The 57,140-nt window shown below is 60.6% G+C and carries 55 protein-coding genes (2 of these 55 running past the window's edge); 39 read left to right on the top strand and 16 right to left on the bottom strand.

Features of this window, described 5'->3' with window-relative positions:
* A protein-coding gene (locus AB7813_RS19150; protein ID WP_441228262.1) for a PLP-dependent aminotransferase family protein crosses the window boundary here: on the bottom strand, window positions 1–1,151 show its 5' portion. 244 nt of this gene lie to the left of the window's left edge; the window shows 1,151 of its 1,395 coding nt (coding positions 1–1,151); it begins with the start codon at window positions 1,149–1,151; the stop codon falls past the left edge of the window.
* Window positions 1,152–1,421: 270 nt separating this feature from the next.
* Between AB7813_RS19150 and AB7813_RS19145 the strand changes: the two genes are divergently transcribed.
* The 4 genes from AB7813_RS19145 (at window position 1,422) to AB7813_RS19130 (ending at window position 6,199) form a co-directional block, all read left to right on the top strand.
* Window positions 1,422–2,750, top strand: a complete 1,329-nt coding sequence (locus AB7813_RS19145; RefSeq protein WP_439065337.1) for a hydroxymethylglutaryl-CoA reductase, degradative — start codon at window positions 1,422–1,424, stop codon at window positions 2,748–2,750.
* A 147-nt stretch (window positions 2,751–2,897) separates the two neighbouring features.
* Window positions 2,898–4,136, top strand: coding sequence for a CaiB/BaiF CoA transferase family protein (locus AB7813_RS19140; protein ID WP_439065336.1), 1,239 nt, complete (start codon window positions 2,898–2,900; stop codon window positions 4,134–4,136).
* Window positions 4,136–4,894 carry an enoyl-CoA hydratase/isomerase family protein gene (locus tag AB7813_RS19135; protein WP_439065335.1) on the top strand — a complete coding sequence of 253 codons (759 nt, stop codon included), beginning with the start codon at window positions 4,136–4,138 and terminating at the stop codon, window positions 4,892–4,894. Before AB7813_RS19140 ends, AB7813_RS19135 begins: the two co-directional genes overlap by 1 nt.
* Window positions 4,895–4,969: 75 nt before the next feature.
* Window positions 4,970–6,199: an ABC transporter substrate-binding protein gene (locus AB7813_RS19130; protein WP_439065334.1), complete on the top strand. Its 1,230-nt coding sequence runs from the start codon at window positions 4,970–4,972 to the stop codon at window positions 6,197–6,199.
* A 64-nt stretch (window positions 6,200–6,263) separates the two neighbouring features.
* Here the strand turns inward: AB7813_RS19130 and gyrB are convergent, their stop codons facing one another.
* The 7 genes from gyrB to rpsT all read right to left on the bottom strand — a co-directional run bounded on the left by gyrB (window position 6,264) and on the right by rpsT (window position 18,107).
* Window positions 6,264–8,705 carry a DNA topoisomerase (ATP-hydrolyzing) subunit B gene (gene gyrB / locus AB7813_RS19125; protein ID WP_439065333.1) on the bottom strand — a complete coding sequence of 814 codons (2,442 nt, stop codon included), beginning with the start codon at window positions 8,703–8,705 and terminating at the stop codon, window positions 6,264–6,266.
* Window positions 8,706–8,932: 227 nt separating this feature from the next.
* A complete protein-coding gene (locus AB7813_RS19120; RefSeq protein WP_439065332.1) occupies window positions 8,933–10,027 on the bottom strand; it encodes an FUSC family protein in 1,095 nt (364 codons plus the stop codon).
* Between the two features lie 158 nt (window positions 10,028–10,185).
* A complete protein-coding gene (locus AB7813_RS19115) occupies window positions 10,186–12,303 on the bottom strand; it encodes a hypothetical protein (protein WP_441228261.1) in 2,118 nt (705 codons plus the stop codon).
* A 160-nt stretch (window positions 12,304–12,463) separates the two neighbouring features.
* Entirely contained in the window at window positions 12,464–13,612 is a 1,149-nt protein-coding gene (gene recF / locus AB7813_RS19110) for a DNA replication/repair protein RecF (RefSeq protein ID WP_184512397.1), read from the bottom strand.
* A gap of 206 nt (window positions 13,613–13,818) precedes the next feature.
* Window positions 13,819–14,937, bottom strand: a complete 1,119-nt coding sequence (gene dnaN, locus AB7813_RS19105; protein WP_089263411.1) for a DNA polymerase III subunit beta — start codon at window positions 14,935–14,937, stop codon at window positions 13,819–13,821.
* A 244-nt stretch (window positions 14,938–15,181) separates the two neighbouring features.
* Window positions 15,182–16,615 carry a chromosomal replication initiator protein DnaA gene (gene dnaA / locus AB7813_RS19100; RefSeq protein WP_089263412.1) on the bottom strand — a complete coding sequence of 478 codons (1,434 nt, stop codon included), beginning with the start codon at window positions 16,613–16,615 and terminating at the stop codon, window positions 15,182–15,184.
* Window positions 16,616–17,840: 1,225 nt separating this feature from the next.
* Window positions 17,841–18,107: a 30S ribosomal protein S20 gene (rpsT, locus tag AB7813_RS19095; RefSeq protein ID WP_068729934.1), complete on the bottom strand. Its 267-nt coding sequence runs from the start codon at window positions 18,105–18,107 to the stop codon at window positions 17,841–17,843.
* 355 nt (window positions 18,108–18,462) lie between these two features.
* On the opposite strand from rpsT, the gene AB7813_RS19090 reads away from it, so the two are divergent.
* From AB7813_RS19090 to AB7813_RS19075, 4 genes are all read left to right on the top strand, one after another.
* Window positions 18,463–18,777, top strand: coding sequence for a hypothetical protein (locus AB7813_RS19090; RefSeq protein WP_068729932.1), 315 nt, complete (start codon window positions 18,463–18,465; stop codon window positions 18,775–18,777).
* Between the two features lie 184 nt (window positions 18,778–18,961).
* Window positions 18,962–19,618 (top strand): peptide-methionine (S)-S-oxide reductase MsrA, encoded by a 657-nt coding sequence (gene msrA, locus AB7813_RS19085; RefSeq protein WP_439065330.1) that lies wholly within the window; start codon window positions 18,962–18,964, stop codon window positions 19,616–19,618.
* A gap of 145 nt (window positions 19,619–19,763) precedes the next feature.
* Complete coding sequence (locus AB7813_RS19080; RefSeq protein WP_439065329.1) at window positions 19,764–20,429, top strand: polysaccharide biosynthesis/export family protein; 666 nt, start codon at window positions 19,764–19,766, stop codon at window positions 20,427–20,429.
* Window positions 20,430–20,657: 228 nt separating this feature from the next.
* On the top strand, window positions 20,658–21,659 hold the full coding sequence (locus tag AB7813_RS19075; protein WP_093757686.1) for a Bug family tripartite tricarboxylate transporter substrate binding protein: 1,002 nt from the start codon (window positions 20,658–20,660) through the stop codon (window positions 21,657–21,659).
* A 162-nt stretch (window positions 21,660–21,821) separates the two neighbouring features.
* Here AB7813_RS19075 and AB7813_RS19070 read toward each other — a convergent pair whose 3' ends face one another.
* Window positions 21,822–22,493, bottom strand: a complete 672-nt coding sequence (locus AB7813_RS19070; RefSeq protein WP_120288071.1) for a dienelactone hydrolase family protein — start codon at window positions 22,491–22,493, stop codon at window positions 21,822–21,824.
* Window positions 22,494–22,568: 75 nt separating this feature from the next.
* Window positions 22,569–22,910, bottom strand: coding sequence for a hypothetical protein (locus tag AB7813_RS19065; RefSeq protein WP_093757685.1), 342 nt, complete (start codon window positions 22,908–22,910; stop codon window positions 22,569–22,571).
* 214 nt (window positions 22,911–23,124) lie between these two features.
* Between AB7813_RS19065 and AB7813_RS19060 the strand changes: the two genes are divergently transcribed.
* Complete coding sequence (locus AB7813_RS19060; RefSeq protein WP_089263417.1) at window positions 23,125–24,219, top strand: HD-GYP domain-containing protein; 1,095 nt, start codon at window positions 23,125–23,127, stop codon at window positions 24,217–24,219.
* A 12-nt stretch (window positions 24,220–24,231) separates the two neighbouring features.
* Here the strand turns inward: AB7813_RS19060 and AB7813_RS19055 are convergent, their stop codons facing one another.
* Window positions 24,232–25,827 carry an AMP-binding protein gene (locus AB7813_RS19055; RefSeq protein WP_439065328.1) on the bottom strand — a complete coding sequence of 532 codons (1,596 nt, stop codon included), beginning with the start codon at window positions 25,825–25,827 and terminating at the stop codon, window positions 24,232–24,234.
* 122 nt (window positions 25,828–25,949) lie between these two features.
* The gene (locus tag AB7813_RS19050; RefSeq protein ID WP_089263419.1) at window positions 25,950–26,363 is read right to left on the bottom strand and encodes a VOC family protein; all 414 of its coding nucleotides are present in this window, start codon (window positions 26,361–26,363) and stop codon (window positions 25,950–25,952) included.
* 154 nt (window positions 26,364–26,517) lie between these two features.
* Here AB7813_RS19050 and AB7813_RS19045 point away from each other — a divergent pair, with 154 nt between their 5' ends.
* On the top strand, window positions 26,518–27,507 hold the full coding sequence (locus AB7813_RS19045) for a Bug family tripartite tricarboxylate transporter substrate binding protein (RefSeq protein WP_089263420.1): 990 nt from the start codon (window positions 26,518–26,520) through the stop codon (window positions 27,505–27,507).
* Between the two features lie 158 nt (window positions 27,508–27,665).
* Entirely contained in the window at window positions 27,666–27,923 is a 258-nt protein-coding gene (locus AB7813_RS19040; RefSeq protein WP_309941896.1) for a DUF3551 domain-containing protein, read from the top strand.
* A 24-nt stretch (window positions 27,924–27,947) separates the two neighbouring features.
* Here AB7813_RS19040 and AB7813_RS19035 read toward each other — a convergent pair whose 3' ends face one another.
* Window positions 27,948–28,628, bottom strand: coding sequence for a spermidine synthase (locus AB7813_RS19035; RefSeq protein ID WP_439083845.1), 681 nt, complete (start codon window positions 28,626–28,628; stop codon window positions 27,948–27,950).
* Window positions 28,629–29,053: 425 nt separating this feature from the next.
* Between AB7813_RS19035 and AB7813_RS19030 the strand changes: the two genes are divergently transcribed.
* Window positions 29,054–29,383 (top strand): GCG_CRPN prefix-to-repeats domain-containing protein, encoded by a 330-nt coding sequence (locus tag AB7813_RS19030; RefSeq protein WP_231078751.1) that lies wholly within the window; start codon window positions 29,054–29,056, stop codon window positions 29,381–29,383.
* 160 nt (window positions 29,384–29,543) lie between these two features.
* Window positions 29,544–31,070 carry a histidine ammonia-lyase gene (gene hutH / locus AB7813_RS19025; protein WP_441228260.1) on the top strand — a complete coding sequence of 509 codons (1,527 nt, stop codon included), beginning with the start codon at window positions 29,544–29,546 and terminating at the stop codon, window positions 31,068–31,070.
* 15 nt (window positions 31,071–31,085) lie between these two features.
* Here the strand turns inward: hutH and fliI are convergent, their stop codons facing one another.
* From fliI to AB7813_RS19010, 3 genes are read right to left on the bottom strand one after another with little or no spacing between them, the layout of a single operon-like run.
* Entirely contained in the window at window positions 31,086–32,417 is a 1,332-nt protein-coding gene (gene fliI, locus AB7813_RS19020; protein ID WP_089263423.1) for a flagellar protein export ATPase FliI, read from the bottom strand.
* A 28-nt stretch (window positions 32,418–32,445) separates the two neighbouring features.
* The gene (gene flgF / locus AB7813_RS19015) at window positions 32,446–33,216 is read right to left on the bottom strand and encodes a flagellar basal-body rod protein FlgF (protein ID WP_093757679.1); all 771 of its coding nucleotides are present in this window, start codon (window positions 33,214–33,216) and stop codon (window positions 32,446–32,448) included.
* Window position 33,217: 1 nt separating this feature from the next.
* On the bottom strand, window positions 33,218–34,000 hold the full coding sequence (locus tag AB7813_RS19010) for a DUF1217 domain-containing protein (RefSeq protein WP_439065326.1): 783 nt from the start codon (window positions 33,998–34,000) through the stop codon (window positions 33,218–33,220).
* A gap of 154 nt (window positions 34,001–34,154) precedes the next feature.
* Here AB7813_RS19010 and motA point away from each other — a divergent pair, with 154 nt between their 5' ends.
* From motA to AB7813_RS18880, 26 genes are all read left to right on the top strand, one after another.
* The gene (gene motA, locus AB7813_RS19005; RefSeq protein ID WP_256461226.1) at window positions 34,155–35,060 is read left to right on the top strand and encodes a flagellar motor stator protein MotA; all 906 of its coding nucleotides are present in this window, start codon (window positions 34,155–34,157) and stop codon (window positions 35,058–35,060) included.
* The gene (locus AB7813_RS19000; RefSeq protein ID WP_309941909.1) at window positions 35,060–35,995 is read left to right on the top strand and encodes a FliM/FliN family flagellar motor switch protein; all 936 of its coding nucleotides are present in this window, start codon (window positions 35,060–35,062) and stop codon (window positions 35,993–35,995) included. Before motA ends, AB7813_RS19000 begins: the two co-directional genes overlap by 1 nt.
* Window positions 35,976–36,260, top strand: a complete 285-nt coding sequence (locus AB7813_RS18995; protein WP_093757678.1) for a hypothetical protein — start codon at window positions 35,976–35,978, stop codon at window positions 36,258–36,260. The genes AB7813_RS19000 and AB7813_RS18995 overlap by 20 nt, the downstream gene beginning before the upstream one ends.
* Window positions 36,261–36,293: 33 nt before the next feature.
* The gene (gene fliN / locus AB7813_RS18990) at window positions 36,294–36,692 is read left to right on the top strand and encodes a flagellar motor switch protein FliN (protein ID WP_175369216.1); all 399 of its coding nucleotides are present in this window, start codon (window positions 36,294–36,296) and stop codon (window positions 36,690–36,692) included.
* A 27-nt stretch (window positions 36,693–36,719) separates the two neighbouring features.
* Complete coding sequence (locus tag AB7813_RS18985; protein ID WP_093757676.1) at window positions 36,720–37,757, top strand: flagellar motor switch protein FliG; 1,038 nt, start codon at window positions 36,720–36,722, stop codon at window positions 37,755–37,757.
* Window positions 37,758–37,769: 12 nt separating this feature from the next.
* Window positions 37,770–38,846: a flagellar biosynthesis protein FlhB gene (gene flhB, locus AB7813_RS18980; RefSeq protein WP_093757675.1), complete on the top strand. Its 1,077-nt coding sequence runs from the start codon at window positions 37,770–37,772 to the stop codon at window positions 38,844–38,846.
* Between the two features lie 93 nt (window positions 38,847–38,939).
* Window positions 38,940–39,317: a flagellar basal body rod protein FlgB gene (gene flgB / locus AB7813_RS18975; RefSeq protein WP_092141368.1), complete on the top strand. Its 378-nt coding sequence runs from the start codon at window positions 38,940–38,942 to the stop codon at window positions 39,315–39,317.
* 11 nt (window positions 39,318–39,328) lie between these two features.
* Window positions 39,329–39,745: a flagellar basal body rod protein FlgC gene (gene flgC, locus AB7813_RS18970; RefSeq protein WP_089263697.1), complete on the top strand. Its 417-nt coding sequence runs from the start codon at window positions 39,329–39,331 to the stop codon at window positions 39,743–39,745.
* A 2-nt stretch (window positions 39,746–39,747) separates the two neighbouring features.
* A complete protein-coding gene (locus AB7813_RS18965; protein WP_068729891.1) occupies window positions 39,748–40,068 on the top strand; it encodes a flagellar hook-basal body complex protein FliE in 321 nt (106 codons plus the stop codon).
* 9 nt (window positions 40,069–40,077) lie between these two features.
* Window positions 40,078–40,866, top strand: coding sequence for a flagellar basal-body rod protein FlgG (gene flgG, locus AB7813_RS18960; RefSeq protein WP_441228259.1), 789 nt, complete (start codon window positions 40,078–40,080; stop codon window positions 40,864–40,866).
* A gap of 24 nt (window positions 40,867–40,890) precedes the next feature.
* Window positions 40,891–41,367: a flagellar basal body P-ring formation chaperone FlgA gene (flgA, locus tag AB7813_RS18955; RefSeq protein WP_115032323.1), complete on the top strand. Its 477-nt coding sequence runs from the start codon at window positions 40,891–40,893 to the stop codon at window positions 41,365–41,367.
* Complete coding sequence (gene flgI / locus AB7813_RS18950) at window positions 41,367–42,467, top strand: flagellar basal body P-ring protein FlgI (protein WP_439084256.1); 1,101 nt, start codon at window positions 41,367–41,369, stop codon at window positions 42,465–42,467. Before flgA ends, flgI begins: the two co-directional genes overlap by 1 nt.
* A gap of 66 nt (window positions 42,468–42,533) precedes the next feature.
* The gene (locus tag AB7813_RS18945; RefSeq protein ID WP_244558224.1) at window positions 42,534–43,190 is read left to right on the top strand and encodes a MotE family protein; all 657 of its coding nucleotides are present in this window, start codon (window positions 42,534–42,536) and stop codon (window positions 43,188–43,190) included.
* A 5-nt stretch (window positions 43,191–43,195) separates the two neighbouring features.
* On the top strand, window positions 43,196–43,891 hold the full coding sequence (gene flgH, locus AB7813_RS18940) for a flagellar basal body L-ring protein FlgH (protein ID WP_089263698.1): 696 nt from the start codon (window positions 43,196–43,198) through the stop codon (window positions 43,889–43,891).
* A 54-nt stretch (window positions 43,892–43,945) separates the two neighbouring features.
* Window positions 43,946–44,389, top strand: coding sequence for a flagellar basal body-associated FliL family protein (locus tag AB7813_RS18935; RefSeq protein ID WP_199712004.1), 444 nt, complete (start codon window positions 43,946–43,948; stop codon window positions 44,387–44,389).
* The gene (fliP, locus tag AB7813_RS18930) at window positions 44,386–45,120 is read left to right on the top strand and encodes a flagellar type III secretion system pore protein FliP (protein WP_068729883.1); all 735 of its coding nucleotides are present in this window, start codon (window positions 44,386–44,388) and stop codon (window positions 45,118–45,120) included. The genes AB7813_RS18935 and fliP overlap by 4 nt, the downstream gene beginning before the upstream one ends.
* 222 nt (window positions 45,121–45,342) lie before the next feature.
* Window positions 45,343–46,644, top strand: coding sequence for a flagellin N-terminal helical domain-containing protein (locus AB7813_RS18925; protein ID WP_439083848.1), 1,302 nt, complete (start codon window positions 45,343–45,345; stop codon window positions 46,642–46,644).
* Window positions 46,645–46,773: 129 nt separating this feature from the next.
* Window positions 46,774–48,417 (top strand): flagellar basal-body MS-ring/collar protein FliF, encoded by a 1,644-nt coding sequence (gene fliF / locus AB7813_RS18920; protein ID WP_093757669.1) that lies wholly within the window; start codon window positions 46,774–46,776, stop codon window positions 48,415–48,417.
* Complete coding sequence (locus AB7813_RS18915) at window positions 48,414–49,109, top strand: hypothetical protein (protein WP_439083849.1); 696 nt, start codon at window positions 48,414–48,416, stop codon at window positions 49,107–49,109. The genes fliF and AB7813_RS18915 overlap by 4 nt, the downstream gene beginning before the upstream one ends.
* A gap of 1 nt (window position 49,110) precedes the next feature.
* The gene (locus tag AB7813_RS18910) at window positions 49,111–50,445 is read left to right on the top strand and encodes a MotB family protein (RefSeq protein WP_439083850.1); all 1,335 of its coding nucleotides are present in this window, start codon (window positions 49,111–49,113) and stop codon (window positions 50,443–50,445) included.
* Window positions 50,442–51,629 (top strand): chemotaxis protein, encoded by a 1,188-nt coding sequence (locus AB7813_RS18905; RefSeq protein WP_439065322.1) that lies wholly within the window; start codon window positions 50,442–50,444, stop codon window positions 51,627–51,629. The genes AB7813_RS18910 and AB7813_RS18905 overlap by 4 nt, the downstream gene beginning before the upstream one ends.
* A 215-nt stretch (window positions 51,630–51,844) precedes the next feature.
* Window positions 51,845–52,855 carry a flagellar hook-length control protein FliK gene (fliK, locus tag AB7813_RS18900; RefSeq protein WP_441228258.1) on the top strand — a complete coding sequence of 337 codons (1,011 nt, stop codon included), beginning with the start codon at window positions 51,845–51,847 and terminating at the stop codon, window positions 52,853–52,855.
* A gap of 43 nt (window positions 52,856–52,898) precedes the next feature.
* A complete protein-coding gene (locus AB7813_RS18895; RefSeq protein WP_231078761.1) occupies window positions 52,899–53,384 on the top strand; it encodes a transglycosylase SLT domain-containing protein in 486 nt (161 codons plus the stop codon).
* Window positions 53,385–53,458: 74 nt separating this feature from the next.
* Window positions 53,459–54,709: a flagellar hook protein FlgE gene (locus tag AB7813_RS18890; RefSeq protein ID WP_068729872.1), complete on the top strand. Its 1,251-nt coding sequence runs from the start codon at window positions 53,459–53,461 to the stop codon at window positions 54,707–54,709.
* 32 nt (window positions 54,710–54,741) lie between these two features.
* The gene (gene flgK / locus AB7813_RS18885) at window positions 54,742–56,211 is read left to right on the top strand and encodes a flagellar hook-associated protein FlgK (RefSeq protein WP_231078762.1); all 1,470 of its coding nucleotides are present in this window, start codon (window positions 54,742–54,744) and stop codon (window positions 56,209–56,211) included.
* A gap of 5 nt (window positions 56,212–56,216) precedes the next feature.
* Window positions 56,217–57,140 carry the 5' portion of a flagellar hook-associated family protein gene (locus AB7813_RS18880; protein ID WP_089263446.1) on the top strand. The gene runs 120 nt beyond the window's last position, so only the first 924 of its 1,044 coding nucleotides appear in the window; the start codon lies at window positions 56,217–56,219; its stop codon lies off the right edge, out of view.

The raw sequence follows: 57,140 nt of genomic DNA, 5'->3' as shown, positions 1-57,140 counted from the left end.
AGATTGGCGCGCACCTGGCCCATGGCGGCTTCACTCCGCTGTCCCAGCCGCTTCAGGTGCCGTTCATAGTGGCCGTCCGCGAGCAGCCGGTGCAGCAGTCGCTCCACATGGCCTGAACTGTTAACGGTGGTAAGCATCTTCAATTCGGCCAGCGTCGCGATGCGGTCGCTGCGGGCCGCGATGAAGCCCGATCGCAGGCTCGCCGACAGCGTCTTCGAAAAGGTTCCGATCGAGATCACATTGTTCAACTGATCGAGCGTCGCCAGCCGGCTGTTCACCGCCATCGGCAGATCGGCAAACGGGTCGTCCTCGACGATCACGAGGTTCGATCGCATCGCCGTCTGAAGCACCGCATGCGCCACGGGCAGCGTGATCGATCCTCCAGTCGGATTGTGGCCAAGCGACTGCGTGAAAAACAGCTTCGGCCGCTCCGACTGGATCTTTGCGGCGAGGTCGTCGACATCCGGCCCATCCGCCAGGCGGCGAACGCCCACGATGCGAACCTGCGCCAGCGTGAGCTTGGCGAACAGAGGATAATAGCCGGGCTCGTCCACCAGCACCGCATCGCCAGGCGACAGCATCGCGCGGATGATCAGGTCGAGCGCGTGATTGGCTCCGAATGTGAGTAGAAGCCCGTCTTCCTTCGCCGCGATTTGTTGGGCTTGCAGCCGCAATGCAATCTGTTGTCGGAGCGGCAGGAATCCGAGCGCGGAGCCATAGGCATCAGCGGCGGCCGGCAGGATCCGTCCGGTCCCGCTCAGATGGCGCTTAATCTCCGATTGCTCCGTCCACGACGCCGGCGGCCGTCCGTCGCCGACGCGGATCTCGAAATTCTGCGAGAGCTGGGCACTTAGCAGCGATGCGATGTCGACGGCTTCGCTCACGTGTTTCGGTCGCCCGCCATCATCGCCGCGATAGATGACCACGAAACCGGAGCCTGCCTTTGCTGCGACGAGATTGCCAAGCACCAGCCGGTCATAGGCTTCGACAACGGTGTTCTTCGACACGCCAAATTCCCCGGCGGCCTTTCTGATCGAGGGCAGGCGGTTGCCTTCCGGCAATGCGCCGGAGAGGATTTGCACACGCAACCGGCCGGCCAAAGTCTCGGCCAGCGTTGTGCTGCGGTCGGACGGCTCACGAGAAGCAGTCAAGCAATGCCTCCAGGTGCAGTGCTGGACGGTCCATCAGAACCGTACCTTTCTCGAGCGACAAGATTGAATTCAATCGTCCAGTCTCATGTCTTCGCGCAGATGGACCTGGTCTGCGCTCCATTTGCACGGAAGAATACTGCATCCGCGAATAGAGAGGTCATATCGCAATGGGTACAGTCTAGGACAATATTTCAAAACTGTCTCTTTCGGACCTCATCCGCGGATGCCTAACGTGCCGCCAACAGAAGACCCTGTGTGGGAGGCGCCGCAATGGCCGGTTCGAAGTCGGGCGAACAGCCCGGAAAGATCAATTCGCGTTTGGAAAATCTGCGTAATCTCGCGCCTGCCGAAAGGCTGGGCCGTGTGATCGACGCGACCTCGCTCGGTGATACCGAGCGCGCGGCCTTCGGCCCCGGCGCGCTGCCGCTCGAACTCGCCAATGGCATGATCGAGAATGTCATCGGCACTTTCGAACTGCCGGTGGGTATCGCCACCAATTTCACCGTGAACGGCCGTGATTACCTGATTCCGATGGCGGTCGAGGAGCCGTCGGTGGTGGCCGCGGCGTCCTATATGGCGCGCATCGTTCGCAAATGCGGCGGTTTCCAGACCTCAAGCTCCGCGCCGATCATGCGTGCGCAGGTGCAGGTGCTGGGTGTCGCCGACGTGCACGGCGCCCGTGCGCGCGTGCTACGCGAGCGCGATGCCATCCTTGAGGCGGCCAATACCAAAGACAAGGTGCTGATCTCGCTCGGCGGCGGCTGCCGCGACGTCGAGGTGCATGTGTTCGAAAACACATCGGTAGGGCCGATGATGGCCGTGCATCTCATCGTCGACGTGCGCGATGCCATGGGCGCCAACACCGTCAACACGATGGCGGAGACGGTCGCGCCGCTGATCGAGAAGATCACAGGCGGAACCGTGCGTCTGCGCATTCTGTCGAACTATGCCGATCTGCGCATCGCCCGCGCAATGGTGTCAGTGACGCCGGAGGCGTTGAAGACCGAGGAATATGATGGCGAGCGGATCGCCCGCGGCATCGTCGAGGCCTGCGCGTTTGCAATCGTCGATCCCTACCGCGCTGCGACCCACAACAAGGGCATTATGAACGGTATCGATCCCGTCGTGGTCGCGACCGGCAATGACTGGCGCGCCATCGAGGCCGGCGCCCATGTCTGGGCCTCGCGCTCCGGCCGCTACACCTCGCTCACCAATTGGGAAATCGATGGCAAGGGCAATCTCGTCGGCACCATTGAGATGCCGATGGCGCTCGGCCTCGTCGGCGGTGCCACCAAGACCCATCCCGCCGCGCGAGCGGCCCTGAAGATACTTGGCGTGCAGAGTGCGCAGGAGCTGGCGGAAGTCGCCGTTGCCGTCGGTCTGGCGCAGAACATGGGCGCGCTTCGTGCGCTGGCCACCGAAGGCATCCAGAAAGGGCACATGGCACTGCATGCGCGCAACATTGCCATCGTCGCCGGTGCCACCGGCGACGAGATCGAAAAGGTCGCCGCCGCGCTCGCCGCCAATCACGACGTGCGTGTTGATCGCGCCAAGGAAGTTCTCGAGAAGCTGCGTTCGGAAAAAGTGGAGGCGTTCTAACGCCACTTTGTGCAACGCAACTTCGTGCAGGCGTCACGCCTGCACGGCCGGCGGGTATGAAAATGTATCTTCGATACTCATGCTCTTGTACGAAAACCATGCGTGCCGATGTTGTCGGCGGATATTCGTATGGACTGGGAGGATGATGTGAACACAGCAGAAAAGATAGGTGGGCTCAAGGAGCGCAACGGTCCTCTCAAGGGCGTGACGGTGCTTGACATCACGCGTGTTGTCGCAGGTCCATTCTGCTCGATGTTGTTCGCAGACCTGGGTGCCACCGTGATCAAGGTGGAGCATCCCGGAGAGCCGGATTATGCGCGGACCTTTCCACCCTTCGTCGGCAACGACGATGAGCAACTCAGCGCGTTCTTCACACAGTTCAACCGCAACAAGAGGGGTATCACGCTCAATCTCAAATCCGATGATGGCAAAGCCCTGCTGAAGAAGCTGGTGCAGAAGGCCGACATTCTCGTCGAGAACTTCCGCCCCGGCACGATGGACAAGCTTGGCCTCAGCTACGAGGTGCTGCGCGAGATCAATCCCAGGCTCGTCTACACCGCGATTAGCGGCTTCGGCCGCACCGGACCCAATTCATCCAAGCCGGCCTATGACAATACGGGGCAGGCGGCCGGCGGACTGTGGTCGATGAATGGCTATGCCGACATGCCGCCCGTTCGCGTCGGCACCATCATCGGCGACCTCGCCGCTTCCCTCTATGCGGCTATCGGAACGCTTGCAGCATTGCGAGAGGCGGAGAAGACCGGCGTCGGCCAGGTGGTCGATGTCTCCCAGCAGGATTCCGTGCTGACGCTGACCGAGAACGCGGTGGTCCGTTACACCGCGCAGAAAGAGGTCGCCTCGCCACTGGGTAACGATCATCCGTTCGTTCGGCCCTATGGCCAGTTTCCTTGCAAGGACGGCTACGTTTTCTTCGGCGGCTACACCGACAAGTTCTGGGCGATTACCTGCATGCTGTTCGGCGAGCCGGAACAGGCCAAAGATCCTGCCATCGATACGATGGAGAAGCGGTTCGACCACGCGGTGGCAGAGACCAAGGTCAAGCCGCTGCTGGAACGCTGGTTCGCGAACTACACCAAGGCCGAACTCGAGGAGATGGCGGGTGACAAGATCCCGCTCAGCGCCATCAAGACCATCGCCGAGGTGGTCGAAGATCCGCATATCGCCGCACGCAACATGATCGTCGACGTTCCGATCGCAGGAAAGCTGATCGGCATGTTCGGTCTGCCGATCAAGCTATCCGGTGCGGGGCAGATGTCGTTCGAAAAAGCGCCGCTGCCTGGCGAGGACAATGCAGAGGTTCTCTCCCGGTTGGCGGATGTCACGGCGACCGAACTGGCGCGTCTCAAGGCGTCGGGAGCGATCTGATGGCGATTGATTTCACCAAGGACAGTCACGTCGCAACGGTCCGGATCAACCGGCCGGACAAGATGAATGCGCTGACGCTCGCCATGTATGATGACCTCGGCCGGACATTCCACGCCATCAAGGATGACGATGAGATCCGGGCCGTGGTGCTGACCGGTGCGGGCGATCGCGCCTTCTGCGTCGGTGCTGACCTTCGGGAGTCTATTCCTGCACTCGCGGCGGACACAATCGACATCTCTGCCTGGGATCCGGCCCACATCAAGTTTCCCGGATTCTATAAGCCGGTCATCAGCGCCATTCGCGGCATGTGCATGGGCGGCGGGTTCGAGATCATGCTGGCGACGGATATCCGGATTGCGGCACGCGACGCTGTCTTTCAACTGCCCGAACCGAAGCACGGCTTCGTGCCGGCGGGAGGCACGCTCGTGCGCCTGGTCCGGCAGATCGGCTACGCGCATGCCATGGAGATCATGCTGACGGCTGAGCGCTTTTCCGCGGATGACATGCTTGCCAAAGGCGTCGTCAACCGGGTTGTCGATTCCGATCAAGTCGAACCGCTGGCCTATGAGATGGCAGCCAAGATCGCGGCACTGAGTCCGATCGCCATCCAGACCATCAAGGAAGCGGCGCTGACGCTTCAGGACCTGCCGCTCGCAGAAGCATTTCGCGTGGAGGCCGCGCTCGGTCAGCGCACGTTCACGAGTGCGGATGCCAAGCGTGGCCTGGCTGCGTTTGCGAACAGAGGAAACGAGAAGTGACGATGCGATAGGTCTTTGGAGAGATCGCGCGTCGCAGGCGTATTGAAAAATCAAAAACGTAAAAGGGTGGATGATATGAGACGATCTGAACTGGGTGCGTGCTTTACGACGGCGATTGTCAGCGTTTTTCTTTGCACCGCCTCTGCTTTGGCGCAGAACGCACAGGTCTCGGATGGCGTCGTCCGTGTCGGCGCGATCGAGGATATGTCGGGCGTCTATGCCGACATTACCGGCAAGGGTGCCGTGACTGCGGCGCAGATGGCGGTGGAGGATTTCGGCGGCAAGGTCCTCGGCATGCCGGTCGAAGTCGTATTCGCAGATCACCAGAACAAGCCGGACATTGCCGCCAACGCTGCACGGAAATGGTTCGATACCGACAAGGTCGATGCCATTCTCGACGTTGCGTCATCATCGCCTGCCTTGGCCGTGCTCGAGATCGCCAAGGAGAAGAAGAAGATCATCACGCTGAGCTCGCCGGGATCGACCCGGATCACGAACGAGGTGTGTGGACCCTATGTGGTTCATTGGGCCTATGACACATTCGCGATCGCGAACAGCACAGGTAAGGCGCTAGTCAGCCAGGGTTTCGATACCTGGTATTTCGTGACGGCGGACTATGCGTTCGGTCAAGGCCTCGAGAAGGACACCGGCGATGTCGTCAAGGCTTCGGGCGGCAAGGTCGCCGGTGCGACGAAACACCCGGTCGGGACCGCGGACTTCGCCTCCGTCCTGCTGCAGGCGCAGTCGTCCAAGGCCAAGGTTGTGGCTCTCGCCAATGCCGGCGGCGACACCATCAATTCGATCAAGCAGGCGGCAGAGTTCGGCTTGACGGCAGGCGGCCAGAAGCTCTCGGCGCTGGCGGGATTTATCAACGACGTTCACGGTCTCGGATTGAAAGAGGCTCAGGGGCTGACGATCACCGAGGCGTCGTATTGGGACATGAACGACGAGACGCGGAAGTGGTCGAAGCGCTTCTACGAGAAAGTGAACGCCATGCCGAACATGCTGCAGACCGGCACCTATTCATCGGTGCTGCATTATCTGAAAGCCGTTCAGGCCGCCGGCACCGATAGCACCGAAGAGGTGATGAAGAAGATGCGCGAACTGCCCATCAATGACGTGTTCTACAAGAATGGCAAGATCCGCGAAGACGGTCGTATGGTCCACGACATGTATCTGTTCGAGGTGAAGAAGCCGACCGAGTCCAAGGCGCCGTGGGATTACTACAAGCTGCTCGCCACGATCCCGGCAGATCAGGCCTTCCAGCCGTTGGCGCAGTCGCGCTGCCCGCTGGTGAAGAAGTAGGATAAACGCAAAAGGCCCGCCAGAATGGCGGGCTTTTCAGTTTTATCTCTGGAGAGCGGTCTGCTTACACGTCCACATTCGCGCTGAGCGAATTGTCCTGAATGAATTCGCGGCGCGGTTCGACCACATCACCCATCAGCTTGGTGAAAATGTCGTCGGCCTCGTCGACTTCCTTGACCCGGACCTGCAGCAGCGAGCGCTCATTGGTGTCGAGCGTGGTTTCCCAGAGCTGGCCGGGATTCATCTCGCCCAGACCTTTGTAGCGCTGCAGGGCCACGCCCTTGCGGCCGGCGTCGGTGACAGCCTCGAACAGACTGACAGGGCCGTGGATCGGGAATTCGATGTCCTTGCGGCGCAGGACACCGGATTTCGGATAGGCTTCCTGCAGGCTGCTGGCATATTCGTCGAGCTTGCGCGCATCGGCGGAGCCGAGCAGGGCGTCGTCGATGAAGGAGACGTCCTTCACACCGCGAATCGTGCGTTCGAAGAAGAAGCCCTGGCCTTCGCGGAATTCACCGATCCAGCCACGCTCGACTTCGTCGGCCAGCGCGTCCAGCCGCTTGGCGATGTAGTCGGCAGCGGCATTGGCGGTGGCGAGATCAGCGGTGACCCGCGGATTGAGCACGCCAGCGATTGCAGCCTGCTCGACGACTTTGCGATTATAGCGCGAATGCAGATTGTTGAGCGTGCCGCGGATGATGCGGGCATCTTCCACCAGCGCCAGCAGATCGCGGCCTGTGCGATCCTCGCCCGAAGCGAGCTTGAAGATGCAGTCGTCGAGACCGGTCTCGATCAGGTAGTCTTCCAGCGCCCGCTCGTCCTTGAGGTACTGCTCGGACTTGCCGCGCGTCACTTTGTAGAGCGGCGGCTGCGCGATGTAGAGATAGCCGCCTTCGATTAGCGTCGGCATCTGGCGGAAGAAGAACGTCAGCAGCAGCGTGCGGATATGCGCGCCGTCGACATCCGCGTCCGTCATCAGGATGATCTTGTGATAACGCAGTTTCGACAGGTCGAAGTCGTCGCGGCCGATGCCGGTGCCGAGCGCCGTGATCAGCGTGCCGATCTGTTCGGAGCCGAGCATCTTGTCGAAGCGCGCGCGCTCGACATTGAGGATCTTGCCGCGCAGCGGCAGCACGGCCTGGAATTCGCGGTTGCGGCCCTGTTTCGCAGAGCCGCCTGCCGAGTCACCCTCGACGATGAACAGTTCGGACTTGGCGGGATCGCGCTCCTGACAGTCAGCCAGCTTGCCGGGCAGGGAGGCGATATCCAGCGCGCCCTTGCGCCGGGTCAGCTCGCGGGCCTTGCGGGCGGCTTCGCGGGCGGCGCCGGCTTCGATCACTTTGCTGACGATGATCTTGGCTTCGGTCGGATGTTCCTCAAACCACGAGGCGAGGGCTTCGTTGAGAATATTCTCGACCACCGGGCGCACTTCCGAGGATACGAGTTTGTCCTTGGTCTGCGACGAGAATTTCGGATCGGGCACTTTCACTGACAGCACGGCAGTGAGGCCTTCGCGGCAATCGTCGCCGGTCAGCGCGATCTTTTCCTTCTTGGCGACAACTTCGGCATAGCCATTGACCTGGCGCGTCAGCGCGCCGCGAAAGCCGGCGAGATGGGTGCCGCCATCGCGCTGCGGGATGTTGTTGGTAAAGCAGAGGACGTTCTCGTGGTAGCTGTCGTTCCACCACATCGCGACTTCGACTGATATGCCGCCCTGTTCGGCGCGCATTACGATCGGCGTCGGCACCATCGCCTTCTTGTTGCGGTCGAGATATTTGACGAATTCCTCGACGCCGCCCTCATACATCATGTTCTCGGTCTTCTCGACCGGATGACGCAGATCCGACAATCTGATGTTGACACCGGAATTCAGGAAGGCGAGTTCGCGCAGACGATGTTCAAGCGTCGCGAAATCATATTCGAGTGTCGTGAAGGTTTCCGCCGAGGCATAGAACGTCACTTCGGTGCCGCGCCTGCCATTGGCATCGCCGACCACCGAGAGCGGCGCCACCGCGTCGCCATGGGCGAATTCGATGCGGTGCTCTTTGTCGTTGCGCCAGACGCGAAGGATCAACTTGCTCGACAGTGCATTCACGACAGAGACGCCGACGCCGTGCAGACCGCCGGACACCTTGTAGGAGTTCTGGTCGAATTTTCCGCCGGCGTGGAGCTGGGTCATGATGACCTCGGCTGCCGAGATGCCTTCGCCCTTGTGGATGTCGACGGGGATGCCGCGACCGTCGTCGCGCACCGTCACCGAACCATCGGCATTCAGAATGACTTCGACGGCGCTGGCATGACCGGCCAACGCCTCGTCGATCGCGTTATCGACGACTTCGTAGACCATGTGATGCAGGCCCGAACCGTCGTCGGTATCGCCGATATACATGCCCGGCCGCTTACGGACGGCGTCGAGTCCCTTCAGGACCCGGATCGATTCCGCACCGTATTCGATGGGAATGGCATGCTCAGTGTCGGCGATGGGTTGCCGGGCTGGTTCAGTCATGTAGGGGCCTTCGAAGGTGTGCCGAATCAGCGCGGAAAACGGCGCTTGAATCGCTCTATTTGTGCCATGAAAGGCGCATTGCGCCTAGCGCAAAGTAACGCGCAGCAAGTTATTGAATAAATAGGATTTTTTGGCACCATTTCAAGACGATTTGAGGTCGTTTTAGCAGTCCGATTTCGCGCCTGTTCCGGGCGTCGAAAATGCCCGGCTTGCGTGCATTCCGAAGGCTATTTGTCAGCCAGTCCCGCAACCGGTTTGTCGGCATTCGTCTTGAGGCTGCGCCGGGCGATCAGATGCGCGATGAGCACCACCGGCTCCAGTAACGCCATCCCGAACAGAATGCCGAACAGGCGGTCATAGCCGGGCTCCAGGGCGGCATTGGCGTAGTTGTCAGGCACCAGCACCACGAGGAAGGCCAAAGTGAATTGCAGGCCCGCATAACTCATGGAGGGCGGGCCATTTTCGATGTGACGGCCGATCATGACGCCGAGCGCGAGCCCGATGGTCATCACGACCGGCGAATGGCGGCTGACCAGCAGGATCGCGCTGGCGAGCAAGCCACCGGCGAGACAGCCTATCAGACGGTTCATCATGCGCGACGAGACCGGGCTGAGCATGCCTTCCGCTAGCGACGCGGCCGGTACCAGCATGACCGCGAAGATCGTGATGCTGGATTGGCTGAGCGAGGGGATGCCGAGCCAGAGCCAGGCCCACGGGATCAGCGCCAATGCAATGCCGCCGACCAAGGCGTGACGCGCCACCGTGGCGTGCCATTGCCGCGTCGGCTGGTCGACCGGCTTGGCGCGCAGATTGTTGTCCGGATTCGGTAGCGCGCGCCGCACTGTCCAGGTCGAGATCGCACTGACGATGACGCAGGCGGTGGTACCGGCCAGCACTTCGAGCACGCGCGTGGAGGCAAAGCGCAGGATCGGCTCCCGCGCATGTTCCATGCCTTCGATCAGCACCATCAGGAAAGTGAGCCCGGTGAACAGCCAGGCATAGGCGCGGTGGCCGACGATAGCGAAATAGAGGGTGATGCTGCCGCCGATCAGAAGACCGAGACTCAGCGACACCGGCTGGCGCAGCAGTAAAGGCGCAGCAGCAAGTGCGAGTCCTGCGCCAGCGAGCGTCCCAATCACGCGAAGGATGCCGCGCGTAAAACTTTCGGCGACGTGCGAGCGCATTACCATGTATCCGGAGAATGCGGCCCAGCCGACATTCTCCGCGCCGATGGCGTGCGACAAGACGATCGCCAGCAGCACCGAACAGATGCATTCGGCCTCATCGATCATGCGCGGTCCGGGAATCGGAAGCGACCGCATTTCGTTTCCGAATGCGCGCGCGATCCGCGACAGATGAATGGCCAAAAATACCAGCATGGCCAGATATTTATGCTGTCGAACGTGGTCTACAACAGACGATTTCTCATGGCCCAATGCAGTGGCGGACGCGCGCGCTGACGCGCTTGCACGCTTTGTCCTCAGTAGAGCTGGAGCGGGAGGATATCCCGACCGTCAGGGCCAACCATCAGGCCCCAGCTGTCGTTGGCCGCCACCTTGATCGTACTGTCATGTGCGGGCTTGCCCGCGGCCTTGATCGTGACCTTGTAGGCGCCGGGCGGCAGTTCCATCGTCGGCCCGTTCGGATTTTGCGGTCCGCCCACGCCGGGCGCGACCTTGATCGTCTTGTTATTGACGCTGACCGACACTTCCGCGTCACCCATATTGCCGAACAGCAGCCGAACCTTGCCCAGTGCAGGCAGGATGCCCGCCTTCGTCGCTTCTGCGGGATGGCGCACCACTAGACTGACCGTGGTCTCGTCGTTGCGGCGTTCCAGTTTCAGCGTGGCGGGACCATCGGGCGCCTTGAAGGCCAGCATGGCGCTGTCGGGTTTGATGACCGCGTTCTTCGTGTCTTCCTGCCACTGTCGCTGCGTGAGTTCGCGTCGGTAGAACGCCAGAACCGAGTCCAGTCCCGCAGGCACAGATGCACTCAACTCATGTCTGAACGGCGCGCCGCCTGGCAGCCCTGAAGTACCCAGCGATCGCAACGTCCGCTGTTTCGGTGTGGGATAATCGGTGTCGCCATCGGACTCGAGAACCTGTTCGGCGCTCTTGGCGTTGCCCGTGGTCGTGTTGCCGGCAACGGGTGCGACAGGCGCGCCCCTCAGGCCCGAGCCTGTCGCCGTGACATTGACCTTCGGGCCCATCTGCATCGCCGTCAGCGAGATGCTTTGCTTGGCCTTGCTGAAATTCAACACCACCATATTGGGATTGTTGATGACCGACGGCGTGCTCTTCCAGCCGAGCGCTTTCATTCCGCTGCGGTAAAAATCCGCCAGCGCGCTGACACTCGAGGAGCTCGTGAATGCGAGCCTGCCATCGGCGCCGTCGAAGTCGATCTCGCTGGTGGTGTCGGGGACGGGAATCGGTGTGCTCGAACCGTCCATCGCGCGCAACGCAGTTTCCGGCCCGCGTGCGGTTTGCGCTGCAGCACGTTTCGCATCCGCCTCGGCAATAGCTGCTTGCCCGAACGCGAGTGCATCCTTGATAAAGCGGTCGTCTGCTTCCTTTTTGGCCTTCGCGCGCGCCGCGATCACAGATGGCAGAATTTGTACGTCGATCTGCACGGTGGTCAGATCGTATTTGCGACCGATCCGCAGCGTTGCCGTCTCTTCCGGCGAGGTGAATGCGAGCGAGGCGCGATCGGTGGTAACGACGGTGTCCTTGCTCTGTTCGATCCAGCCCTTCTTGCCGAGTTCGCGGCGATAGAAGGCGAGCACGGGGCCGAGCTCGGCCGGGATCAGCGCATGTGCTTCGCGCTTGACGGAATCTGCGCTGCCGGTGGTTCCGGCAGATTTGATGCGTTCCGGCCGCGGCAAGCCTGCGGATTCAGGACCCGCAGCGAGATCTTGCGGGAGAGCGAAGGGCGCGACGCGAATTTCGACGCTGGTCTTGTTATCGGCGCTCCGCTGTAAGCTCAGCATCACCGGCAATTGTCGCGTGTTACCGTCGCGGGTAAAATAGACACGCACGCCATTCGCGCTCGTCTCGTCGATCTTCGCGTCTGGCCAACGGGTCTCCGCAGCACTCGCGGACAGCGGCGACCAGCCCAAAGCAGCGAGTTCTTTCTGAAAGAAAGCCAGCGTTGCATCGACCGTTTCAGCCGTCGTGCATCCAAGATACGGCCGCCGTTCGTCATAGACGATATCGGTCGCGCGATCGGGGAAAGGCAGGTTCACTTCCAGGCGCTGCGAGCTGTAGCTGACGCCCGACCGATCCGTTCGGCTGCCGTCAGTCATGAAGGATGCTGACACGCTCTGCGCACCCTTCTTGTACCAGCGGCTGCGATCTGATCCCTCGAGTGGCGGCGTGTAGGCGATCCAGCCATCGGCTGCGAGTAATTTTCCGGTATTGGCAATGGTGTCTGCGACGCTGCCTGCGCCGAAATAGCTGGCGCTGAGATTGGGGTATTTGGTGGCTTCAGGCCGGGCCATCGCGCCTTCGATATGCGGCAGCGTTCTCACATCCACCAGGCCGTCTTCCGCACGGCAGGCCAGCGAGCCGCCGGCGATGGCGGTGCTGACGAGCAGGGCCAACAGGCAGTGTCTGGCCGGGAGCTGTATCCCGCGCTTGCTTGAAAACATCACTGAAAGCCTCCGGCGTTTGCTTGCGTGCATGCAAAAGCGCTGCCCACAAGGGCAGCGACATTATTTGCGCGGGGCACTTAGAGTGAGTTGTAGGAGGTGTTGCTTTGGTTCAACCGGCCGGCTGGCGCCGCGCGATATGCCCATTGGCGACGTCGAAAATCTCGCCGGATGGGCCGATTTCTGCGAAAGCAACAGGATCGGCGCCGGTCATCCAGACCTGGGCGCCCAATTTCGAGAGTTCGCCGAACAGCGACTTGCGCCGATCAGGGTCGAGATGGGCGACGACTTCGTCAAGTAACAGGAGCGGCGTGATGCCGGTCATCTCGGCGACCAGCGTGGCGTGGGCGAGGATGAGCCCGATCAACAGGGCCTTCTGTTCGCCGGTGGAGGCATCGCGTGCCGGCATGTTTTTCGGCGCATAGATCACCTGCAGATCGGTGAGATGCGGGCCGTCGAGCGTGCGGCCGGCGGCGGCATCACGCGGGCGACCATCGCGCAAGATCTGGCGATAACGATCTTCGACCGCCGTGGCCGGTTCATTGACCAGCGCATTCTCCATCCAGCCGTCGAGCATGATGAGTGCGGATGGAAAGGCCGAGGCTTCGCCGCGCACGCGCAGCATCTCTCCGAGCCGCATTGCAGTCTGGCCGCGCGTCGCGGCGACGGCAACCGCGAGTTCGGCTGTCTCCCGCTCGATGGCATCGAGCCAGTGGGCGTCGCTGTTCCGGTCTTCGAGCAAGCGGTTACGCGAACGCAGGCTACGCTCGAGTGCGGAGACGCGACCGGAGTGATCCTTGTCGATGGCCAGCACGAGGCGGTCGAAGAAGCGCCGGCGTTCGGAGGCGGCGCCCATGAACAACTGGTCCATGGCTGGCGTCAGCCACACCATGCGGAGGTGATCGCCGAACGCTGCGGCAGAACCGACAGGCTCGCGGTCGATACGACAGCGACGGCTGGTGGACGCACCTTCTGCCGCGGGGGCATCGATGCCGGTGCCGAGTGTGGCGAGACCAACCTCACCCTCGACAGTCGCCGACACAGCCCAGGAACCGTCGCCTTCGTTATTCGCAACGTCTTCGAGCGTCGCGCGGCGCAGGCCGCGGCCGGGCGACAGAAACGAGATCGCTTCGATACAATTGGTCTTGCCGGCGCCGTTCGGACCGACGAGGGCGACCATGTCCGCCGATGTCTCCAGCGACGCCGCGCGATAGCTGCGGAAATTGGTGAGCGACAGGCGATGGATGCGGGAGGCGGTCATTCGTGAATATGGGACTCAGCTAAAGTCGTCGCAACGCGCTGCGCCAATCTCCGTTGTCATCCCCGCCTAGTGCGCCGAAGGCGCATGCGGGGCGGGGATCCATGACCACGGCCGGCATAAAACGGCAGAGTCGTGGCTACCTGGCTGCAACTAGTTCTTCGGAGGCTATGGGTCCTCGCTTTCGCGGGGACGGCACCTGAAGGAACTCACACCCGCATCGGCATCAGCACATACAGGGCGCCCTTGGCGTCCTTGTCCTGTACCAGCGTCGGCGAACCGGGATCGGCGAGGCGCAGCACGGCGACTTCGCCTTCGATCTGGGCAGCGATGTCGAGCAGATAGCGCGAGTTGAAACCGATATCGAGCGCGTCGGAGGCGTATTCGACCTCGAGCTCTTCCGTCGCGCTGCCGGAATCCGGATTTGTAACCGACAGCACCAGCTTGCCCGCCGACAGCGCGAGTTTCACGGCGCGGCCGCGCTCGCTGGAGATTGTCGAGACGCGGTCGACCGCATTCTCGAAATCCTTCTTGTCGATCACCAGTTCCTTGTCGTTGTTCTGCGGGATCACGCGGCCATAGTCGGGGAAGGTGCCGTCGATCAGTTTCGAGGTCAGAACCACATTGCCGAGCGTGAAGCGGATCTTGCCCTGCGACAGCTCGATGGTGATCTCGGCTTCCAGATCCTCGATCAGGCGCTGCACTTCACCGACCGTCTTGCGCGGCACGATGACGCCCGGCATGCCGTCGGCGCCCTTGGGCAGCTTGAGGTCGATCTGTGCCAGACGATGACCGTCGGTGGCGACGGCACGCAGGGTTGCCGCGGTCGCGGTGCCGGCGGCGTGGAGATAGATGCCGTTGAGATAATAGCGGGTCTCTTCGGTGGAGATCGCAAACTGCGTGCGGTCGATCAGGCGCTTGACGTCGGAGGCGGGCAGCGCAAACGAGTGCGTCATTTCGCCGGCGGCGAGATCCGGGAAATCATTCTCCGGCAGCGTCTGCAGCGTGAAGCGCGAACGGCCGGCGCGGATCGCCATCACCGAGCGATCGCCATCGGCTTCGAGCACAATCTGCGAGCCATCCGGCAGTTTGCGGACGATGTCGTAAAACATATGCGCGGGCACGGTGGTGGAACCGGCGGTGCCGACTTCGGCGGCCAGGGTTTCCGTGACTTCAAGGTCGAGGTCCGTGGCCTTTAGCGACAGCCGGGCATTTTCGGCGCGGATCAGCACGTTTCCCAGGATCGGAATCGTGTTGCGGCGCTCGACCACGCGATGCACGTGGCTCAGCGACTTCAGGAGTTGCGCGCGTTCGACGGTGACCTTCATAACAAAACCCGCCCGATTCAATCCGGTGTCGTGTGGAAATGCCTGGCGGCCCGAATGGGCGCCGCGGCGATGACACCCGCAAGCTCGATCAAGTGGATTTTGCTCAATCCCGCGGGGGACCGCAAGGTGGCGTGGATGGCCGGGAAGCGCAAGAGAGATGCGCTTCCGGCCCCCAATGTTTTGACGGTTAACACCCTCGTCCTGCCCCGGCGCACGCTTTGGCGCGTCGGGGGCGGGGACGCTTTTACTCCTGCAGTTGGCGCTTCAGCGTTTCGACCTCATCCTGCAGGGCCACGTCCTTGCCGACCAGCGCCTCGATCTTGCGTACGGCATGCAGAACGGTGGTGTGATCGCGGCCACCGAAGCGGCGGCCGATTTCCGGCAGCGAGCGCAGCGTCAGGGTCTTGGCCAGATACATCGCAACCTGACGGGGGCGAACGACATTGGCGGTGCGGCGCGACGACAGGAGGTCGGACCGGCTGACGTTGTACTGGCGCGCGACGACACGCTGGATGTCCTCGATCTTGATCCGCTTCGGCTCCTGCGGACGGATCAGGTCGCGCACTTCGCGTTCGGCCATTTCCAGCGTCACCGGCGTGGCGTTCAGCTTCGAATGCGCCAGCAGGCGGTTGATTGCGCCTTCGAGATCGCGGCCATTGTGGGTGATGGTGCGGGCCAGATAGTCCAGCACCGGTTCCGGTACGTCGAACGAGGCATGATGTGCACGGGCCGCGGCAACGCGCGACTTCAGGATGCCCAGGCGCAGCTCTTCGCCGAGCGAGCTCATTTCGACGACGAGACCGCCGGCGAGGCGTGAACGCACGCGTTCGTCAAGGCTTTCCAGATCCGACGGCGGACGATCGGCGGCGATCACCACCTGGCGGCCGGCATCGATCAGCGCGTTCAGTGTGTGACAGAATTCGGCCTGCGTGGTCTTGCCCTGCAGGAACTGCATGTCGTCGATCACCAGCACGTCGATGCCGCGCAGCGCTTCCTTGAAGGCGAGCGCCGTCTGCGTCTTCAGCGCAGCGACGAAGCCGTACATGAACTTCTCGGCGGTGAGATACAGCACCTTGCGGTCGGGGCCGGAATTGCCAGCCCAGGTCACGGCCTGCAACAGATGGGTTTTGCCGAGGCCGACGCCGGCATGGATGTAAAGCGGGTTGAACATCACCGGATCGCCGCGGCGACCTTCGGCGACCTGACGCGCGGCAGCATGGGCCAGCGTGTTGGCGCGGCCGAGCACGAAGCTCGCAAAAGTCAGGCGCGGATCGAGCGGCGAGCCGCCGAGTGCTTCATGGCTTGCGGACACCGGCGCGGTGGCCGTGGCGCGGAGTTCGGGCGCGGGACGGTTGTTGAACGTCTCGGTGCGGCGCGCTTCGGTCGGCGCTGCGGCTTCCTTGTTGGCGGGCGCCACGTTGCGCATTGCGGAGCGCACGGTGAGGTCGACGCGGTGAACCTGCGGCATCTCGGCCTGCCAGGCGTTTAGCACGCGCTCGGCATAGTGGGCCTGGATCCAGCTCTTCAGGAATCGGGTGGGTACCGAAAGATGGACGCTGTCGTCCTGCACGCTTTCGAGATCCATCCGCGCGAACCAGCTGGAGTAAACGTCTTCGCCAACCGTCGACCGCAGCCGACCTTTCACGCGAGACCAGTGATCCTGTTCCATATTAGCCATTGTCAGAGAACTTTTCAGATAGAGTGAGTGTCCGGCACAACGCTGCCGATGAATGTCCGCGTATGGAGACGCGGTGCGACCTCGTGTGACGCGTCGTCTTCGGGCACAGCTCCGCCAACGGCCATCCGGCCGAGGTCAGATCAGTGATGTCGAAGAGGACCTCGTCGCGAGGTCAGCGCGTACTGGAGGGTCTGTCGGGAACGTGGGCGGAGGTGTGGGTCGCCGTATCTGAACGAGACGCAGATCGCGGTCGCTGGAATGCTGTCGTGGTCGATTTGCGCATAAAGCCTCCCCCGCTCACCGCGGTCGCTCGCGGCAAGATGTCAGTTCACATGTGGTTCAAAGTCAGTCCGCAACGCTGAACATCGAAACTCGTTCAGTCGTATTCCCGTATCGTCGTCTTGCCCGCTCGCCTGCCCGCTTACTTCCGCACCGTCAGCTTTGCTGGTTGCGATTGGCCGGTGCGCATTTCTTTTCAAAGCATCCGAATGGATACCCGAGAAATTTCGACACAGAACAACCCTTCCCATATTGCTATGGGCTGCGATCCGATCAAAGCTTGGAAGGTGTCGCTAACCTGAAGACCGTCGCTGATCCTAAGGTCCGTCCTGGTTCTTAAATCGCTCTGATCTGAAGAACCGCGGGCGCCGCGAGTGATTAAAGAAATACAGCACGCCCGGTTTCTCGCAACGGAATCATTTTTCAGGTGCCCCGCAAAAGCCTCACTTGCGCAGCCCGGAACACGTCGTGATTTTTTTGACGATGCGTCAAGGTTTTGAATCAACGCGCTGAATCGTAATGTGACAGTGCCGTTGCAGATTCGATCCAGCGAAAAAAGAAATTCATAATTCATTTACGAATGAAGGGGCGGAGTCCGCGTTTTCAAACTGGTCCGCTTCGCTATGCCGATAAGTGATTAGAGCCGCGCGTTTTTTTCTGTGCGTTGAGTCAGGGTAACCCTAGACATCGGACTCGCGCTGGCGGTGTGGCGCTGTTGCTTTTTCAGAATCACGCTGACGCAAGCGATAACGCGGATTGGCACTCGGTGTGATGCGTTGTGCGTTCCGGCTGTGCCGTTGAAGAGACATGACGAGACGCGCATCGCGCAAGCGCGCGGCGGTCTTTGCGCTTCATCAGAATTTGTGACGCGATAGCGCGAACGCATTGCGGCATAAAAAAAGCCCGGCGTGCAGCCGGGCTTTTTGGAAAGAATGTTGTCGTCAGATTACTGCGCGAGCTTCGCGATCTGATGGACGAGACGCGAGACCTTGCGGCTTGCGAGATTCTTGTGAACGAGGTTGCGCTGAGCAGCCTTCATCAGTTCGGGCTCGGCGAGCTTCATCGCCTTCAGCGCCGCTTCGCGGTCGCCGCTCTTGATCGCCGCCTCGACGGTGCGGACTGCACCGCGCATCTGGGTGCGGCGGGACTTGTTGACGATGGTGCGGCGGGCAATCTTGCGCGTCGCCTTCTTGGCGGAGGTCGTATTGGCCATATCTCACTATCCTTCAGCAGCGTCCCGTCTCGGGCGCCGGGCTGATTGACGTCTGCCGCTCGACTGCGGCCAACGCTGATCTGTTTCCGGGGTGTTCCTGAAAATGCTATCCCCGGAGCGGCAAAGCTCACGCGTTTCGAAACTCACGGGGCGCGCCGCTCAAAGAACAGCGGCGGCGGGATTGCGCCCACCGCCATTGGCGCTCCTTATAGAGTGCCCGATTTCCACCGTCAACGCCTTCCGGCTGCGCCTTTAGACGAAAAACAGCCGCAGAGTGGCGGTTAAGTTGCTGATGAGGTTGAATTTCTCGGGTTTGCCCGGTATTGCCGGGGGTGAGAGCGATGAGGGGATTCGGATGATCCGCGGGTTTTTCCGCCTGATAGGGCTGTTATTGCTGGCCGGTGGGTTCGTGTTCCTAGTCTATGATGGGGCGCGCTCGATTGCCGATCAAGCGCTGCGGCTGACCCGGCTCGGGGAGTTCTGGAACGACATCAACCAGGCCAGCCAGCGTTCCTTCCAGGCGATGGTCGATGCCAATGCGCCGTTCCTCAGCGGGCTTCTCAAATTGCTGCTCAACCAGCCGGCCTGGGCCGTCATGGGCGTGCTCGGCATCGTGCTGATGCTGTTGTTTCGGCCAAGCAAGCCGTTGATCGGCTATTCGCGGAATTGAACGGCGCTCGACGACGTAACACACCTGCCGTTTCCCTCGTAGATACCTATATTGCCACCTGAGATACGCCGCGCGGCAGGAGTGAATCCGGTTCTGCCTCGCGGGTGCTGTTGGCCCCCAGATCTGCGCGTTCGTCCAGCGAACCGGAGTCCACTTCGTTCGCGAGCGCGCCGGGAGATGATCCATGCTGTTCATGCGCAAGACCGCTGCATTGCCGACCGCCGCCGAAGCACTGCCCGGTCGCGATACGCCGATCCCCACTACCAAGCATCACTTCGTCAATGGCAGTAACATCCAGCCGCCCTATCCAGAAGGAGTTGAGCGGGCGGTGTTCGGGCTCGGTTGCTTCTGGGGTGCTGAGCGCAAGTTCTGGGAGCTCGGCGACGGCATCTATACGACCGCGGTCGGCTATGCCGGCGGCTTCACGCCGAACCCGACCTATGAAGAGACCTGCTCGGGCCGTACCGGTCACACCGAAGCGGTGCTGGTGGCGTTCGATCCGAAGAAGATTTCTTACGAGCAGTTGCTGAAGACGTTCTGGGAGAGCCACGATCCGACCCAGGGCATGCGTCAGGGCAACGACATCGGCTCGCAGTATCGTTCCGCGATCTACACCTTCAGCGATGCACAGCGCGATGCCGTCGCAGCGTCGAAGGCGGCGTATCAGAAGGCACTGTCGGCGAAGGGCCTCGGCACCATCACCACCGAGATCGCGCCGGCCGGGAAGTTCTACTTCGCCGAGGACTATCACCAGCAGTATCTGGCGAAGAATCCCGGCGGCTATTGCGGTCTCGGCGGCACCGGCGTGTCGTGCCCGATCGGGGTCGGCGTCACGGCCTGAGCTGACTACGGCTAAGTGTAGATAAACAACGTCAAAAGCCCGCTTTCGGATATTCCCGAGGGCGGGCTTCTCGCTGCCTGGTGGACGGCGACGACAACGGAATTTTAACCATAAGAGGCCAAAACCGAAGCTGTCTCTATGAGGGATGAGTCCAGTGTCGTTTGCCCGCGCGTTTCGTCTGCCCATGATTGTCGCGGTTGCCGCGCTGGCTCTGTCCGGTTGCATGCGCAGACCCGGCCCTGTCGCAGTGGTCGCGCCGGCTGCCGATCTCGACACGCTAGCTTATGGCCGCCCGGGTTACGGGCCGGCAGCAGTGCCGGTTGCTTATGCTCCCCCGGTCTCGACCTATGATGCGCAGTACAAGCTCGATGCCGGCGACAAGCTGCGCGTCGTGGTTTACGGCCAGGAAGGTCTCACCAATTCCTACGCCATCGATGCCGGTGGCGCGATCACCATGCCGCTGATCGGCCGCGTGCCGGCGCGCGGCATGACGCCCGCTGCCCTGGCTGCGAGCATCACCGGCCGCCTGCGCAATGGCTTCATTCGCGAGCCGTCGGTGGCTGTCGAAATCGAAGCCTACCGTCCGTTCTTCATCCTCGGTGAAGTTGCCGCTCCTGGGCAGTATCCCTACGTGCCCAATATGAGCGTCGAGAGCGCGATCGCCATTGCCGGCGGCTTCTCGCCCCGCGCCAAGCGTGATGAAGTCACGCTGACCCATACCACCGTCGAGGGCTCGTACCGCGCCGTGGTGCCATTGGGCACGCCGATCAATCCCGGTGATACGGTGCTGGTCAGCGAGCGCTGGTTCTGATCGCACGCATCGATCGCGGTCATCACCTCACACGCGATTTTCTCCGCTTCACGGAATAGACGCGCTTTCCCGCGATGAAATTGGCTGCGATGTATCGGCGCATTGGCGTCAGGATACGCGTTGCTCTGTATCAGAATCGTCTCCCGCCCTGTAGCAATGATCAAGCGAGGCCAACTCGCTGAAAATGCGCCGCCATGTCGGCACATATGGATATCAGGGGGAGAAGAGATGAAGACCAGTCCGTCGGTCAACGTGATGCGCGGCGTCACTCTGGCAGCCATCGTGGCGCTGGGAGCGGCGCTGTCTTCGCAAGCATTTGCGCAGACCGCGCAATCCTATCCCGATAGGCGCATCACTTTCGTCGTACCCTATGCGCCCGGCGGTGCGACCGATGTCGCGGCGCGCCTACTTGCGCAGAAGCTGCAAGAATCCTGGAAACAGACCGTCACCGTCGAGAACAAGCCGGGCGCCGGTGGCGTGATCGGCAACGATTTCGCTGCCAAGGCTCCTGGCGATGGCTACACGGTGCTGATCGCAATCACGCAGATCATCCAGGCGCCGAGCCTGATGTCGAAATTGCCCTACGATGCGTTCAAGGATCTCGCGCCCGTCACGCAGGTCGCGATCTCGCCGATCGTGCTCGTCGTGCCCGAAGCGCAGCCGATGAAGTCGGTGAAGGAACTGGTCGATCTTGCCAAATCCAGTCCCGGAAAATATCCGTACGGCACTTTTGGCAATGCCACGACGTCGCATCTTTATGGCGAGCTTCTGAAGAAGAACACCGGCATTGATATGACCCATGTGCCGTATCGTGGCGCCGCGCCGCTCTTGAACGACTTGCTCGGCAATCAGGTCACGGCGGCCTTCCTCGACTTCACCACGGCCGGTCCGCAGCTCGAAGCCGGCAAGATCCGTCCGCTCGCGGTGGGCGGCGAGAAACGCAAGCCCAAGCTGCCGAACGTGCAGACCATGGCCGAACTCGGCTATCCCGGTTTCGAGGCTGAAGGCTGGGTCGGCGTCTTCGTGCCAGCAGCGACGCCGAAGGACATTGTGAGCAAACTGTCGGCCGAGCTCGGTCGCATCATCAATTCGCCGGAGGGGACCGCCGGCCTGCAGGCGGTCAATCTCGTTCCGGTCGGAGACAGCCCCGAATCTTTCGAGAAGAGCCTGCGCCGCGATTTCGATCGCTGGGCGACGGTGGCAAAGACAGCGGGCGTGAAGGGCGAGTGATGTTCCAATCTCTCCCGACTGGCAGGGAAAGATCGAGGCTGCTCCCTCTCAGTCGTCATACCCGGGCTTGACCCGGGTATTCAGCTTTGCCCAAGCGCCTGTTGGTGCCGCAAAGGTGGATTGCCGGGTCAAGCCCGGCAATGACGTGGAGAGGGCGGCGGCTTACTTCAGATGCTTCGCGAGGAACGCGAGGCTCCGTTCTCTCGCAACATCCGCGCTGGCTTTGTTGTAGCTGGCGCGCTGATCGCAATTGAAGCCGTGTTCGGCACCGTCATAGACGAAGATCTCCACATCCGGCCGCTTGGCGCGGATGGTCTCGACGTCCGACAGCGGAATGCCGTGATCCTTTTCGCCGAAATGCAGCTGCGTCGGGACGGTCGGCTTGTCGTCGGCAAAGCGCACCACGGCGCCGCCGTAATAGCCAATGGCGGCGCTGAGGCCGGTCAGCTTCGTGGCGGCGGCGAAGGCAACGCTGCCGCCGAGGCAAAAGCCGATGATGCCGACATTGCCGATATCTCCAACTGAATCGATGGCGGCCTGGGTATCGCGCAGCATCGCGGGCCAATCCGGATTAGCAACGAACTTGCGCGCGATGGCGATTTCCTCGGGCGAATAACCGGACTGGAAGTTGGGTTCGGTGCGATCGAAGATCGACGGCGCCACCGCCACATAGCCTTGCACAGCGAAGCGATCGCAGACCGTGCGGATGTGGTCGTTTACGCCGAAGATCTCCTGGATCACCACCACGGCGCCCTTGGGCTTGCCCTCAGGCTGGGTGCGGTAGGCGCCGAGTTTGAAGCCGTCAGATGCAGTCAGCGTGATGTCTTGTCCCACGAGGTATTCCATATCGTTGTTAAGGGGTGAGGTCTGTTTGGCGCGGGCGACAGCACGGGTCTACTCACAAAGCGGCTACTGCCACATCCAATGCCGGCCCCAGTCGCCCTTCCAGCCGGTCAGGCGTCCCTTGCGAAACTGGAGATAGAGGCGGTCGCGGCGGTCGAAGAAGCCGCTGCCGCCGAAGGTGCGGATCGCCAGATAGATCTCATCGCCCGGTCGGCCGCTGACATAGGTTAGCGGGGTGCCCAAGATACGGGCGGCGTCATCCGCCGCCATCCCAAAAGCCAGCGGGGTGGCGTTCGAAAGGGTTGCCGTGAATGGCAGATCGGGCCTCGTCCCGGCGGGCTGCCCGTGGGCTGGAACCGTGACGGCGAGGGCGGTCGCGACGCCGAGGATGAACCTGATGGTCTTCATGGCGCGATTGTTTTCCGGATCGGATTCCGGCGCAAGGCGGCATTGCTTAAAGTTTTCGCGAAAGCCCTAACCGACTGATAGTGCTATCCGCCGGAATGAAACCTTCCGGGGGGCGATCAGGAAGCATTAACAATACCCATTAAGCTTCAAGAACCCTGTTCCAAGGTATGTATGTCCTGCTTGCGGCCCGTTCGCCGCAATAGATCGAGGGCATATGACCGCTTCAGTCAACCAATCGCCGGCGCGCCGCCGACTGCTTCTGGCATCGGACCGCAGCGATCACAGCAGCGAACTCGTCGATATCCTGCAGAAGGTCGGCGAAGTCGATGTTGTCCCAACGTCAGCCATTCCGGAGACGCCGCCGAGCGAGCTGTCGGGTATCGTGGTCGATATCAATCTGCGCTCGGCAGAGGCCGTGCAGCGCGTGCGCAACAAACTGCGCCACAAATCCTATGAAGCGATACCGCGCCTGTTCGTGCTGGCCGACTCGCTGCATCACGGATCCATGCAGGCCTGGGCGCTCGGCGCCACCGATACGATCGCGCGGCCGTTCGATGCACGTGGCATCATGCAGCGTATCCGCGCCGCGTTTCCGAACCCGCATGACGAGGACTTCTCCGCCCGCGGCAAGGCGCTGAATCGCGGTGTCGAGGCGGCGCATGCGGTAATGGTCAAGATCTTCGAGAAGCTGCCCGCTGGCGTTCCGCTCACCTTCAACGACGTGATGCAGGCCGAGAACCAGATTCTGAAGGCCATCAAGCGCACATCGCTGCGCGAATGGCTGGCCGCCGTCGGCCGTCATCACAATCACAGCTATCGTCACTGCCTGTTCGTGACGGGGTTCGCGGTGGCCTTTGCGCAGCATCTCGGCATGCGCGACGAAGATCAGCGCCGTCTCACGCGCGCAGCTCTCGTGCACGACGTGGGCAAGGCGTTTATCCCGGTGTCGATTCTGGACAAGCCGGGCAAGCTCACCGAGGACGAGACGCTCGAGATGCGCAAACATCCGCGTCTCGGCTTCGAAGCGCTGGTGGCGCAGGGCAGCTTTCCGCGCGAGATGCTCGACGTGGTGCTGCATCACCACGAATTCCTAGATGGCAGTGGCTACCCCGATGCGCTGGCCGGCGACCAGATCAGCGACATCGTGCGCCTGATGACCATCGTCGACATCCATGCGGCTCTGGTGGAGCGGCGCGCCTATCGCATGGCCTTCACGCATGCCAAGGCATTCGAGATCATGGAGCAGATGGGCGACAAGATCGACCAGCAATTGCTGCAGGTGTTCCGCCCGGTGGCGCTCGGCGCGTAAGCGCCGTTCGCCTCAGGCCAGCAGCTTGCGCAACTCGGCCTTGGCGACTTTCTCGAGAGTTGAACGTGGCATCTCGTCCACGAAATGGATTTCGCGGGGCACTTTGAAATCCGCCAGCCCGCTCTTGCAGGCCGCCATGACATTGTCATGCAGCGCGGGTGGCGCCTGCGCCACGCCGGCATGCGGGATGATGAAAACCACCGGCACTTCATCCAGCATCGGATGTTTCTTGCCGACGACGGCCGCCTCGCGAACGCCGGGCACCGTGATGACGACTTGCTCGATCTCGGACGCGGCAACGTTCTCGCCGCCAACTTTCAGCATGTCCTTCGCACGGTCACCAAACTTGATATAGCCGCGCTCGAGTAGCGTGACGCGGTCGCCAGTGATGAAGAGGCCGTTGGTGTCGAAACTGTCTGAGGTCGCAGCTTCGTTGTGCAGATACTCCTTGAACAGCGACAGGCCGGGAATGCCCTTGATCGTGAGATTGCCGGTCTCGCCCACGGCGGTCGGCGTGCCGTCGTCATTGGTGACGCGGATGCCATATTCGGTTGCGGCGCGGCCGATGGCCATCGGCGTATTGGGCTGGTCGACCTCGCCAATAATGCCGTGGGTGATGGTCTCGGTCATGCCCCACCAGCCGATAATCTTGACGCCGAATTTGGCGAAGGCCGGCGGATCGCAGAACGAGGCTCCCCACAGACGGAAGTGATGATGCTTCGGCACGTCGTGCTCGAGCAGCGCCTTCATGCAGAACGGGATCGTCGACAGCCAGGTCGCGCGATGTTCGAGCGCTACGTTCCAGAACCGGCGCGCGGAAAAACGCGGCTGAAGCACGAGGGAGGCACCGACCCACAACGTCGACAGCATCGAATAGGCCAGCGCATTGGTATGAAACAGCGGCAGATAAGTCATATGAGTATCGAACGCATGGAGGTCCTGATGCGCAGCATTCACCTTGCCGCCCCACAGCGCATTGGCATGGGTCCACAGCACCGCTTTGGGCCGCGATGTGGTGCCTGACGTATACTGGACGCTACAATGCGCCCAAGGGTCGACCGGGCGTCGCGGACGATCGGCGCTGTCAGCGAACAGGGATTCGAACCGCTCAGCCTTGCCCACCGCATGGCCGTCGGCCGACGCGCCGGTGTTGTGCGACGTCACCGCGATCCAGCGCAGTTTGCGGCAATTGGCGACGACGAGCTCGGCATAGGATGGCTGGGTGATGGCGGCGACGGCGCCGCAATGATCGGCGAAATATTCGATCTCCGCAGCCGACGAGCGGGTATTCGTGGTGACGGCGATGGCGCCGAGTTCGACGCAGGCGAACCAGGCCAGCAGCATCTCGACGCAGTTGTCGAGATGGATCAGCACATAGTCGCCCTGGACGATGCCGCGTTGGGCAAGGCCTGCGGAAAGTGCCCCGACGCGCTCGTGAAATTCGCCATAGGTCCATGGCCGCGCCGGCGCATCGAATGGCGACCAGATGATGAAAGGGCGATCGCGACGCGTCTCGGCGTGCATGCGCAGCAGCCACGGCACGTCCATGCCGTCGAACGGGCCGATCGAACCGGGAATCATGGCGGGATTCGTCACGGGGTGGGGCATGCATCCTCCGTCGAAAGCCGCCGGAGCGACCGCTTACGCGGGTGCGGCTTTCTTATTCTTGTTTTTACGGAAGATGTTGTGCCATCAGCGGCGGCGGTGCGCAAACCGCAACGCGTGCAGGATCAGCCTATTTCGTAAGACGAAATTTCAATCAGGCTGCCATCGGGATCCCGGCAATAGACCGAGCGCAAGGTGCCGCGCGCTCCCTGTTTGGCCACCGGGCCTTCCTCGATAGCAACATCGCAAGCGCCGAGATGCGCAACTACGGCGTCGGGCGGTGATGCAGTGAGAAAACAGAGGTCGTCACTGCCGGCCATCTCATGATCCGCCGTGAACCACTCGACCTTATCGGCGCCGATCGGCCGCAGATTGATCTTTTGCACGCCAAAACTCACCGATGTGCGCGGCAACTTGCCCGGACCGGGATCGAACACCTTCACCTCCATGCCCAGGACGCGTTGATACCAGGTGGCTGAGCGTTGGACGTCAGTGACATTCAGGACGAGATGATCGAGGGCCGTGACGGTGAGGGACATGAAATGGTCCTTGGCGTTGCCTTGACGTTTCTTTGGGCTGGTGCCGCAGTAGTGTCGCACTGGCCGATAGTTGAATTGTTTGGTAGATACGGCCGTTGTCAATTCAACACACGCTGACCGCGCGCAAAGTTGCGGCAGCCGGAGGGAATAAAATATGACGTCACGTCGTGCCGCGATCGGTCTGATTGCGCTTGGCTTTTCTGCTTTTACTGCAACCGCTCTCGTTCCGGTCAGCTCGGCGCTGGCCGTGGATTATCCGACGCGGCCGGTTCGCTTTGTCGTCGGCTATCCTGCTGGCGGTGCAACCGATATTCTGGCTCGCCTGATCGGGCAGAAGCTATCCGAGCGAACCGGTCAGCAATTCGTCGTCGAAAACAAGCCGGGCGCGGGCAACAATATCGGCACCGAATCTGTCGTGAATGCAGAACCCGACGGCTACACGATCCTGCTGGTCAATCCGGCGAACTACATCAACGCCACGCTTTATGGGAAGCTGAGCTTCAATTTCGTGCGTGATATCGCGCCTGTCGCCGCCTTCCATCGCACCGCCAATGTGATGACCGTCAACAAGGACATCACGGCGAAGACCGTCGGGGAATTCATCGCCTATGTGAAGGCCAATCCGGGCAAGGTGAACATGGCGTCGTCGGGCAACGGCACCTCGGTGCATCTGTCCGGTGAGATGTTCATGATGCTGTCAGGCGCCAAGATGCAGCATGTGCCCTATCGCGGTGCTGCGCCGGCGATCACCGACATGCTCGGCGGTCAGGTCCAGGTGATCTTCGACAATATGCCGTCAATCATCCAGCATATCCGCTCGGGCAGCCTTCGTGCGCTGGCGGTGACGACCACCGAGAAGTCGTCGCTGTTGCCCGATGTGCCGACCGTCGCGGAAACCGTGCCGGGGTATGAGGCCAGCGCTCTGTTCGGCATGGGTGCGCCGAAGAAGACGCCGCCGGAGATTATCGCCAAGCTCAACGCGGACGTTAATGCGGTGCTGGCGGATCCGGCCGTCAAGGCCAAGCTGATCGATCTCGGCGGCGAACCGCTGATCGGACCGCCGGAAGCCTTCGGTAAGATGATCGTCGCGGAGACCGAGAAGTGGGAGAAAGTGGTCAAGGCTGCGGGCCTTAAGGTCGAATGAACCCATGCGGCACTATGGTGTCTAACCCTTGTGATTCCGCCAGTATAAGCGCGTGATCACAAGACCGGGATGTACCGGAGCTTGCGGGAACGTTCATCCGCAGGCTCTGTTGCTTTCTGGGGATGTCACAGGACCGCTGCCGCGGAGGAGAAGACGTGATGCGCAATCTGATGCTGGCCGTGTTGGCTGTTGGTGGTGTTTCGGCCATGGCTTCCAGCCCTGCAGCTGCCGCCCCGGCCTATCCCTATTGCATCCAATCGCAGGCTTTTGGGACCGATTGCTCCTATCCGAGCTATGAAGCGTGCCAGGCCACCGCATCGGGTCGCGGCGTCGACTGCATCGTCAATCCGCGTCTGGCGTTCAGCCCGCAGCCCTATAGTGAACCGCGCCGCAGTCGGCGTTCGGTTGCCTATTAAAACCCATCTTCGTGGCGGCGACGGCTATGTTTTTGGCTTCGTCGCCAGCCAGATGACATGACGGGCGCCACCGCGTGTGCCGGTGGCGCGGATCTTGATTTCCTCGGCGTTGAAGCCTGCCTTGCCGAGGAGCTCCGTGAATTTGTCATATGGAAATGACGACCAGACGGCTAGTACGCCGCCCGGACTGAGCGCGGCCTGGGCCGCGCGCAACCCTTTCAGGTCATAGAGCGCATCGTTCGATTTTCGCGTCAGGCCTTCGGGCCCGTTATCGACGTCGAGCAGGATCGCATCATATTTGCCGCGTGCACCAGCGATCGCTTTAACGACATCGCCCTCGACAATCTCCACGCGCTCATCACTCAGGCTGTCGCCAGACAGCTCGGCCATTGGGCCACGCGCCCAGGCGACGATCGCGGGCACCAGTTCGACCACGGTGATCTTCGCCTTCGGGCCGAGCACCTTTAGCGCAGCGCGCAATGTAAAGCCCATGCCATAGCCGCCGATCAAAAGCCGCGGCGCCTTCATATCCTTGAGGCGAAAGCAGGTGAGTGTCGCCAGCGCTTCCTCGGAGCCGAACAGCCGACTGCTCATTAACTCGTTCTGGCCGAGCTTGATGGTGAACTCTTGCCCGCGCTGCATCAGGCGCAGCGGCACGCCGCCGCCGGGGACTTCGGTCGTATCGATCAGTTTCCAGGGTAGCACGGGTGTCTTTCATCAAGCGATTGCGCGGCGGCCCGTGGTAGCGCGAGAACCGAGCTCCACGCAACTCAGCTATCATGCAAAGGCCTTGCGGCAATTGAAGTCGCTCGTGTCGCAGCACTTCGATCGCAGCGGGATCGGATGCCGGGTTCCGGTCTCTGGAATAGCTCCAACACGTCGCTGCATCTTCGTTTAAAGGGAACTACACTGATGAAGTACTTCGCGCGGGAGCTCCGTTCGCCGTTCTTAACGGGCGGATAACTAACCGAACGGGTTGTGCCGGTGCATTGATAGAACGGAATTGCCAATGGTATCTGGTGCCTCTAAGCAGAATGAAGACCAATGCATCTTCGGGTTGCGCATCGCGCGGCAAGGCGAAGACGCTTTCGTCGGGGCCGAGTGATCTTCAACTCATCGAGAGGAATAGAATGACCAAAATTCTGCACATGATGGCGGCATGTCTCGTCGCCATGTTCATCGTCTCGACGCAGGCAAGTGCTGCGCCGATGATGGGCCAGAGCATCGCTGTCGAAGCGCACGTGATCCCGGTTGCGGGTGGTTGCGGTCCGAACGGCTGGCGGGGTCCCTATGGTGGCTGCCGCTATACACCTTATTACGGCCCACTCCCGGGCGGCTACTATCAGGAAGCTCCCGTAATGGGGAACGGCTGCCCTCCCGGTTACTGGCGCGGTCCTTGGGGCCACTGCCGCAACACGCCCTATCACGGCAATCTGCCGGGCGGCGGCTGGAAGCCATAAGGCAAACGTGACGCTGCGTCGCACGTCGCAGCGCACGATCTGACTGTCGATCAGCTGAAAGGCCAGCCGCAAGGCTGGCCTTTCTGTTGCGCGCAAACATTGAAGCGCAGCGTTGAATGTGTTGCCTTGGGCCATCTACGGATGGCCTGGAGACACTTTAATGACGATGCGATTCACACCGGGTACGGTGACGCTGGCGGACTGGCGGTCGATCTATCGGGGGGCAGTACCAGTTCTCGATGAGAGCTGTATTCCCCGCATCAATGCCAGTGTTGCGGCAGTTGCCCGGATCGTCGCCAAGGGCGAACCCGTCTATGGCATCAATACAGGCTTCGGAAAGCTTGCACATGTCGGCATAGAAGCCGAAAGCATCACGGCCCTCCAGAAAAACATCGTGCTGTCACATTGCGTGGGCGTCGGCGATCCAGCGCCAGCGCCGGTGGTGCGGCTGATGATGTGCCTCAAGCTTGCGAGCCTGGCACAGGGTTTCTCCGGCGTCCGCATGGAGACGGTCCAGTTGCTCAGCGCCATGATTGCGGATGACATCACGCCCATCGTGCCCGCGCAGGGATCAGTCGGTGCTTCCGGCGATCTGGCCCCGCTCGCGCATATGGCGTCGGTCATGATCGGCGTCGGCGAGGCGCTGACGACGTCCGGGCGACTGCCGTCGACGGAGGCGCTCGCCAGTGCGGGTCTGCAGCCGATCGAGCTGCAGGCCAAGGAGGGACTGGCACTGCTGAATGGCACGCAGTTCTCGACGGCCTATGCACTTGCGGGATTGTTCGAGGCTGAAATTCTTTTCAAGACAGCACTCGTCAGTGGTGCCTTGTCCACCGATGCCGCGCGTGGCTCGGATACGCCGTTCGATCCACGCATCCATCAACTGCGCAAACATGAAGGGCAGATCGCTTCGGCCCAGGCATTGAAGGAACTTCTCGCCGGCAGCGCGATTCGCGAGTCGCACCGCACCGGCGACGTCCGTGTTCAGGATCCTTATTGCCTCCGCTGTCAGCCGCAGGTGATGGGCGCCGCGCTGGACCTTTTGCGACAGGTGGCCACCACACTTCTCACCGAAGCGAATGGCGTCTCTGACAATCCTCTGGTCTTTGCCGAGGACGATATCGCGATCTCCGGTGGCAATTTCCATGCAGCGCCGGTTGCCTTTGCGGCGGATATGATGGCGCTTGCGATCTGTGAGATCGGATCGATCTCAGAGCGCCGGATCGCCATGCTGGTGGATCCGGTGTTATCCGGTGTGCCCGCGTTCCTGACACCGAAGCCGGGGCTTAATTCCGGCTTCATGATCGCGCAAGTGACGGCCGCGGCGCTGGTATCTGAGAACAAGCAGCGGGCTTATCCGGCCAGCGTCGATTCGATTCCGACATCGGCCAATCAGGAGGATCATGTCTCGATGGCTGCCCATGCGGCGCGCCGGCTGTTGCCGATGATCGAGAATGCGATGGCCGTCATTGCCATCGAGCTGCTGGCGGGCGCGCAAGGCTGTGATTTCCATGCGCCGCTCAAGTCCAGCGATCGTCTGGAAAACGTTCGCGCACGGATCCGGGCAGACGTCGCCCATCTCGACGAGGATCGATATTTTCACGACGACATTCAGAAGTCGCTGCGCCTTGTGCGATCCGGTGCGATCGTTGCGGCAGCCAATCTCGATACGATCCCGGGTGTCTAGAACGCGGGAGCGCAGTTACCCGATTGCGGTCTTGATCACGCTGAGCAATTCCTGGAACGGCTCGGCGCAGGACGGGTCGGTCGGGTGCTGTTGCAGCACGTCGTAGATCTTGGGCACGAGCTGGACGGCCTGATCGAGTTCACTGTCGCGGCCGGGCTGATAGCCGCCCATCAGGCGAAGGTCGCGGGTGTCCTCAAAGCGGGCGATCATGGCGCGCAGCTTACGCACCAGATTAGCTTCCTCCGGCGACCACACATGCTGGCCGAGGCGCGACACCGATGACAGCACATTGACGGCCGGATAGCGGCCCTGATCGGCGACGTCGCGGTCGAGCATGATGTGCCCGTCCAGTGTACCACGCACCGTATCCGCCACAGGTTCGTTGTGATCGTCACCATCGACCAGCACGGCAAACACGCCCGTAATGGAGCCTTGGCCTTCGAGGCCCGGTCCCGAACGCTCCAGCAGACGCGGAAGTTCGCTGAAGACGCTCGGCGCATAGCCGCGTGCGATCGCCGGCTCGCCGGTAGCGAGCGCGACTTCACGGGATGCGTGGGCGAAGCGCGTTACCGAATCGACGATCAACAGCACCGATTCGCCGCGATCGCGGAAATATTCGGCGATGGTCATCGCCGTCTTCGGCGCCAGTCGACGCATCATCGGGCTTTCGTCGCTCGTCGAGACGACTGTGATCGCGCGGGTCTTGTGATGGACCAGCGATTCTTCGAGAAATTCACGTACTTCTCGTCCACGCTCGCCGACCAGTGCAGTGACTACCGTGTCGAAGCCGGCGCTGCGTGCCAGCATCGAAAGAAGGGTGGTCTTGCCGACGCCGGAACCAGCGAAAATACCGATGCGCTGGCCGATACAGAGCGGTGTGAAGAGATCCACGACGCGGACGCCGGTGCGGAGCGGCTTGCTCACGCGGGAGCGGCTCATCGCCGGTGGGGGATTGGCATCCGTTTGCATCTCGCGCTCGCCGACCGGCATGTCGCCGGCGCCATCCAGTGGCTCACCAAGGGCATTGATGACGCGACCTTTCCAGGCCGGATGTGGAGACAGCGTCTTGGGAGGCATTCGGAAGGCGGGAACGCCGAGGCCGGCAGCAAAGTGGGAATCGAACGGTTTGGCCGTTACGCCGTCAGTATCGATCCGCACGACCTCACCGAGATGAACCTGCTTGTCGATTTCCAGTCCGATCAATTCACCGAGCCTGACATAGCGCGACAGGCCGGAGACGCGAAAATGCGTCGGCGTCACCTCGGACACCATGCCACCGACACGAACCGTGGGCACGTCCCGGCGCAGGGTTGCGATGGTCGATTCGAGTTTTTCAAGCGCGTTCATCGAGCTCTCCCGCCGGTCACATCAGGCATCAGGCTTTTGGATCGCCCAGCGTGCGAATGGCGTTCTGCATGGTACTTTCGGAATTGTCGATCAATGAGCTGACGCTCTGGAAGGTGCGCTGTGCGGTCATCATCTGCGTGAGTTCTGTCAGAGGATCGACATTCGATCCTTCCACATAGCCTTGCTGAAAGCCGACCGTGACAAAATCGAGCGCGGTGGTCGCCGGTTTGCTCGGAATCACGCCCGACGTTCCGAATCGTTCCAGCTTTGCGTCCGGGGCGATATCGAACAGGCCGAGCTGACCGACCTGGATGCGACCCTGCGAAATGGTGCCATCGCGCACAATCGTTAGCGGGCCAGCATCGGGATCGACGATGATCGGCGTGCCGCCAGAATCGAGGATTGGATAGCCGGTGAGGGTCTGAAGCTGCCCGTTGATGTCGATCTGCATGCGGCCATCGCGCGTATAGACGGTGCCGTTCGGCCCAGCAAACGCCATCCACGTCGTGTGGCCGGGATCGGGGCCGCCGGGGTACGCGGCCATGCTATTCCCGGTGACCGCCACGTCCAGGGTATTGCCGGTCTGGGTAATAGCGCCTTCCTTGCGCGAGATGAAGTTTTCGCCGGGCGAGGAGAACGCGACCGCCTGCGTTGCTGCGCGCGACATTGCAGTCTCGAACTTCACCGCGTCGGCACGGAACGCGGCGGTTTTCATATTGGCCATGTTGTTGGCAATGGTTTCGAGTCGCTTCTCAAGCGAGACCTGGGCCGAGAGGCTGACATAGAGCGCTGATTGCATTTTATCGTCCGATTTTCAGGTTCTGCAGGGTGGTCAGCACGTCCGTGCTGAGGCCCATTTCGAGCGGCTGCGCGATAAGGGTGCTTGAAGCCGATTGGGCGATGGACGTTCCGTTCTCCATCTCCCACATCACCGAAAAACGCTGCAGGAACGTCTGCAGCTTTTCGGGTGTCTGGAAATCCGCGATGTCGACTTTCGCGCTGAGCATATTCGCCTGTTTGTCGACATCCGCCATCGAGGTCATCGGTGAGATGCCAAGCGCGATCTGGGCGACCTTGATCAACGCCGGATCAGCGAGAATCTGATAGATGCTGGTGATCTTGGGCGCCTTGCGCTCGAAATAGAGTGCCAGACGAACGCCTTCATTTTGCGATCCGGCGTCTTCCTCGAGTTGCTGCCGGACGTATTTCTCGACGGTGCCGACCTGTGCGGCGGTCGTGCTCGTCGCCTGGTCACCCAGCTTGGCGAAGTCGAATGCGGTGGCGAATTCGCGGTAGCGGGCGTCGGAAAGCTTGTTGGCGAATGTGGTCGAGCTGGCAACACCTTCCGTAAGAACCTTGCGCATGAACGCCTTGGCATAGGTCATGTCGCTCAACCCGTACGCCTTCATGGCATAGCTGAACAACCGATAGTCGCCGATGAATTCGTCGATCGTATTCACATCGCGGATGTGTGACAGGTAGTATTCTGTGTCCTTCGACACGTCCGGCTTCTCCATCGTCTGCTGCAACGATTTGACGATATTCTTGGAGATCAACTGGTAGCTTGCGATTGTCGAGACCATCGGCAGTGGGTTCCCAGTCTGCGGGCGCATGCGGCGAGACTGGCCTCAAACTCCCCGCACAAGCTTGCGCGGGGCTGGCCGGCGCAGGCCGATGTCAGCCTCGTGCAAGCATCGTTGCCTAAGTGAAACGTATCCTCAATTTGGAGCGGTGCGCTTGAGCATTCTCTTTGGCGTCATTATCACACTCGCCAGTCTGATCGGCGGCTTCACCGCGATGGGCGGGCATCTCAGCGTGATATGGCAGCCCTGGGAGTTCGTCATCATCATGGGGATGTCGCTGGGCACCTATGTCATTGCGAATCCCTGGAAAACCGTGGTCGACACCGGCCGCGCCACCGTGCAGGCATTGACGGTCGCAGTGCCGAAGCAACGCCATTACCTCGATCTGCTCGGGCTTCTGCATTCTCTGATGCGCGAGGTACGAAACAAGGGTCGCAACGAGGTGGAAGCTCATATCGACGATCCATCATCGTCAGAAATATTCACCGCCTTCCCGACCGTTCTCGCCAATGAGCCGCTTCTGCACTTCATCTGCGACTACTTCCGCCTGATCATCATGGGCAGCGCGCGGCCGCATGAGATCGAAGCGCTGATGGACGAGGAAATCGAAACCATCATTCGCAGCAAGATGAAACCATATGGCTCGCTGATGATGGTGGCCGAAGGACTGCCGGCGCTCGGTATCGTCGCCGCGGTACTCGGCGTCATCAAGGCGATGGGCGCTCTCGACCAATCCCCGAAATTGCTCGGCGGCTTCATCGGCGCAGCTCTGGTCGGCACATTCGCCGGCATCTTCTTGTCCTACGGTCTTGTCGCGCCGCTGGCCCACAAGATCAAGCTGGTGCGCGAGCAGCGCGCGCGGATGTATGTAATCGTCAAGCAGTCACTGCTCGCCTTCATGAACGGGGCCCTGCCGCAGATCGCGATCGAACACGGCCGCAAGATGATCGGCCCCGGTGAACGCCCGTCGATTGATGTCGTCGAAAGCGAAACCATCTCCGGCGGTCCCGCGAAGGCGGCACCTGCTGAATCCTCGGCGAAAGCGGGAGCACGGGCCTGATGTCAGAAGTAAAGTCAGGCCGCGTAGATCAAGGATCAGATCAACTTTTAGGGGCTGCCGGAATTTCCGTCGAACGCATGCCGATGCTGCATGTGATTTTCGACCAGATGACGAATCTTTGTGCCGAAAGCCTGCGATCCATGTCGCCCTCGCAGTCGTATTTCTCGCTAAGCAGCGTGGGCAGTGATCGCCTCTCCGATATCCTCGATCGCTATGAGGGCGAAGCCATTGCCGCGGTTTTCTATGCACAAGCATGGGACGCCCGTATCCTGATCGGGTTTGATCGCGATTTCGTCTACACGATGATCGAGCTCCTGTTCGGCGCCGACGGTGCGGAGCCGCCGCTGGACATGCCGCGGGTATTTTCGAATGTGGAGTTGCATGTCGCGCAATCGCTGTTCGAGCGCTTTGGCAAGGCGTTGCAGGCGTCATTCGACCGCGCTTCCGACGTGGCGTTCAACCTGGAACGTGTCGAGACGCGCATGGACTATCTTGCGATCGGTCGCCTCAACAACATGGCCGTGTGTGCGAAGATCCTGCTGCAGGGTCTCGATCGCGGCGGCGAGATGTTCATCGTCATTCCGCACGCAGCGCTTAATCCGATCCGGCAGTCGCTGTCGCAGATCGTATCCGGTGAGTCGGCATCCACCGATCCGAACTGGAGCCGTCAGTTGCACAGCGAGATCAAACGGACTGAAGTCGTTCTGAAGGCGGTTCTCGAAGAGCGACAGTTTACTCTCGGCGAGGTCGCGAAATTTCACGTCGGCCAGGTGCTCAAGCTTAACGCCACGCCGGACACGATGGTTCGCCTCGAATGCAATGATCAACGCCTGTTCTGGTGCCAGCTCGGCCAGATGAATGGCGTCTATTCACTGCAGGTCAAGGAATCGGCCGACCAAAAACGGGAATTTATCGATGGTATCCTCGCTCGTTGACATCATCCTTTTTGCAGCCCTGCTTTTCACGAGCATCCGCGTTACCAAGATGCATCGTGAGCTTGTGAAGTTGCGCGCGCATCAGGGAGAGTTTACCGCGGTGGTCGGCAAGACCAATGAGACGGTGGACGACATGGTGCTGATGGTGCGCGAATTCAGTTCGGACGGACGGCAAATGGTTCAGGCGCTTGGCGACAAAATAGATGAGGCGCGCAAGGCTATCGCGGAAATCGATACTCGCACTGCGGCACAAAATCCGGCTTAGGCCAAGATCTGAGTTTTCAAGAAGGCAGGGGATATGAAGCAACCATTCGATATCGATCCAGTAAGCGCAGCGACCGCTACAGCTAGCGACCCGCTCAAGGCTGACGGCGCGTCGTTCGGCAAACTGGCAGATCTCGCGGCTCGCGCTGCCGAGGAAACCAGCCGGCTGACAAATCTTGAACCTATCCTGCGCATCCCGGTCACCGTGCAGGTGCTGCTCGGCTCAGCCACCATGCCGGTCGCGGATCTGATGAAGCTTGGCCGTGGCGCAGTGATTCCGCTCGATCACCGTGTGGGCGAGCCTGTCGAAGTCGTCGTCAACGGACGCATCGTTGCGCGCGGTGCGGTCGTGGTCGTGGAAGACGAAAATTCGCGTTTCGGTGTATCGCTGACGGAAATCGTCGGAGGAGCGGCCGGGGATCCGGACGCTTAAAGAGATTTTCCCAAAGAGATATTTCTAATGGCATTCAATGCACCTGCTAAGCGCGCCGGCACCAGCATCAAACCGCTGGGTGGTACCGAGAAAGCGGCAGCTCTTTTGCTGGCCATGGGGCGTGAGCTCTCGGGCGGCCTGCTTCGGGAGTTCGATCCCGAAGAGATCAAACTGGTCACGCGCGCTGCCGCTGAGCTCAAGCCCATCTCGGGGCCTGAGCTCGAGGCGATCATCGAGGAATTCGCTCAGAATTTCTCGGAAGGTCCGAATATCTTCGGCACTGTCGGTGAGCTGGAGAAGCTGCTCAACGGCGTGCTGCCGCCGGAACAGATTACTGACATCATTTCCGAAGTTCTGGGCAACAAGACCAAGTCAGTTTGGGAGCGTATCTCTCTCGTCTCGGAAAGCCTGCTCGCCAACTATCTTCTCAAGGAGCATCCGCAAACCGCTGCACTCATTCTCTCGCGGGTGAAGCCGGCATGTGCTGCCCGCGTGATGAGTCATCTTCCGCCGGATATCCGGCACGACCTGATGCGGCGCATGCTTAGCCTCAAGCCGGTTGTCGAGGATGCCATGGGCATTATCGAGAAAACGATGCACGAAGACTTCATGATCAACTTCGCTCGGAACCTGGCATCCGACACCTATCCGCGCATGGCTGACATCATCAACAAGATGGAGCGGACGCAGATGGAGGAATCGCTGAAGAACCTCACCGAATCGCGGCCGAAGTCGGCCGAGATTCTGAAGGGCATGCTGTTTACCTTCGACGACATCGTGAACCTGACCGCCAAGGCACGCATGCTGATCTTCGATCAGGTGCCGACGGACCGTGTGGTGATGGCGCTCAAGGGATCGGATACGACATTCCGCGAGCTCATTCTGTCGTCGCTCGCCTCACGCACCCGTCGTCTGGTGGATCACGAACTGGCAAACGGTATCCCCGCCAATCAGCGCGAGATCCTGGATGCCCGGCGCGCCATTACCGATCTTGCGCTCGATATGGCCGGACGCGGCGAAATTGAACTCAACCCCGATCAAGAAGATCAGCCGGTATTCACCTGAAGATAGAGCATTGTGTCTGACGAACCCGATAAGGACAGTAAAACCGAAGAGGCGACAGAGAAGAAGGTTCGTGATTCCGTCGAGAAGGGCCAAATCCCGGTCTCGCGCGAAGCGCCGATTTTCGCCTCTATGCTCGCACTGCTGATTATTCAAAGCTTTCTGACCACCGACAACGTCAGAAAACTGACATTCACTTTAGCCCGATTGATCGACGATCCGTCGGGCATCCGCATCCGTAATGGAACGGATGCTATTGAGTTGCTCACCGCGGTCGGTATGAGTGCGGCGGGACTGGTTATTCCGATTGTTATCGTCCTGATGCTGGCCGGGCTGGCGTCATCTTTCCTGCAGAACGCACCGCGAATTGTGTTCGATCGCATCCAGCCGGAAGCCTCGCGCATCTCAATAGCGAAAGGTTGGGGCAGAATCTTCGGCGCGCAGGGACGTGTGGAATTCGGAAAGTCGGTCTTCAAGTTCGTTGCTATCAGTCTGGTCGTGATGATCGTCCTGCGGGCTGAGGAGGCCGTGGCCGTGAATGCATTGTTTAGCGATCCGGCGGCCGTTCCGGAATTAGTGCTGACTACCGCGATGCGGCTCGTCTCCGCCATCAGCATTGCGACCATTGTCCTGGTATCGCTCGATCTCGTCTGGGCACGCTTCCATTGGCGCCGCGAACTGCGCATGACGAAGCAGGAGATCAAGGACGAGTTCAAGCAGGCTGAAGGCGATCCGATCGTCAAATCACGGTTGCGTTCGTTGGCACGCGATCGCGCTCGCAAGTCGATGTTGGCGGCCGTTCCGCGCGCCACGCTGGTGATCGCGAACCCCACGCATTACGCGATTGCGCTGAAGTACAAGCAGGGCGAAGACGCTGCGCCGACGGTGCTTGCAAAGGGGCAGGACCTGATCGCGCTGAAGATCAGGGAAATCGCAGAGAAGAATGGTGTTCCGGTGGTGGAAGACAAGATGCTGGCGCGCTCGATGTATGATGTCGCATACATCGACAAGATGATTCCGTCGGAGTTTTTCCGCCCTGTCGCGGAAATCATCTACTTCCTGCATTCGCGAAAGCAGAAGACGAACGCGTAAGCGCTCCGCGCATGTCGTGATGCGCATCTCCAGCCTCGGACAAGTTTCCATTTGTAAACCATGATCAAGGAATCATGTTTGCCTGGGGGATAAGTGGGACCCGTCTATCTCTTCGATGTTGCCTCATCGCATGAGCGATGGCTGTCGCTGCGGCAGTCCGCAATCTCGGCGAATGTCGCCAATGCGAACACGCCGGGCTATCGCGCGCAGGACATCGAGCCGTTCAACAAGATTATTGAATCGAAGGTCGTGCCCGTGACGGTGACGTCACCGGCGCATATCACGACCGGTTCTTCAGTTGAGGCCCAGGGCATGCGCAAGGAGAAGAGCTGGGAAACCGTGCACTCCGGCAACTCTGTCAGCCTTGAGCAGGAGATGCTGAAGGCTGGCGATATCAATCGCGACTATTCACTGAATACGGCGATCGTCAAATCGTTTCATCGCATGTTCATGACAAGCATGAAGACCTGAGGGAAATGACGATGATTGATCCGTTACAAGCATCTGTTCAGATCGCAAGTTCCGGCCTCGAAGCGCAGTCGACCCGCTTGCGCGTCGTGTCGGAGAACCTTGCTAACGCCAATTCAACCGGCCGCACGCCAGGCTCGGATCCGTATCGCCGCAAGACCACGACCTTCACAGCCGAGATGGACCGTGCCGCTGGTGTGCGCATGGTCAAGGTGAAGGATGTCGGAACCGATCAGGCGCCGTTCCGCGTGGACTATGAGCCAGGCCACCCGGCTGCCGATCCAACCGGTTACGTGAAGCTGCCCAATGTGAACTCGTTGATTGAAATGGGCGACATGCGGGAAACCAACCGGTCCTTCGAGGCCAACCTACAGGTCATCAAACAAGTGAGATCCATGGTGTCGATGACCATCGATCTCTTGAGGAGCTAACCATGCTTGAAGCGGTATCCTCAGTCATCAGCAGTGCTGGTGAGCTCGCCAAAACCAGCGAAGTCATCAATTCCGCGACACCCGCGGTGCAACCTGGTGCGGCCACCGTCGGTTTCAACAACGTCCTCGAACAGGTCGCAGCCGATGCCATCGGTTCGATCAAGGCCGGCGAAGCCGCGTCAATCCAGTCCATCCACGGCAAGCTCTCCGCACAGAAGGTGGTCGAGGCGGTCATGTCTGCCGAACGGTCATTGCAGATGGCTGTCGCCGTCCGCGACAAGGTCGTTCAGGCGTATCAAGAAGTCAGCCGAATGGCGATTTGAGGTTTAATCATGAGAGCTCTGGCCATTGCTGCCACCGGTATGGGCGCGCAGCAGCTTAATGTCGAAGTGATCGCGAATAATATCGCGAATATCAATACGACCTCGTACAAGCGATCCCGCGCGGAATTCACCGATCTGTTCTATCAGATCGACCGCGCGCAGGGCGTTCCCAACCGAAGCGGTGAGGGCGCAGTACCTGAAGGCGCAAAGCTCGGTCTCGGCGTGCGTTCGGCTGCCGTGCGCAAGCTGCATCTGCAGGGCGCCATGGCGCAGACTGGCAACACTTATGACATGGCCATTAATGGCCGCGGCTGGTTCCAGATCGCCGGTCCGAGTGGTGAGACGCTCTACACACGCGCCGGTGCATTCAACCTGAATGAAAACCGCCAGCTGGTGACGCCGGACGGCTATCTGGTGACGCCTGCGATCATTGTCCCGCAGAATGCCGTGGATGTCACTGTCAACGAGTCCGGCCAAGTCTTCGCGAAGGTCGACGGGACCGTTGCGCCCGTTCAGCTCGGGCAACTCTCGCTCGCGAACTTCTCCAATGAAGCCGGTCTGGACCCACTCGGCGGAAATCTCTATCGCGAGACGGTTTCATCCGGCGTGCCCGTTGTGGGCTTCGCAGGCGACATTGGCTACGGCAAGCTGCATCAACACTATCTCGAGAGTTCGAACGTCGATCCGGTGAAGGAAATCACTGAGCTGATATCGGCGCAGCGTTCTTATGAAATGAATTCCAAGGTCATCCAGGCGGCTGACGAGATGGCATCGACCATTTCGAAGGGCATGCGGTAATCCACAGAACGGGATCTCGGCCTGATGCGCGCAGTCACCATCGTCACCCGCTGGCTCGCGAGCTTCGTGCTCGCGGCCGGCATCGCAGGCGTCGCAAATGCTGCGGAAGATGCCGTCCGCTATCCCGTGCCGGCCACGGCGATCTATCCCGGTGACGTCATCAGGGATGAAATGATCATGGATCGCAATTTTGCGCCCAATATTCAGGGCGCAAGTGCATTCATCAACGACCGTGCGTCCCTCGTTGGCCGCATTGCGCGTCGTACACTGTTGGCGGGGCACCTGATTCCGATCAACGGTCTCGAAGATCTGAAGGCCGTCACCCGCGGGGCTGTGGTGAAGGTGCTCGTCGAGGATGATGGGCTCATTATCGTCACCTATGCAACATCCCTGCAGTCCGGCAGTGCCGGCATGATGGTGCAGCTTCGCAACCTCGATACCGGCGTTACGATTCGGGGCATCGTCCAGCAGGACGGATCAGTACGGATTCAGAACGGATGATGCTGCGTCTCCTTTGCGGTCTCCTGCTTTCGCTTTCGATCTCGGCGGCAGATGCCGCTGTGCGTGTGAAGGACATCGCCAATCTCAAGGGCGTGCGGGAGAACCAAATCCTCGGCTATGGCCTTGTGATCGGCCTCAAGGGTACCGGTGACACGTTGCGCAACGCGCCGTTCACCGAACAATCGTTGCAATCGATGCTCGACAATATGGGCATCAATATCCGTGGCACCTCGTTGCGTACGCGCAACGTGGCCGCCGTCGTTGTGACGGCCGACCTGCCGCCGTTCGTCGCAGGTGGTTCGCGAATCGACGTCGCGATCTCGTCGCTGGGCGACGCGTCATCCTTGCTTGGCGGAACGCTGGTGATGACACAATTGCGCGGCGCTGATGGTGAAACCTATGCCGTCGCGCAAGGCGCTATCGCCGTTGGCGGCTACAACGTCGAAGGCGCCGCACAAACGCTCAGCCAGGGTGTGGCCACGGCTGGCCGCATCCCAAATGGTGCGCTGATCGAACGAGAGGTTAAGGGCCGCTTCAGCGAGATGGAATCGCTCATTCTTGAGCTAAAGAATCCGGATTTCGTCACCGCAACGCGTATCATGGACACGATCAACGCACATAGCAGCGGCCGTTACCAGAAGGTCGTGGCCTTCGAGCGCGATTATCGCACCATCGTGCTGTCGCGCCCACGCTCGACCGCGCCGGTGCGGTTTATCGCCGAAATCGAGGAGCTGCTGGTCGAGCCGGATTCGCCGGCGCGAGTGGTGGTCGACGAACGCACGGGAACGGTGGTCATCGGCCGGAATGTACAGATTTCGACGGTAGCGGTCACCCACGGAAATCTGTCGGTGCGAATCACCGAAGCGCCGATCGTGTCGCAACCGTCGCCGTTTGCCCGTCGTGGCGAGACCGTGGTGGTGCCGCAGACCTTCATCGAAGCTAACGAGCCAGGCGCCAAAATCGCGATTCTGCGCGGCGCCGATTTGCAGCGTCTGGTGCGTGGTCTCAATCAGATCGGGCTGAAGCCGCAGGGGATCATCGCGATCTTGCAGGCGATCAAGGCGGCCGGTGCGCTTCAGGCGGAACTCGTCATCCAGTAAGGCGCGGGTCAGCGTCACGCAAGCCAAAGCGTGCAACGCTCGCTTAGCTGAATCACGAGAACACGAATGGCGCGCGTCGCAAATCGATCGATCAAGTTTCTCATGCTGGTCGGTATGGTGCTGTCCACACAAGCATCGGCCGAACCCGAGCAGAAGCTCTCAAAGCCGCTGAACCTTGGTGAATTTGCAAAGACGCCGCAAGTTGCGCGCCCCCGCCCGGCTGCAAACAAGCAGGACCCGGTGGTGCGTCCGCCAGCCGATTCGGCGCTGATCACGGGCGCAATCGACAAAAAGGATAGCGCAGCCGCGAACTCCCAGGAATCCGACGTCGCGCGCTTTTGCAGCAATATCGCAGACCAGGCACTCGATGCCCGGGTGGCGTGGCAGCAGAAAGAGCTGGAAGCGACGGAATCCAAGCTGAAGCTGCGCATTGCCGAACTTGAGGCCAAGCGTGCCGAATATGAGGAATGGCTGAAGTTGCGCGAAGAATTCCTCAAAAAGGCGGAAGATAACGTCGTCGAAATCTACTCGCGCATGAATCCGGAAGCTGCGGCGCAGCAGATTGCCAGCATGGCTGATGACACGGCAGCTGCTGTTCTCGCCAAGCTGCGCGTTCGCGTTGCCAGCGCGATCCTCAATGAAATGGAACCGGCACGTGGCGCACATCTCGCTGACACGCTTGCCGGGATGCGTCGCACCGACGACGGGAAAGCCAAGAAATGATGTGGTTGAGAGTGATTCTGATTCCGGTCGCACTGTCGTGCCTGACCGGTTGCGCCAGTAATCTCGCCGAGGTTGGCCAGGCGCCCTACATGTCGCCGATCGGCAACGGTATGCAGGTTGATGCGCGCGCAATTCCGATCGAGCGGCGCGCGTATCGTAGCGCGGGCCCTCACTCGATCTGGAATGACCGCAAGGACCTCTATCGTGATTCGCGGGCAACGCGGGTCGGCGATCTTCTGACCGTGAATATTCTGATGAACGACAAGGCGATTCTCGACAACAAGACGGATCGGTCGCGGGACTCGCAGATCAAGGTGGAGTCCGACTATTCGGCCAATATTGCCAAATGGCTATCGGCCGGAAATTTCGACACCAACGTCAAATCCCAATCATCGAACAAGGGCGCTGGCAAGATCGACCGCAATGAAGAAGTGCGCTTCTCGGTGGCCGCAGTCGTTGTCGATGTGTTGCCGAACGGAAATCTCCTGGTTAGCGGCTCGCAGGAGATGCGCGTCAATTACGAAATGCGCATCGTCAATGTCGGTGGCATCGTGCGTCCGATCGATATCAGCCGCAACAACACCATCGCCTATGAGAAGATCGCCGAAGCCCGCATTTCGTATGGCGGGCGCGGCCGGTCCATGGAAGTGCAGCAGCCGAACTGGGGTCAACAGGTCTACGACCAGGTCGCGCCGTTCTGATGGGAATCGATCATGGCCGATAACACAGCGAATGCAGGCCAGCGCCCGGGATTCATGCAGTGGTTTGGCGCCCTGCTGCTTGTCACGGCGCTCTCGGTCGGGGCTGGAGCGCTGGCAAGCCTGCATCTGATGTCGACGTTCCAGCGCATCAGTGAAAGCCAGAAGGAAGTCCCAGAGAAACCGATCTCGTCGGCCTTCAATGCCAATGATCGTCTGCGCAAGATCACGCCGGTCGTGACCAATCTGGCGGCGCCGCCAAATGCCTGGATCCGCATGGAGGCATCGATCGTAACCGATAAGTTGACCGAGGAGGAGGCGAGCATCGTGGTCGCTCGCATCGGTGAGGATGTTGCAGCCTATCTGCGCACGCTCACACCCGCGCAGATCGAGGGTGCCCGCGGCCTGCAATATCTGCGCGAAGACCTGAATGAGCGCGCGCTTACGCGTTCGAGCGGCAGGGTTCGTGAGTTGATTATCGAGACGCTGGTGGTGCAATGAAGCGTATCATTCCGATCCTGCTCCTGGTGCTTCTGCCGACGGCTGCAGTGGCGCAGGTTCCGGATCTGTCGACCTTGCTTCCGCAGGGCGAGGGTAGTGCGAGCGGCCGAATCATCCAGATGGTCGCGCTGCTGACGGTGCTGTCACTGGCGCCGGGCCTGCTCATCATGGTGACGAGCTTCACGCGCTTCGTCGTCGCACTCTCATTCCTGCGCACAGGGCTTGGCCTGCAAACCACGCCGGCCAATATCGTGATGATCAGCCTTGCGCTGTTCCTCACATTCTATGTGATGGCACCGACCTTCGATCGCGCGTGGCAGAACGGCCTTCAGCCCCTGATGAAGAATGAGATCACAGAGCAGGAAGCCTATTCGCGTGTCACAGATCCGTTTCGGGATTTCATGCTGCAGCACGTACGTGAAAAGGATCTGCAAACCTTCGAGAACCTTGCTGCCGAAAGTATGAAGATCAAACTCGAAGGTCAGCGGATCGATCTGCGAATCATCATTCCGGCTTTCATGGTGTCGGAGCTTCGCCGCGCATTCGAGATCGGATTTCTTGTCGTCATGCCATTTCTGGTGATCGACATGATCGTTGCAACACTAACGATGTCGATGGGCATGATGATGATGCCGCCCACGGTATTCGCGCTACCGTTCAAGGTACTATTCTTCGTATTGATCGACGGCTGGAATTTGCTCGCAGTTGGTCTTGTGAAGTCGTTTCTCTAGATCATTTGATTCATCACAAGGTAAGTGACGAATCAAATGATCGCTGTTAACTATACGAGCGGCCGCTCCCTTCAGCTTTGGGTAAGGTTTGGCGGCTAGCTTGCAATTCACGACAGGTTGGGTCGATCAGATATCGACATTCCAAAGGCATGATGCCGCCCTCTCGTACCGGTGAAAGTCCGGTATGTCCCCAGCAAATCAATCAAATTAAAGGGACATACGATGTCTAGCTTGATGACCAACTCCCAGGCCATGACCGCGCTGCAGACTCTGCGCTCGGTCGATGCCAACCTCTCCACCACGATGAACCGCATCTCGACCGGCTATCGCGTGGCGACCGCGTCGGACAACGCCGCTTACTGGTCGATCGCTACCACGATGCGTTCGGACGTTCAGGCTCTGGGCGCCGTGCAGGACGCTCTCGGTCTCGGCGCTGCGACCATCGACACGATGTATACCGGCCTCGAAGGCACGGTCGACGTCGTCTCGTCGATCAAGGAAAAACTGGTTGCTGCCCGTACCCCGGGTGTTGACCGCGCCAAGATCCAGAGCGAAATCACCGAACTGCAGAAGCAGCTGAAGAACACCGCCGACTCGGCCGTGTTCAACGGTGAAAACTGGATCTCGGTCGACTCGCAGGACCCCACCTACAACTCAACCAAGTCGGTCGTGTCGTCCTTCTCCCGCGCCGGCGGTGTCGTTTCGGTGGACACGCTCACCATCGACCTCGACGCCATCAAGCTCTACGATACAACGCTGGACGCGGCCTACATCACGGCTCACGCTGCCGCCACGACGACGACCCTCGTTTTCGATCCGGCCACCGTTGGTGACGCGGCGGCCGTTCCGCCGACGACCACTGGCACGATCGCTTTCGCCGTCACGCCTGCTGGTGGAACTGCCACGACGACCACGATCAACGTGTCGCAGACTTCCACGATTCAGGACGTCGCCAAGGCACTTAACGGCTTGGGCATCCAAGGCCTTACTGTTGGTGTCAATGCCGATGGCAAGACGCTCGAGATCAAGAACGGCAGCACGACCGCGATCGCCACCACCAACACCAATGGCGGCGCGACCGGCGGTACCGTCACGGCGCAGCCAGCGGCTACGGCTAACGTGGCGTCCCAAAAGGGCGTTCTCGACCAGACCTACGACGTCTACAAGAATGGTGGCTGGACTACCTTCAGCGTCGCTAATCTGGACATTTCGAAGTTCACCGATAGCGCCTCCGATCTGACTGCGCTCGAGACTTACATCTCTGGTACAGACAAAGCGCTGAGCAAGATCACCGATGCCGCCACCAATCTCGGCGCCATCAAGAACCGCATCGGTCTGCAGCAGGACTTCGTGAAGACCCTGACTGACTCGCTCGATCGCGGTATCGGCCAGCTCGTCGACGCCGACATGAACGCCGAATCGACTCGCCTCCAGGCCTTGCAGACGCAGCAGCAGCTGGGCATCCAGGCGCTGTCGATTGCCAACGCCGGCAGCCAGAGCATCCTGTCGCTGTTCCGCGGCTAATCGCTCTCGAATCGTGAATGGGAATGGCCGCGACCGTCATAGGTCGCGGCCATTTCGCTTTCCAGCTCTCCGTAACCCTCGGACAAGCTTCACAATCGATGATCGATTCGGAAGTGGGCAGGGGTATTTATGGTCAATCGCGAGCACGCACAGAAGCTCTGGAACAATCTGCTTGAGCTGGGTACGAAGCGTCTCATTCTGCTCGCGGTGGTTGGCCTCGCTGTGTTTGGCGGCGTTGGCGGCGGCGCGTACTACATAAGCCGACCGGAATACAATGTTCTCTATTCGGGTCTTAGCCGCGAGGACGTGACGCGTGTCAGCTCGGTGCTGCGCGACGCGAATATCGCTTTCGATCTGAATACGGCGGGCGATACCGTCTACGTTCGTCCCGGACAGACCGCGCAGGCGCGTACGCTGCTGGCCGACAAGGGCCTGCCCAGCACCACCGGCGGCGGTTATGAGCTGTTCGACAAGATTGGCTCGCTCGGCCTGACGTCGTTCATGCAGGAAATCACGCGCGTGCGTGCGCTCGAGGGCGAGATTGCGCGGACGATCCAGGTTCTCAAAGGTGTCAAGGCAGCCCGCGTCCATATCGTGATGCCTGCGCGTGGCTCATTCCGGCGTGAGCAGTCGCCGCCATCGGCTTCGGTCGTATTGCGAACCGATGGTCCGGCGGATGCACGCACGGCACGTTCGGTGCGTCATCTCGTAGCCGCGGCTGTGCCGGGAATGACCGCGGATAAGGTCACCGTGCTCGACAGTGACGGTTCGCTGCTTTCGGACGACGACGGCAGCGGCAGCGTCGGGGCAACGCCGACTACGATGGCCAATTTGCAGAAGGTTGTCAGCCGCTCGATCCAGGAGAATGTGAGCCGGGCACTGACACCCTATCTGGGGCTCGATAACTTCGAGGTCAGCGTTGCGACCCAGCTGTCGACCGACAAGAAACAGACCAATGAGACGGTCTACGATCCGGATTCGCGGGTGCAGCGCTCCGTACGCGCTGTGCGAGAGAAGGAAACGTCGCAGAGCCTCGATCGGCAGCAACCGACAACCGTTCAGCAGAACCTGCCAGATCAGCAGGTCAATGCGACCGGCGCCAAGAATCAGAATGACGAGAAGCAGCGCCGCGAAGACATCACCAATTACGAAGTGTCGTCGAAGACGGTGACGACTACGAGTGATGGTTTTGTGGTGAACAAGATGTTTCTCGCCGTTCTGGTCAACCGGCCGCGCCTCATTGCGAGCCTTGGCGACAAGGTGAGCGATGCTGCGATCGAAGCCAAAGTCGCGGAGATCTCGCAGATTGCTGCGACCGCAGCTGGCATCGATCGCCCGCGCGGCGACCAGATTCAGGTTTCGGCGGTCGAATTCATGGAAGGTGCGCGCGATCTCGCGCCGGTGCCGTCGATCACCTTCACAGAGGTGATGATGCGCCAAGCGGGCAGTCTCGTGAGTGCCATCACCATTCTAGCCGTGGCCGGCATGCTGATCTGGTTCGGTCTGCGCCCGGCGATCAATACGATCCTGGCCAGCGCGAAAACGGACGAGACAACGCAGTTCCAGGCGGAGACGAATGCACTCCTCAGTGGCGGCAGCACGATGGCGACCGCGGCTCTGTCAGGAGGCGAGGCTCCGCCCAACCTCATTCAGGACGTCTCGAGCAGTATGCAGAATACGCCGCAGAAGCGGTTGGAACAGATTATCCAGCTTGATGAGAAGCAGGCGGCAGCGATTCTGAAACAATGGATCAGGCAAGAGGAAGCGGTATGAGCGCAGAGCAAGTCGCACGTCTGATCGCCGATTTCGATCGACCGGAGCCGCCGAAAACACGCAGCCGCGTCGTTCCGTTCGACCATCTGCATCACTCCAGCGTGCAGCCGCAGCATCAGCCGCTTCTGCAGAAGGCAAAGCAGCAACCGTCGTTTCAACCGCAGCCGCAGATGCAGCCAAAGCCGCCTCTCGTGCAGGAGGATGATGGCTATGAGCGCGGTCGCGCCGAAGGCTATGCGAGTGCACTCGCCGAGTTCGAACGGCGCATTGAGCAGGAGAAGCAGGCACTTGCGGCACAGGCCGCCGAAGAACGGCAGCAACTGCTCAACGAGACTGCGGCCAAGCTCGCCGGCGATATCGCCGAAATGGGCGACCAGTTGCAGGGACGAATCGCTGGCGTAGCCGCGCGGCTTCTCGAGCCGCTCATCAGTAACGCCGTACAGAAACAGGCCGTCACTGCGTTCATCGAGCATTTGTCGTCGATCACAACCGATAGCCGCCGCCCGGTCCTGCGCATTACCGGTCCATCGGACTTGCTCGAATTGATCCGCAGCAAGCTCGGCGTCCGCGCCATTGCATCGGAGTTGCGTGCCGGCCCCGAAACAGAAGCGTCGATTGTCGTCGACCAGATCGTGCTTGAGACTCAGCTCAAGATATGGACCGAGCGCTTGAAAATGGCGGTCCAAAGCTGAGATGGCCGATCCGCTTCCGCCAGAAATAGTAATTATCCGCCGTCGCAGTTCGCTTGAGAGCGGCGAGACCAAGAACAGTGTCTGGAAAATCGCTTACGCCGACTTCATGACGGCGATGATGGCATTCTTCCTGGTGATGTGGCTGATCAATGCCACCAATCAGGAAACGCGCGAAAGCGTGGCCACCTATTTCAATCCAATCAAGCTGACGGACTCGACACCGGATCGTAAAGGCATCAACGATGCCCGGCGGGTTGACCCCGGCAAGGCCGTGGAAGGCGAGAGCAAGTGGCCGCATCCGGAGCCAGGTCAGCCGACGGATTCGCTCGCGCGTCCGCAGCCCCCGCAGCCACGCTATGGCGAGGCGACGTTGTTTCGCGATCCTTATGCGGTGCTGTCGGAGATTGCCGGCGGTCCGCCGCGTCCGGGGCAGAGCAGCGCGGCGCTCGATCCAAATCGCAAAGAAGGGCTGAAGGGCGGAGAGGCCTATCGTGATCCGTTCGACCCGATCAACTGGCCGATGGCGTCGATCTCGTCGCTCGAGAAGAAGCTGTCGGGACGTAAGGACGCCGGCAGCCTACCATTCGGCGAAGATGTTGCTGTTGCAAGCGAGGGCCAGGAGCAGCGCCCGCTCGACGCCAAACCTGATGCCACCGGCACCCCGGGGCAAGAGATGTCCGGATCGAATTCAACTCCCGCGAAATCCGACAAGCAGGAGGCACCGAAGCCCGCCGGGTTGTTTGCCGACGATGGCGACAAGTCCAATCCGGCAGCGGGTCGTCCGCAACCGGCGCAGGCAGACAAGACTGCAGCGCCGGCTGACAAATCCTCGGCGCAGCCTGACAAGGCGCCCGCCCAGCAAGAAAAAGCCCAACCGATGGACGCCGCCAAGCTCCAGGCCGCAATTTCGGCGGCGCTGGCCGCCATTGGACCGGCGCGTCCGGTGGCCGAAGTGAGGGAAACCCCCGAAGGACTTCTGATCAATCTGACGGACGACGTGAACTACGGAATGTTTGCCAACGGCTCGGCCGAGCCCACGCCCGGTCTCGTTCGTGCGCTCGACAAGATCACGCCGATGATTGCGCAGAACCGCGGCCAGGTCATCGTGCGTGGTCACACCGATAGCCGTGTCTATCGCACGTCGGAATATGACAATTGGCGGCTTTCGACCGCGCGTGCGCATATGGCGTATCACATGCTGGTGCGCGGCGGCCTCGACGCCGGGCGGGTCGAGCGCATCGAGGGCTATGCGGACCGCCGGCCGAAAATTCAGAACGACCCGCTTGCCGCGCAGAACCGGCGGATCGAGCTTCTGATCCGTGCTCCCGTGCTATGACCAGCGCCAGGATAATTGCAGCAACGCTTCTAGCCTGTCTTGGCAGCGCACATGCGCAGCCGGCCGACGAACAAATGCGCGAGCCGTATCAGATGGTTCGTTCATTGCAGATGCTGCAAGATCAGATCGCGCGCGGCGATCTCGACGCTCACAATTCCCAACCCGCCCTGCTGAAGCGCCTGGGTGAGAATTTTCTGAAAGCCGATGCTACCGTCTGGAAGGAACCACGCAATTCGCGCGCAGCTGTCACCTTCCTCTTGAGTGGTGGGTCGCCGCAAGTGGTTGCGAGCCTCCGCTCCCGCAACGTGCTGAATATTGACGAGGCTATTGTCGATGGCGCCATCGCTTATGTCGAAGGGCGCACGGACGAAGCGAAGTCGAAGCTCGCCAATATCAAGCCACGTAGCCTGCCTGCGGCACTCGGTGCCGAGATCGCGCTGGTGCAATCGGCACTGGTTGCACAGGACGACCTGAAGGTCGCGATCGCATTGCTTGACGAGGTGCGGCTGATGATGCCGGGCACGCTGGTCGAGGAAGCGGCACTGCGTCGGGAGATTTTCATCGTCGGACAGGACGACGACTTCGACAAGTTCGAAGCCCTCGCGGTGCGCTACTTTCGCCGATATCGGCATTCCATTTATGCGGGCAATTTCCGTCAGCGCTTTGCGCTCTCTGTGGCACGCTTCAGCTTCGTGCAGCGCCCCGATCGTTTCCCGCGTCTTGTCGCCGTGCTCGATCATCTCGATCGGGCGAGCCAGCGGGCACTCTATCTTCTGATTGCAAGAACGGCATTGGTTCGCGGCAAGACTGAAATGACCGTGCTTGCCGCCGACCGTGTATTTGCATTGTCCGATGACGATAGCGTCGAGCGCGTCCGCGCGCGCCTGTATCGCGCCGCGGCACGCGTCGCCACATCGGCACACAGTACGGCAATCGCCGAGCTTGAGCAGATCGACAAGGCAAAACTGTCCGAACGTGACGTCGAACTGCAAACCGCGGCGCTTGCCATTGGACTGAATGTTCGAAAGGCACTGCCGGAGGCAAAGGCCAAGAGCGACGGAAGCAGCGAAGTGAAGACGGCCATGCGGCCGCGCATTGATTTCAGCCGCTCTCTCGCCGCCGTCGACCGCGCGCAAAAGCTGCTCGATGCGTCGCAGGAACAATTAAAGGAGAGAACCCGATGAACAATGCCGATCTCCTGATGGCAGCGCTTCGCCAGACAGCGGCCGGAAAGGCTGGGACGAAAGGCGGATTGAACGGCGGTGCCCATGCCAAGGACGGCAAGGAGAAGGCCGATCACTTTCGCGAGCAGCTCCGCCTGATCTCAAAGGAGTCCAAAACAGTCACGCCGCATGTCGCCAAGGCAGCCGATGACGCGAAAATCGTTGACGCAAAGCCGGTGCTCGACGCGGCATCCGTTCTTGCGGAATTGACGGGTGAGGTCGCGCAAAAACCTAACGTCAGTGACGACCAATCCGATGATGACGATTCAAAGGCCACGAGGGGCGAGGAGAGCGCGACAAAATCTGCACCCTGGCGCGGACCGGATCCCGCGCTTAGCGCGGTAATGGCCAAACTCGATCACGCACACTCACCTTTGCCAAGTGATGACAAGGCGGCGTCTCGCATTTCGGTATCGGACGTGAAGGCAGATGATGCTCCGCGCGATCCCACAAAGCTCATTCACGCCGCAACAGCCGACGTGCCTGACGCCGATGCGGCCACCACGCAACGATTTACGTTGGCGGTCGAGACGACGGATACCAAGCCGCTTCCGGTTGCGAAGGCGGTCGTCCGTGAGCAAGAGACGCATTTCGAACCCGTGCAACAGGTGACGACGCTGCAGAAGATCGTCGATCGGATGGCTACTGATCTGGTGACCGTCGCATCACCTGAAGGGGCTCGCGTGGCTGACGCGCCGGGGCTCGAAACGAACAAAGCTGCGGATAGCCGGCCGGTGCGCATGATGACGCTCGAACTCGATCCGCCCAATCTCGGCTCTGTCACGGTGAAGATGCGGCTTGCCGGCGATTCCGTGGAGATTCATCTCACTGCGGATCGCTACGAAACCACGCAGATGCTGCGGCAGGAGCGCGGTGCGCTCACCGACGCCATGCAGTCGGCTGGCTACACGTTCGACATCGCGGCGATCGATCATACCCGCACCCCCGACGCAAATCTGAACAACGGTCAGCAGCAACAGCAACAACAAGCGCCGTCCGATCAACGTTCTTCGCTGCCGTCGTCAGGCGGATCGCAGGCGGACGGTGGTTCTTCGGGCCGGTCGTCCGGCGATGCGCAGAGCGGCGCACGGCATAACAGGCAGGATCATGAGCAATCGCCAAGGTCGTCGGAGCGGCAGCAGGATCAGAATAGTAATCGGGTTCGCAGCAGCACTGTTTATATCTAGCGCTGTAACGGACGCTCGAGCCGAGGGGCCGTGCGAACGGGAGATGGCGCGCGCGGCACGCCGCCACAATGTGCCACTCGGCGTTCTCTTTGCGGTCGGTCTCAGCGAGACCGGGCGCAAGGGTGTGCTGAATCCCTATGCGCTCAATGTCGATGGCCGGACGGTGCTCGCCACCGATCTGCGCAATGCCGTTGCGCGTTTCGCCGAGGAGAAGAGCAGGGGCGCCAAGCTGGTCGATCTCGGCTGCATGCAGATCAATCATCGCTATCACGGGGAAAAATTTCCAAGTGTAGAGGCGATGTTCGATCCCGCGCGCAATGTCGACTACGCCGCACGATTTCTGAAAGACCTGCGTGAGCGCGAGGGAAACTGGACGATGGCTGTCGCGCGCTACAATGCTGGGCCGACCAATATTGTCGGCCAAAAACGCTACATCTGCAGTGTTATCGGCAGCCTTGTCGCGAGCGGATTTGGGTCGTGGACGAGCAAGGCCCGAGATTTTTGCGCCGAGCGCACTGCGTCACGATGACCCTGTGGATAACCGCCAGCCTCGCGCAAGCAACTTCAACTCTAATACTTCACACGTGAAACGGAGGATAATCGATGAGTCTGTATGGGGTGATGCGCACAGGCGGCTCCGGCATGAACGCGCAGTCGAACAAACTGGCGACGGTCGCTGACAATATCGCGAACGTGAATACCACGGGCTACAAGCGCGCCTCGACGGAATTCTCCTCTCTGATCCTTCGCAGCGGAACCGGAAACTACAATTCCGGTAGTGTCGAGACGCAGGTTCGTTACGCGATCTCTGATCCCGGTACGATGAATTACACGACGTCCGCGACCGATTTGGCGATCCAGGGCAACGGATTCTTTGTTGTCAGCGACGCAGGAGGCACGCCTTACCTCACGCGCGCTGGCTCTTTCGTTCCGGATGGCCAGGGGAATCTCTACAATACCGGTGGCTACTATCTGATGGGCTACAACATCAAGAATGGCGCCCAGCCGAACGTCGTTGCCAACGGCCTCGGCAATCTCGAGGTCGTAAACATCGCGCAGCAGTCCTTGCTGGGAAATCCGACGACCCAGGCAGGCATCAGTAGCGCCAACCTGGATTCCAATGCTGCGATCAGCGCCGGACCGCCGAACTTTACGTCGAAAACGTCGGTCATCACCTACGATAATATTGGAAATGCGGTGAAACTTGACATGTACATGTTCAAGACAGCCGCCAATACATGGGATGTGCAGATCTACAACAGCGCAGGCGCGGCAGCAGGCGGCGGCTTCCCCTATGCAGCCGGGTCGCAGCTGGGCACCACCCAGACATTTACCTTCGACGTCAGTGCCACAGGCAAGGGCCGCCTCGCTGCCGCGAGCCCGACCTCGATGGCCTTCACAATCCCGGGCGGCTCGCCCGTCACTTTCGATATGTCGAGTATGACGCAGGTCGCGGACGAGTTCCAGTTCAAGGCCACGACCAACGGCAACGCGCCGAGCGCGCTCGACCGTGTGGAGGTGAGCTCAGACGGCACCATGTATTCGATCTTCGACGACGGCACGCGAATCGCGAGCTACAAGATCCCGCTGGCGACGGTACCGAGTCCCGACAATCTCTCGCCCGAAGTCGGGAATGTCTATTCGATCAGCACCAACTCCGGCAACATCCAGGTCGATTTCGCGGGCAATAGCGGTCTCGGTACCATCAAGCCGGAAGCGCTCGAAGCATCCAACGTCGATCTGGCCAACGAGCTCACGGCGATGATCGAGTCGCAGCGTGGCTACACCGCGAATTCCAAGGTGTTCCAGACCGGCGCTGACCTGCTCGACGTACTCGTCAACCTGAAGCGCTAGCACACAGCGCGGATCACTGACGGGAGTCTCCAATGTCACTTACGGTCGCACTCAATTCGGCCCGCTCGTCGCTTATGGCGTCGGGCGTCCAGTCTTCCGTCATCTCGCGCAACGTCGCCGGCCTGCACCAGGACGGCTACTCCCGCAAGAATGCTCTGATCGTTTCCCAGCCGGGCAGCGGTGTCTATGTCAGTGGTATTCAGCGGGCCGCCAGCGCCGGTCTGTTCAACAATGTCGTCAAGGCGGTATCGAACACCGCACAGCAGGATGCCCTTTACAACGGTCTGCAGAAGGTTGCGGCTGTCACCATCGACGACCCCGAGCTCGATCAGTCTGCCGCGGCGCAATTGGCCAAGCTGAAAAGCGCCCTGCAGCAATATGCATCGGCGCCGGATAACGTAACGTTCGCGAATTCTGCCGTCACGGCGGCCAAAAATGTTGCCGCATCGCTGAACGATTCGACCAACACCGTGCAGACTGTCCGCGCGGATGCCGACGCCGAAATGGCGACGTCGGTCGGGAATATCAATCAGCTTCTGGCGCAATTCGAGACGGTTAATACGGCGATCATCAAGGGAACGATCTCCGGCTCCGACGTCACCGACTACCTTGATACGCGCGATAGTATCCTGTCGAAGCTGTCCCAGGAGGTTGGGATCACGTTTGCCACCCGCGCAAACAATGACATGGTTGTCTATACGGATTCCGGGGTCACGTTGTTCGAGCGTACCGCTCGCTCCGTAACCTTCGCTCCGACAAATTCCTACACGGCCGCCACAACGGGTAACGCTGTGGTCGTCGATGGCGTTCCCGTTACCGGCGCTAACGCGATCATGCCGATCGGCTCCGGCAAGCTCGCTGGTCTCGCGACGCTTCGCGACGACAAGATGGTGACCTATCAGAATCAGCTCGACGAAGTTGCGCGCGCCGTGATCGAGATTTTTGCCGAGAAGGATCAGAGTGCTGCCGCTGGACCAGACCAAACCGGCCTCTTCACCTATGCCGGTGGACCCGGAATGCCGACCACGGGCGTGATCAATACCGGGCTCGCCGGGACGATCAAGGTGACGGCCCTGGTCGATCAGGCCCTTGGCGGCAATCCGAGCCTGATCCGCGATGGTGGGATCAATGGCGTCAATTATGTCTACAATGCCGGCGGTGAGGCGGGTTTCTTCGCCCGCATTCAGGGCCTCGTCGATGGCATGGCGGCATCCCGAACCTATGATCCGGCCGCGCTCGGCAAGCCTAGCGGCAGCCTCATCGACTTTGCCGGCTCCTCGGTGAGTTGGCTGGAATCGCAACGCAAGAGCGTCGGCGACGACGCCACCTATAGCCAGACGCTCCTGGAGCGCAGCGCCGATGCGTTGTCGAACGTCAATGGCGTCAACATGGATGATGAGATGACCTTCATGTTGCAGGTCGAACGCACTTTCTCGGCATCGTCGAAACTGATCTCAACGATCGACGACATGCTGAAAGAACTTCTGATGGCGGTGGGGTAATCGATATGGCTACAAATTTCATTTCATCGAACTCGATCTCGACCACCCTGCGCATCTCCGCGTCGAAAAGCCAGGTGGCGATCTCAAAGGCCACCAAGGAGGCGACGACAGGAAGACTCGCTGACGTCGGGGGGAGTCTTGGTGCACTCACGGGTCGCGACGTGACCCTGCGTGCGGAGCTTCTCGATATGGAGAAAATCGTCGATACCAATGCACTCGTGAGCGCCCGCCTGGACGTCACGCAGGAGCGTGTTTCGCAATTGATCGAGACGGCACAGTCCTTCCAGAAGGATCTGCTGGCGGCGCGAAATTCGGCAAATGGCGGCGTCATCATCGCCCAGCCGGCGGCGTCGAACCTCCAGTCGCTTCTTACGACGCTCAATGTTTCGATGGACGGGCAATATCTGTTCGCCGGCATCAACACGGCGCAACAGCCGATGACGCCTTATCAGACCGGTTCGGCCAGCAAGACGGCAATCGATGCGGCCTTTACTGCCGCTTTTGGTTTTCCGCCCGGTGACGTGGCTGCCGTAAATATCACCCCCGCCGCCATGAATAACTTCCTCGACAATGCGTTTGCGACCGAATTCGACGATCCGGCCTGGGGAACGAACTGGTCTTCGGCATCCGATCAGGTCATGCGCAGTCGCATCTCTACGACACAAACCGTCGATTCCTCCGCCAGCGCCAATGACAAGGCATTCCGGAACCTGGCGATGGCCTACACGATGCTCAGCGGGCTTGGTCTGGAAACTCTGAATCAGAGCGCGTTCCAGGCCGTTACAGACAAGGCGCTGCTGCTGGTCGGCGGTTCGGTGTCCGACCTCGCGAGTGTCGGTGCACGCCTCGGCACCGCGCAGGAACAGACGACAAATGCAACCAGTCGTCTCAAGGTGCAGACCGACATCGTCAACAAGCAGATCAACGCG

Origin of the sequence: Tardiphaga sp. 20_F10_N6_6, from assembly GCF_052076045.1 — a bacterium.
In the GTDB taxonomy this organism is placed as follows: domain Bacteria; phylum Pseudomonadota; class Alphaproteobacteria; order Rhizobiales; family Xanthobacteraceae; genus Tardiphaga; species Tardiphaga robiniae.
The sequence above is the reverse complement of the archived record's forward strand: the minus strand, read 5'-3'. Positions and strand labels throughout refer to the sequence as shown.

What these genes read in the sequence shown, in the direction of transcription:
- AB7813_RS19145 (WP_439065337.1), top strand. Translation starts at nt 1,422, where the DNA reads ATGGCCGGTTCGAAGTCGGGCGAACAGCCCGGAAAGATCAATTCGCGT.
- AB7813_RS19135 (WP_439065335.1), top strand. Translation starts at nt 4,136, where the DNA reads ATGGCGATTGATTTCACCAAGGACAGTCACGTCGCAACGGTCCGGATC.
- AB7813_RS19130 (WP_439065334.1), top strand. Translation starts at nt 4,970, where the DNA reads ATGAGACGATCTGAACTGGGTGCGTGCTTTACGACGGCGATTGTCAGC.
- gyrB (WP_439065333.1), bottom strand. Translation starts at nt 8,705, where the DNA reads ATGACTGAACCAGCCCGGCAACCCATCGCCGACACTGAGCATGCCATT.
- AB7813_RS19120 (WP_439065332.1), bottom strand. Translation starts at nt 10,027, where the DNA reads ATGCGGTCGCTTCCGATTCCCGGACCGCGCATGATCGATGAGGCCGAA.
- recF (WP_184512397.1), bottom strand. Translation starts at nt 13,612, where the DNA reads ATGACCGCCTCCCGCATCCATCGCCTGTCGCTCACCAATTTCCGCAGC.
- dnaN (WP_089263411.1), bottom strand. Translation starts at nt 14,937, where the DNA reads ATGAAGGTCACCGTCGAACGCGCGCAACTCCTGAAGTCGCTGAGCCAC.
- dnaA (WP_089263412.1), bottom strand. Translation starts at nt 16,615, where the DNA reads ATGGCTAATATGGAACAGGATCACTGGTCTCGCGTGAAAGGTCGGCTG.
- rpsT (WP_068729934.1), bottom strand. Translation starts at nt 18,107, where the DNA reads ATGGCCAATACGACCTCCGCCAAGAAGGCGACGCGCAAGATTGCCCGC.
- AB7813_RS19090 (WP_068729932.1), top strand. Translation starts at nt 18,463, where the DNA reads ATGATCCGCGGGTTTTTCCGCCTGATAGGGCTGTTATTGCTGGCCGGT.
- msrA (WP_439065330.1), top strand. Translation starts at nt 18,962, where the DNA reads ATGCTGTTCATGCGCAAGACCGCTGCATTGCCGACCGCCGCCGAAGCA.
- AB7813_RS19080 (WP_439065329.1), top strand. Translation starts at nt 19,764, where the DNA reads ATGAGTCCAGTGTCGTTTGCCCGCGCGTTTCGTCTGCCCATGATTGTC.
- AB7813_RS19075 (WP_093757686.1), top strand. Translation starts at nt 20,658, where the DNA reads ATGAAGACCAGTCCGTCGGTCAACGTGATGCGCGGCGTCACTCTGGCA.
- AB7813_RS19065 (WP_093757685.1), bottom strand. Translation starts at nt 22,910, where the DNA reads ATGAAGACCATCAGGTTCATCCTCGGCGTCGCGACCGCCCTCGCCGTC.
- AB7813_RS19060 (WP_089263417.1), top strand. Translation starts at nt 23,125, where the DNA reads ATGACCGCTTCAGTCAACCAATCGCCGGCGCGCCGCCGACTGCTTCTG.
- AB7813_RS19055 (WP_439065328.1), bottom strand. Translation starts at nt 25,827, where the DNA reads ATGCCCCACCCCGTGACGAATCCCGCCATGATTCCCGGTTCGATCGGC.
- AB7813_RS19050 (WP_089263419.1), bottom strand. Translation starts at nt 26,363, where the DNA reads ATGTCCCTCACCGTCACGGCCCTCGATCATCTCGTCCTGAATGTCACT.
- AB7813_RS19045 (WP_089263420.1), top strand. Translation starts at nt 26,518, where the DNA reads ATGACGTCACGTCGTGCCGCGATCGGTCTGATTGCGCTTGGCTTTTCT.
- AB7813_RS19040 (WP_309941896.1), top strand. Translation starts at nt 27,666, where the DNA reads ATGCGCAATCTGATGCTGGCCGTGTTGGCTGTTGGTGGTGTTTCGGCC.
- AB7813_RS19030 (WP_231078751.1), top strand. Translation starts at nt 29,054, where the DNA reads ATGACCAAAATTCTGCACATGATGGCGGCATGTCTCGTCGCCATGTTC.
- hutH (WP_441228260.1), top strand. Translation starts at nt 29,544, where the DNA reads ATGACGATGCGATTCACACCGGGTACGGTGACGCTGGCGGACTGGCGG.
- fliI (WP_089263423.1), bottom strand. Translation starts at nt 32,417, where the DNA reads ATGAACGCGCTTGAAAAACTCGAATCGACCATCGCAACCCTGCGCCGG.
- flgF (WP_093757679.1), bottom strand. Translation starts at nt 33,216, where the DNA reads ATGCAATCAGCGCTCTATGTCAGCCTCTCGGCCCAGGTCTCGCTTGAG.
- AB7813_RS19010 (WP_439065326.1), bottom strand. Translation starts at nt 34,000, where the DNA reads ATGGTCTCGACAATCGCAAGCTACCAGTTGATCTCCAAGAATATCGTC.
- AB7813_RS19000 (WP_309941909.1), top strand. Translation starts at nt 35,060, where the DNA reads ATGTCAGAAGTAAAGTCAGGCCGCGTAGATCAAGGATCAGATCAACTT.
- AB7813_RS18995 (WP_093757678.1), top strand. Translation starts at nt 35,976, where the DNA reads ATGGTATCCTCGCTCGTTGACATCATCCTTTTTGCAGCCCTGCTTTTC.
- fliN (WP_175369216.1), top strand. Translation starts at nt 36,294, where the DNA reads ATGAAGCAACCATTCGATATCGATCCAGTAAGCGCAGCGACCGCTACA.
- AB7813_RS18985 (WP_093757676.1), top strand. Translation starts at nt 36,720, where the DNA reads ATGGCATTCAATGCACCTGCTAAGCGCGCCGGCACCAGCATCAAACCG.
- flgC (WP_089263697.1), top strand. Translation starts at nt 39,329, where the DNA reads ATGATTGATCCGTTACAAGCATCTGTTCAGATCGCAAGTTCCGGCCTC.
- AB7813_RS18965 (WP_068729891.1), top strand. Translation starts at nt 39,748, where the DNA reads ATGCTTGAAGCGGTATCCTCAGTCATCAGCAGTGCTGGTGAGCTCGCC.
- flgG (WP_441228259.1), top strand. Translation starts at nt 40,078, where the DNA reads ATGAGAGCTCTGGCCATTGCTGCCACCGGTATGGGCGCGCAGCAGCTT.
- flgA (WP_115032323.1), top strand. Translation starts at nt 40,891, where the DNA reads ATGCGCGCAGTCACCATCGTCACCCGCTGGCTCGCGAGCTTCGTGCTC.
- flgI (WP_439084256.1), top strand. Translation starts at nt 41,367, where the DNA reads ATGCTGCGTCTCCTTTGCGGTCTCCTGCTTTCGCTTTCGATCTCGGCG.
- AB7813_RS18945 (WP_244558224.1), top strand. Translation starts at nt 42,534, where the DNA reads ATGGCGCGCGTCGCAAATCGATCGATCAAGTTTCTCATGCTGGTCGGT.
- AB7813_RS18935 (WP_199712004.1), top strand. Translation starts at nt 43,946, where the DNA reads ATGCAGTGGTTTGGCGCCCTGCTGCTTGTCACGGCGCTCTCGGTCGGG.
- fliP (WP_068729883.1), top strand. Translation starts at nt 44,386, where the DNA reads ATGAAGCGTATCATTCCGATCCTGCTCCTGGTGCTTCTGCCGACGGCT.
- AB7813_RS18925 (WP_439083848.1), top strand. Translation starts at nt 45,343, where the DNA reads ATGTCTAGCTTGATGACCAACTCCCAGGCCATGACCGCGCTGCAGACT.
- fliF (WP_093757669.1), top strand. Translation starts at nt 46,774, where the DNA reads ATGGTCAATCGCGAGCACGCACAGAAGCTCTGGAACAATCTGCTTGAG.
- AB7813_RS18915 (WP_439083849.1), top strand. Translation starts at nt 48,414, where the DNA reads ATGAGCGCAGAGCAAGTCGCACGTCTGATCGCCGATTTCGATCGACCG.
- AB7813_RS18910 (WP_439083850.1), top strand. Translation starts at nt 49,111, where the DNA reads ATGGCCGATCCGCTTCCGCCAGAAATAGTAATTATCCGCCGTCGCAGT.
- AB7813_RS18905 (WP_439065322.1), top strand. Translation starts at nt 50,442, where the DNA reads ATGACCAGCGCCAGGATAATTGCAGCAACGCTTCTAGCCTGTCTTGGC.
- AB7813_RS18895 (WP_231078761.1), top strand. Translation starts at nt 52,899, where the DNA reads ATGGCGCGCGCGGCACGCCGCCACAATGTGCCACTCGGCGTTCTCTTT.
- AB7813_RS18890 (WP_068729872.1), top strand. Translation starts at nt 53,459, where the DNA reads ATGAGTCTGTATGGGGTGATGCGCACAGGCGGCTCCGGCATGAACGCG.
- flgK (WP_231078762.1), top strand. Translation starts at nt 54,742, where the DNA reads ATGTCACTTACGGTCGCACTCAATTCGGCCCGCTCGTCGCTTATGGCG.